Origin of the sequence: Alienimonas chondri, assembly GCF_013036045.1 — a bacterium.
Taxonomy (GTDB): Bacteria; Planctomycetota; Planctomycetia; order Planctomycetales; family Planctomycetaceae; genus Alienimonas; species Alienimonas chondri.
Window position 1 is genome coordinate 1 of the sequence record NZ_WTPX01000017.1, and the last position, 53895, is coordinate 53895.

The following is a 53895-nucleotide window of genomic DNA, read 5'->3' on the forward strand; positions in this document are numbered from 1 at the left end:
GGCTGACGGGCGGCCGAGACCCACTCCGCAGCGGTCGCCAACAGCGGGGTCACGGCGAGCGCCGCGGCGAACAGCGGACCCGCGACGGCGATCGGCGCCGTCGTCCGGCGGCCGAGCGCCCAGGCGCCGACAAGCCCGCACAACACGGCGGCGCGTCCGCCGAACGTCACCGCGGGATCGCCGCCGAATCGCAACGTCCACTGCATCCATACGCAGGCGAGCGCCCCGCCGGCCAGCGCCCCGGCCGCCGCGGGGCCGGTCGCGGCGTGTTCCGTGGCAGCCTGCCAGGCACGATTCGCCGCGGTCTGCGTAACCGTAGCGAGGCGGGTGAGGGCGGGTGGGATCCGCGTGGCGTCCGTGCGCACGGGGTCGACTCGAAAGATGGGGCGTTCGGGGAGAACCGGTCGTTGTAGAACTCCCTTCGGGCGCGAGGGAAGCCCGCTTCCATCCTGCCTTCGACAGTTCCCTCAACCGTGTGTGTGCTCCGCGGTCGGATAACGGCCGTCACGGACTTCGTCGCAGTATGCGGAGGCAGCCTCCGTCATCACGCCGGCGAGATCGGCGTACCGCTTGAGAAACTTCGGTGCGAACCCGGGATTCATCCCGAGCATGTCCGCTCCCACCAGGACCTGGCCGTCGCAGTGCGGGCCGGCTCCGATGCCGATCGTGGGAATGCCGACGGCCTCGGTCACAGCCTTTGCCGCGTCGCCGTGCATCAGTTCGAGCACGATCGCGAACGCCCCGGCCGCTTCGGCTCCGACGGCGTCGGCCACCAACGCCTCCGTGTCCCGCTGCACCCGATGACCGCCGACGACATGCACGCTTTGCGGCTTCAACCCGATGTGGGCCATCACCGGTACGCCCGCGGTGACGATCGCGGCGATCGTCTCCGCGTGGTCGGAACCGCCCCCCTCCAGCTTGACCGCCCCGCAACCGGTCTCCTTCAGCATCCGCCCCGCATTGCGAACGGCATCCGCGATTCCTGTCTGATAGGAGAGAAACGGCAAGTCTGCGATCACCAGCGCCCGCCCGCCGCCGGCATCGCGACCGCGAACGACGGCCGCGGTGTGATAGACCATCTGATCGACGGTCACCGGCAGCGTCGTGTCGTGTCCCTGCACGATTACCCCGACGGTATCTCCGACCAGCAAGGCGTCGACGCCGGCGGACTCGAACAGCTGAGCGGTCAGGGCGTCGTAGGCGGTCAGCACCGCGAGCTTCCGCCCTTCCGCTTTCGCGGAGAAGAACCGCGGAACCGTCACGGGCTTCCGAGGAAGGGCGTTCGCTATGGTCGGAACCGAGTCATTCATGGTCCCAGTGTACGAGAAGTCGGCAGCCCGACGATCACCTAGCTCGCCTGCTTCGGAAACGCCCAGTCCCGACAAGCCGAAAACAATCACTATATCCAGATACACGCCAACAACTTACGGCCTGGCGCCGGTATTCCGACCCGTGACCGGCCCCGCGATTGCGTGATTGTTCCAGCCGTCCCTCGCCCGTGAGCCGGCCCGCAATCGGGCGAGGTCGACGCGGCCCCCGGCGACGTCATGTCGTCGGGGGCTTGTTTTGTGCGCAGGCCGATCTGCCGTCAGCGTTGCGCGACGGCCGTTGTCGGGGTTCGACGGGCGAACTATCGTGCCCCGCCCCACCGCGTCCGCCCCCGCCGCGCCCGATTTGGACGCGTCCGACATCGGCCGCCCGACCCGGGTTCACCGGGCGGTTGGATTGACCCGCATTTGAGACAGGACGGTTCCCTGATGTCAGCCCCCACCCCGGACGAAGGCCCGGTCGAATTCGGCTCCGAAGTCGAAAAGCTGGTGATCGTCGGCAGCGGCCCGGCCGGTTGGGCGGCGGGGATCTACGCCAGTCGGGCGGAGCTGCATCCGCTCTGCTTCGAGGGGGCGAACTCCGCGGAGAACTACGCCAACGGCACCCTGCCGCTCGGTCAGTTGGCGCTGACGACCGAGGTCGAAAACTTTCCCTCCTGGCCGGCCGGCGATCTCTCGCAGTATCTCGAGACCGCCTTGACGGACAAAGAGCGGGCGATGCTGCCCGACGGCGGCCCCGATCAGGAGGCGATCACCGGTCCGCAGTTGATGACGCTGATGCGGCGTCAGGCCAAGAACTTCGGCACCCGCGTCGTCACCGACGACGTCGCTAGCGTCGACTTCAGCCAGCGGCCCTTCACCCTCACCACGGCCTCCGGCAAAACGGTGCAGGCCCATTCGGTCATCATCGCCACCGGCGCCCGGGCGAATTACTTGGGCCTCGACAGCGAGCACGCTTACAAGAACAAGGGCGTCAGCGCTTGCGCCGTTTGCGACGGAGCGTTGCCCCGGTTCCGCGGCAAGGGCGTGGTGGTCGTCGGCGGCGGCGACAGCGCGATGGAGGAAGCGACCTACCTCACCAAGTTCTGCGATCCGGTCTATATCGTGCATCGCCGGGACGAGTTCCGCGCCAGCAAGATCATGGCGGAGCGCGTGCTGGCCAACGAGAAGATCACGGTGAAGTGGAACTCCGTCGTCGACGAGGTGCTCGGCAGCGACGACGAAGGCGTCAACGGCGTCGTCATCCGCAGCACCAAGGACAGCGACCGCACCGAAACGCTGGACGTCAGCGGCTACTTCGCCGCGATCGGCCACACGCCCAACACGGCGTTCCTCGACGGGCAACTCGAGACGACGGACAAGAAATACCTCGTCTGGACGGTCCCCTTCCGCACGAACACCAGCGTGGAAGGCGTGTTCGCCGCCGGCGACGTGGCGGACGACTACTACCGCCAAGCCTGCACCGCCGCCGGCACCGGCTGCATGGCCGCCCTCGACGCGGAACGCTGGCTCGGGGCGCAGGGGATCGAGTGAGCGACGCGACGCCGGTCACATTGCGACGCGACCTCCGGTACGCCTGCCCCGATGGTGCAGTCGAGGTGATGGCCCGCCTCGGCGTCGATGCGAATTCCGACTATTTCACGGATCAGAGTTGGGAGCACACTCACCCTTACACGGAAGATCGCCACGCTCACCTGCCGGCCTACCTCGTACTTCTCGCCGATGGCGAATTGTCGGACGAGGGAAAGCGAGCCCTTGGTAGCTTCGTGTTCCATTCGTTGGAAGATGCCTATCGCTTCATCGCGCCAACCGACGAGACATGGCAATTCGCTCAGGGAACGATCCGACTTACTCTTCTCACATTGTGGAGAGATCGAAGCATCCACGGGTGGGAATTCCTTTACTGGGCCTGTTGGGATAGGCAAATCGAAGAGTTGCACGAGGATCCTGATGAGTGGTTCATGCTCACGCGAGTTCTTCGTCTCGAGCAGCAGTTCGATCTCTCGACGCTCATCACCGAGCCGTAACGCAGAGGCCCCGCGGGGCCTCTGCGTTACTCTGTACTGATGAAGACAGAGCAGTCCCCTCCCCTCGTCGGCGTCGTCATGGGGTCGCGCAGCGATCTGCCCACGATGCGGGCCGCCGCGGAGATCCTGAAGCAGTTCGACGTGCCGTTCGAGGCGGAGGTCGTCTCCGCTCATCGCACGCCGGATCGGCTGGTCGAATACGCCAAGCAGGCGGCCGATCGAGGACTGAAGGTCATCATCGCCGGGGCCGGCGGGGCGGCGCATCTTCCGGGGATGCTGGCGGCGAGCACGACGCTGCCGGTGCTCGGCGTGCCGGTGCAGTCGCGGGCGCTGAGCGGACTCGATTCGCTGCTTTCCATCGTGCAGATGCCGGGCGGGGTGCCGGTCGGAACCCTCGCCATCGGCACGAGCGGGGCGAAGAACGCGGCGTTGCTCGCGGTGCGGGTGCTGGCGTTGTCGGACGAATCCCTCGCCGCGAAACTGGCCGACTATCACGCCGACCAGACCGCCTCCGTCGCCGCGACCCGCGAGCTGACGGATGAGGATCTGTTCCCCCCGGAGCAGGCCGGTTGACGGCGTGAGACCGGAGCGCAAGCTCCGGCCGCGTGTTCCCGCCTCACTTCCGGAGCTTGCGCTCCGGTCTCACGCCCGGTTGCGATGTCCGACGCCCTGCCCCCCGGTTCGACCCTCGGCGTCCTCGGCGGCGGACAGTTGGGGCGGATGTTCGCCCACTCCGCCCAGCGACACGGGTATCGGGTGCATTGCTGGGCGCAGGACGTCGACGAACCGGCGGTGCGGGCGTCGGACGTCCGCTCGATCGCGCCTTTCGGCGACGAGGCGGCCCGAGAACGCTTCGCGGCGTCGGCCGACGCGGTCACGGTCGAGTTCGAAAACGTCCCCGCCGCGACGCTGCGGAAGCTCGCCGGGTTTTCGCCGCCGCGGCCAGTCCGACCCGGCGCCGACGTTCTCGCCGTCGCTCAGGACCGCCGCAGGGAGAAAACAGCCGCAGCGAACGCTGGCTTCGCCACGGCCCCCTGGCGGGAGGTCAGCACGAAAGAACAGGCGACCGCGGCCCCCACTATCGCCCGGCCGGCGATTCTGAAGACGGCCCGCGACGGCTACGACGGCAAGGGACAGGTGCGGCTGGGCGACGGCGACGATCTGCTGGCCGCGTGGGAGTCGCTCGGCGGCGTCCCCTGCGTATTGGAGGGGCGGGTGGAGTTTGCCCTCGAACTGTCTGCGATCGCCGCCCGTTGGCCGGACGGAACGGTGCGGGTGCACGGCCCGTTCGAGAACGACCACGTGAACGGGGTGCTGGACCTCACCCTTTTCCCGGCCCGGGTCGACCCGGTCGTCACCGCGGAGGCGATACGCATCGCCGCGGGGATGGCAGAGGCATTGAACGCGGTCGGGCTGCTGACGGTTGAGTTGTTCCTCACCCCCGCCGGCGATCTGGTCGTCAACGAACTCGCCCCCCGCCCGCACAACAGCGGACACGTCACGATCGAAGCCTGCGGCGTGAGCCAGTTCGACCAACAGGTCCGCGTGACCGCCGGCCTCCCGCCGGGGGACCCCAGCCCACGCAGCGCCGGCGCGATGGCGAACCTGCTGGGCGATCTGTGGCCCGCTTCGCGAGGAGAAACTGGCGAACCCGATTGGGCGGGGATGCTGCACGACTTCCCCGACGTCGCCCTACATCTCTACGGCAAGGACGACGCGAAGCCGGGACGCAAGATGGGGCACCTCACCGCGACCGCGGGCGATCCGGAGGCTGCTGCGAGGCGTGTGCTCGCCGCCCGGGAGCGACTGACGGCATCGGCCTGAATGAGCCCCGACCGTCAGGGAGGCGGCCGCTCTGCCGCGTTCAATAACGACCGAGCTGCCCCGCGGGAGGGAGCTGAAAATCGAACTCGTGTGAGCGGCCCACTCCCTGACGGTCGGGGCTCGACGCCGACCATCGGTTCACTCGACGGTCACGCTCTTCGCCAGATTCCGCGGCTTGTCCACGTCGAGCCCCCGCAGCACCGCGCAGTGGTAGGCGAGCAGTTGCAGCGGCACGCTGGTCACCAGCGGGGAGAGCAGCGGCTCGGTCTTGGGGACGTATAGGCACTCGTCCGCAATGCGGCAGACCTCGGTGTCGCCTTCGCTGACGACGGCGATCACGCGGCCCTTGCGGGACTTCACCTCCTCGATGTTGCTCAGCACCTTCTCGTAGGTGTGGTCCTGCGGGGCGATGACGACCACCGGCATGCCGTCGTCGATCAGGGCGATCGGGCCATGTTTCATCTCCGCGGCGGGCAGTCCCTCGGCGTGGATGTAGCTGATTTCCTTCAGCTTCAACGCCCCCTCCAACGCCGCGGGAAAGTTCACGCCGCGGCCGAGGTAGAGCCAGTTGTCTCGCTCGACGAGCTTCTCCGCGAGCGCCTTCACTTCGTCGTCGAGGTCGAGGGCGGTGCGGATCTTGTCCGGGATCGTCATCAGTTCCTCAGCCAGCGCGACGGTACGCTCCGGCGAAAGGTGCCGACGTCGGCCGAGGTCCAGGGCCATCATCGCCAGCACGGCGACCTGCGCGGTGAACGCTTTGGTGCTGGCCACGCCGATCTCCGGCCCGACGTGCAGGTAGACGCCGGCGTCCGTCTCCCGGGCAATCGTGCTGCCCACGGTGTTCACCACGCCCAGCACGCGGGCGCCGCGGGTCTGCACTTCGCGGAGGGCCGCGAGGGTGTCCGCCGTCTCGCCCGACTGGCTGACGGCCACCGCGAGCGTGTTCTTCAACACGATCGGATTGCGATACCGCAGCTCGCTGGCGTACTCGACTTCGCAGGGGATGCCGGCGAGTTCTTCAAACAGATACTCCCCGATCAGCCCGGCATGCCATGCCGTGCCGCACCCCATCAGCAGCATGCGTTCGGTCCGCGGCAGCTCGCGGGCGATCAGCGACAGTCCGCCCAGCGTGACCTTGTCCGAGCCCTCCCGCAGGCGGCCGCGGAGGGTGTTGGTGAGGGCGTCCGGCTGCTCGTAGATCTCTTTGAGCATGTGATGCTCGAACCCCGTGTGGTCCAGCTCCACATCCTCGATCGCCATCTCCAGTTCTTCGAATCGCTTCTCGACCGGCACGTCGTCGATGGTCCCGGCGGTCATGCCGTCCGGGCCGAGGCGGACGATCTCGTCGTCGTCCAGATAGCTCACTCGGACCGCCTGCCCGGCGATCGCGGCGGCGTCGGACGCGATGAAATAGGCGCCGTCGGCCTGCCCCACCAGCAGCGGCGAACCGCGGCGGGCGGCGATCAGCGTGTGCGGGGCGTCCGGGGAGACGACCGCGATCCCGAAGGTGCCCCGCACCTCCAACAGTCCCCGGCGGACGCTTTCCAGCAGGTCGCCGGTCTGGCTGTAGAAGAAGCCGACGAGTTGGGCGAGGACTTCAGTATCCGTCTCGCTGCGGAAGGTGACGTCCTGCTTCTTGAGGAAGTCCCGGATCGCGGCATGGTTCTCGATCACCCCGTTGTGAACCAGCACCACCTTGCCGGCCGCATCGACGTGGGGGTGCGCGTTCTCCTGTGTCGGGCGACCGTGCGTCGCCCAGCGGGTGTGGGCGATGCCGAGCGAGCCGCGAACCGGCTGTTCGTCACAGAGATTCTTCAGGCGTTCCACCCGCCCGACGGAGCGCCGCAGGTCGAAGCCGTCCTCGTGCACGGTGACGAGGCCGGCGCTGTCGTAGCCGCGATATTCGAGCCGCCGCAGACCGGCGAGCAGCACGTCTTCGGCTTCCTGATCGCCGAGGTATCCCACAATCCCGCACATCGGTGGCGTCCCTGATCGTTGCTATTGAAGGCGGCGTTCGGCCCCGGATCAACCCCGGGTTCGTCGCAACCTAGCACCGGAACGCAACCCCGACCACATCCAGTTTCTCATCGGACCGCGCAGACGAACGCCCCGCCGCGAAGGGGATCGCGACGGGGCGGGCGATCGACGGCGAGGCGAGCCCCGCCCAGCCGGTCGGCGTCAGGCGTTGACCGTCTCGCGGACCTTGTTCTTGGCGGCGTCGGCGACGTTTTGAGCCTTCGATTCCGCTTTGCCCTTGAGGTGATCGGCTTCGCTCTCGGCTTGTCCTTCGACGTTCTGGGCCTCGGACGCGGCTTTGTCGGCGACCTCGGCGGCGGCCATTTTGGCGCCAGACGTGGCGGCGTCCGCCACCGCGGACGCCCGGCCCTTCAGCCCGGCCGGATCCAGTCCTTCGGCCTTTGCGGCGTGGCTCAGGTCCGAACCCATCTGACGACCGGCGTTCTGCGCGAGGTGCGCCGCCTTGTCGACGAGATCCTTCGGGGTGAGACCCTGGCGTTCCATCTCGTCCAGCGTCATGCCCATCGCCTGGGCGGCGGACTGCTTCGCCTGGTGAAGAACCGCTTCGGCGGAGTGCCCCGCCTGATCGACCAAGCGATCGCGGGACGGCCCCATCAGACGGTTCTCCGCCCGGGTGCGAGGCACGACGAACCCGGCCAACAGGCCGGCGGCGAGGAATCCGAGGCCCACGGCCAGCGGGTTCTCCTGCACGCCGCGGTCGAATCGATCTTTGGTGGCTTCGTAACCGTCCACGGTTTTCTCCAGGGCTTGATGGCCGAGCGCGCCGGCCGAGTGATAGGCGTCCTCCGCGAAGTGCGAAACGGACGAGGAAGCCGAACGTGCCGCGTCGGCGATCGCGGAACCGGAATACAACAACGCCCCGGTCGTGGCGTGGTAGCAGTTGCCCGTGCAGTCGGCGACGTAGTCGGCAGCGTGATAGGCGCCGTCCTTCACCTCGGACCCGGCGTGCAACAGGGCACCGGTGGCCGCGTCGTACACGTTGCCGGCCGTCACCTTCACGCTGCGGCCGGCCTCGCGGGCGGCATGAGCCGCGGCGCTGCCGGCATAGAGGAACGCGCCGGTGGTCGCGTGATACACGTTCCCGGCCGCGTCGGCGAAGGTTTCGCCGGCCTTCACGACGCCGTCCTTCGCTTCCGCCCCCGCGTGGAGCAGGGTGTCGCTGGTCGCGTCGTAAACGTTTCCGGCCGTCACCTTGACGTTCTTCCCCGCGGAGCGAGCCGCCTCCGCGGCGCTGCTCCCCGCATATAGCAGGGCGCCGGTCGCCTTGTCGTACACGTTGCCGGCGGCGTCGGCCGAGGTTTGCGCGGCGGAGAACGTCCCGTCCTTGGCCTTGCTGCCGGCATGCAACAGGGCGCCGGTGGCCGTGTCCGTCACGCGACCGGCTTGCACCGTCACGTCGCGGGAGGTGTTCGCCGCGTACCGCTGGACCGTAGCGCCGGCGGAGGCGGCGGTGTCCGCGGTCGCCTCGGCTCCGGAGGAGAACGCCCCCGAGACGGAACTCACCGCGGCGGAGAGCGAGTTCGCCACGCTGGTGCCCGCGGCGGCGATCTGGTTGCCGGCCTCGTCGTACCAGTGCCCGGCCGCATCGCTCCATGAACCGCCGGAGGAAGAGGAATCGGAGCTCGTGGCCCGCGGGTTCCGATAGCCGGCGCCGTAATTCTCGCTGTACGGGAGACCGGTGCGGGCGTCGACGTAGGAACCGCTGTACTGGCGAGGCTCCGGGTTCCCCTCGTAGGTCCAGCGGCGGTACTGCCGGCGGGCGGTTTTCTTGAGCGGATCTTCGAAGAACGCATAGGCGAGGCCGGCCGCGCAAATCGCCGTGGCGGTCGGATTCTCGCGAATCGCATCGCCGACCGTACTGATCAGCTTCGATCCCGACTTGTAGACGTCTCCGAACCCGAGCAGGTCCGCGGGGCCGCTGGCGACCGTCCCTTCCTGCCGGACCTGGACGCGGGTGCCGTCTTCAAGCACGCGCTCCTCATAGACCGGCTGTGCGGTCGTGCGAGCGGCCGCGGAGGTCGTGCCGAGACCGAACCAGCTTTTCGCGAAATCGGCGGCGTCGTCGATGAGGGCCGCGGGACGCAGCCGTTCGCCGAGTTGGTCGAGCGTGCCGTCCATCTCGGACCGCGTCCGGGCGATATCCGCGCGGATTTCTCCGCTGGAGGTTTCCTCCGGGTAGGCCGGCGGGGTGGCCGGGTTGGCCGGCGAATCCGGCCGCTGAGCCGCTCGCTCGGGCGGAACGCCGTCGGTGTACGGCTTGGCGTTGGGTTGAGGGGCAGTATTCATCGGGGGGTGACTTTCTGTTTAAGCTCTTGGATATCGTGGCCGACGTGCCGGGCATCCGCCTTCACGCTGGCGATCGTCTGGTTCGGCACCGGGCTGGTGGACGAGATCTTGTCGACGGCCGACCTGATCAAGAACGCACCGATCGCCAGAGCGAGGGCCGGGACGCCGACGAAGCCCACGGCCCCGGCGACCCAATGGACCCATTCGTCCGCGTCCTCGCCGCCGCCGATCGCGATGACTACGAAGTACGCCGCGGTCGCCAGAGCGAGCAGCAGAGCCACCGCGGACGCGAACGCCAACGCGGCTCCGGCGGCGATCTTTCCGGCGTTTCGACCGTAGATCGCAGCCTTTTCGGACAGTTCCGTTTTGGCGAGGGCGACTTCCTGCCGGACCAGCGTGGTGCTCTCGTCCCGCAGGTCTTTCAGCAAGTCAGCGAGTGAACGGCCGTCGTCACGGGTGGGCGGCGGCGGTGCGGTGGGGGCGTCGATGGACATGTGGGGAGAGGGACTGAGAACGGCGGAGAGAGGCTGGATCGATAGGCCGAAGCCGGACTATTTGGGATTCGCAGGCACGACGGTGGAGGTCTCTTCCAGCACCGTCACCGCGCCGCGGTTCGGAGCGGGATTCGAAAGCCGCGCGGGGGCGCCGCCGTAACCGCCGGAGGTGCTGCCGCTGTATCCGCCGCCGTACTGCGGGGGGGCGTAGCCGGAGCCCGTCGAGGAGTTCGAGGCGTAGCTGTGGGACGAGGATTCGGAACCGCGGGTGCTCTTGAAGAACCGAGCCAAGCCCAGTCCGAGCACGAACATGCCGCCGAGCACGACCTCGGGATGGCGACGGGCGAAGTTCTCCGCCTGATCAATCAGATCGCCGGTGTTGCGACTGTCCAGGTAGCTCCCGAAGGACTGCACCTTGTCCGCGGCGGCCCGCACGACGGGGGCGGCGGGGTCGTCGTTCTTCTCCAACTCTTCGGCGGCCTTGGAGATCGCGCTGCCGTAGGTGTTCACCTCGCCGGCCGCTTTCTTCTTGCCGGTCTCGGTGGCCTCGGCCACCCTCTGCCGCATGAAAGACTGAGCTTCGGCGGCCTTGGCGTAGGCTTCCTGTTTCGCAGAACCGACCAGGTCGCCGGCGCGGTCTTTCGCCTGCTTAGCGGCGTCGGACAAGGCGGCGCCGGCCTGATCCACCGCGGCGGACGCTTCAGAGCCGGCCTGCTGGGCGGCGTCGGTCGCGGCGGACTTGGCTTGGGCAGTCTTCTGCGAAAGCTCGTCGCGGCCGGCGGCCAACTGGTCCTTAGCCTTGTCGGTCGGGGGGGGCTGGGTAGCGGGCATTGTTCGTCGGATGTGGTTCGGAATTCTGTTGAGCGGTAGGCCGGCGGGTCGGCCTCTGCGAAAGGCGAGTCGGCCTCCGTGGCATGCAGAGAGTCAAATTCCGTGCCAAACTCCAAAATCCGTATCAGAAGCGGTTCTGATCCCCGCCGATGGTCGCCCCCCGGCCAGGACGGCCGGGCGTCGCACAGCCACCGCTGTTGCCCGAGCCGGCGATCGCCGACAGGATGCCCCGGACCCGCAAACTCTTCTCAATCCGCATCGCGATCGATATGTCCTCGTCTGATCCCGGCTCCACCGGCTTTTCCGCGTTCGATCCTGCCACCGGGGAAGCGCTCGACGCCGACTTTCCGATCGCGACGTGGGCCGTGTTGGACGAACTCGCCGGGAACGCCGCCGCGGCGTTTGAAGTCGGGGCCGAAGCGGACACGGTCGCTGCCTTCTTGGAGGCGTACGCGGACCGGATCGACGCGAACGCCGCCAGCCTCGCGGCCGTCGCGGCCCGGGAGACCGGGTTGCCGGAAGAAGGTCGTTTGAAGAACGGCGAGATCCCCCGCACCAGCGGGCAGCTTCGGCAGGCCGCCGCCGCGGTCCGCGACGGAGCCTGGGCGCGACCGACGATCTCCGACGGCAATATTCGGTCGATCCTCGAACCGCTCGGCCCGACGGTGGTGATCGGTCCGAACAACTTCCCCTTCGCCTTCAACGGCGTATGTGGCGGAGACTTCGCCGCCGCGATCGGCGCCGGCTGCCCGGTGATCGCCAAGGGGCACCCCCATCACCCCGCCACCTGCCGCGATCTGGCGGCGTTGATGAAGGAAGCCGCAAAGGCCGTCGGCCTGCTGGACGGGTGGGTGAGCTTCTTTTACGACTGCACACCGGAGGACGGCTTGAAGCTGGTCCGTGATCCTCGGATCGCGGCGGTCGCCTTCACCGGATCGCAACGGGCCGGGCTGTCGATCAAGGCCGCGTGCGATGAGACCGGCACGGTCGGTCACTTCGAACTCGGCAGCGTGAACCCGCTGTTCATCCTGCCGGGGGCGTTGGAGGAGCGAGCCGAGGAAATCGTCGACGAACTTACCACCAGCGCCCTGCTGGGCGGCGGACAGTTCTGCACCCAACCGGGGATCGTCGTGCTGCCGGCGGGCGAGGCGACCACCAAGTTCGCCTCGCAGCTTCAAGAGAAGTTCGATGCCGCCCCGACCCCGCCGCTGCTCTCGGAAGCGGTGGTGACGGGACTCGAAGAGGGAACCAAGACGCTGCGGAAGGCCGGGGCGAACGTGCTGCCCTCGGCGCCGTCCCCCGACGAACCCGGTTATCGCTACCCGAACACCGTGCTGGCCGTCCCCGGCGAGCGGTTCCTCGAAGACCCGAACGCCTTCCAGACGGAGTGTTTCGGCCCGGCCTCCCTGCTGGTCACCCGCACGGATGCGGAGCAGCGCCTCGCCATCGCCCGCACCCTGCATGGGCAACTGACCGCGACGATCTACAGCGACACCCACGGCGCCGACGACGCGGAGTACGGCCCGCTCGCCGCGATCCTGCGTCGCAGGTGCGGCCGGTTGTTGAACGACAAGATGCCCACCGGCGTGGCGGTCGTCCCGGCGATGAACCACGGCGGCCCCTATCCAGCCAGCGGACATCCCCACTTCACCGCGGTCGGCATTCCGGCATCGATGACGCGTTTCACCCGCCTCGCCTGCTACGACAACGTCCGCAACGATCGCCTCCCGGCGGCATTGCGGGACTGAGCCGATGACCGGAAGCCCGCTGCTCGACGCCGTCCTCGGTCACTTCGCGGGCGGCGGGGCGTTCTTCACCGCTTGCGGTCTGCTGCTCGTCGCCGTCGGCCTGCGATTGCGGGCGGGGTTCGCCCGCGATGCCCCGGCCGGGCGACGGGCGGAACGATGGAGCCGCGGCGGCGTGTTCGCGGCCGTGCTGGGCACGCTGCTGCTGATCTTCAGCGCCGCCCCGCTGCCGCGGTGGTGGTACGGGTTCGCGTTCTGCATCACGGCGTGGTGGACCTTCGCCGCCCGCCCGACATGGCAGGCGGGCTGGCGATACGGCTCCGCGGCGACGCTGTCGGCGTGCGTGCTGTGGGGAGCGGGCTGGGAACTGTCGTGGCGACTCCCGCCCACCGTCCCGCAGGCGGCGGAGCGGGAACTCGTGGTCATCGGCGACTCCCTCACCGCCGGGGTCGGACGGGAATCGGCGCTTTGGCCGGAGCTGCTGGGCGAAACGCACGACGTCCCCGTCATCGTGCGAGCCGTCCCCGGCGCCCGCGTCTCGAATGCACTGAACGATCCCGGTTGGGACGTCCCCGAGAGCGGCGGCGTGCTGCTGCTGGAACTGGGCGGGAACGACGTTTTGGGCGACACGAACACGGGAGCGTTCCGTTCCGATCTGCGCACGCTGTTGGAGCGACTGAAACGCCGGGCCGCGGAGCGCGGCGGGACGGTCGTCGCCGTCGGGCTGCCGCTCCCGCCGATGCATGGCGCCTACGGGCGTGCCCAGCGGGAGGCCTGTACCGCGGCGGGCGTCCCCCTGATCCCCCGGCACGTGCTCGCCGACGTGCTGTTCGCCCCGCACGCGACGAGCGACGGCCTGCACCTCACCCCCGCCGGCCACGCGGCGATGGCGGAGGCGATCTGGGCGGCGGTCGGTGCGGCCTTGCCTCCTCCCGCAAGCACTCCCCCTTCGATGGAAGTCGCACCTTGAGATACGGAACGATGTCGCACGCCGGACATCCCCATGCCCAAACGTCGGTCGCCTCTCCGGGCGCCCCTCCACTCGCCAGAGGTTCCACATGCTCCTCAATCTTGCAGCGCATCTGAGTCTGTGGACGTCGATTTCGATGCTCGTGCTGGGCGGAGAGCCGCCGGCGGCTTCGCCGGCCGATGACGCGCTCCCAAGCGGATCGCAGGTCGAGAATGGCGGCTCGATGTTCGCCCCGCCCCCGCGATTCGTCGGCGACGATGGCGACTATCGGTCTCCACTCCTCTTCAATGACGGCCGGCCGGTGAAGACGCCCGCCGAGTGGACGAAGCGTCGACAGGAGATCCTGCAGGACTGGCGACGCCTCCTGGGGCCCTGGCCTCCCGTCATCGAGCGCCCGCGGGTCGAAACGCTGCGCACGACGCAGCAGGACGGCTATGTGCAGCACACGATCCGCTTCGATCTGGCGCCGGGACATACGACGGAAGGCTACCTGCTGATTCCGCCCGGGGAGGGCCGACGCCCCGCGGCGCTCGTCGTGTTCTACGAGCCGGAAACGGCCATCGGCGAGGGCACGCCGCACCGCGATTTTGCCCGTCAACTGGCTCGTCGGGGGTTCGTCACGCTTTCGGTGGGAAAGCAGCCGTCTCTCTACTACCCCTCCCGAGACGACGCCCAGCTACAGCCGCTCTCCGCGTTGGCCTACGGCGCGGCCAACGCGTACCACGTTCTCGCGTCGCGACTGGAAGTGGACGCGGATCGCGTCGCCGTCGTCGGACACTCCTACGGCGGCAAATGGGCGATGTTCGCGGCCTGCCTGTACGAGAAGTTCGCCTGCGGCGTCTGGTCCGATCCCGGTATCGTCTTCGATGAGAGCTTTTCGGACGTCAACTACTGGGAGCCCTGGTACCTGGGCTATGAACCGACCCCGCCGTCTGCAGAGTCGTCGGACGAGTCCGCGGACGATCTGGACGATGATGTCCCGCCGTCGCATCGACGCTGGGGCGCCGGCCGTGCGCGGGCCGCTTCCGGCGTCCCCACGCCGGAGAACCCGGCGTTTGGACTCTATCCAAAGCTCATGAGGCAAGGGCGGAACCTGCACGAGCTGCACGCCCTGATGGCGCCGCGGCCGTTCCTCGTGTCCGGCGGCGCGGTGGATCCCCCCCGACGATGGCAAGCGCTCAACCGCAGCGTCGCGGTGAATCGCCTGCTCGGACATGAGAACCGCGTCGCGATGACGAATCGCGAATCCCATGCGCCGGACGACACGTCAAACGCTCAGATCGCGGCGTTCCTCGAACGATTCCTTCGCCCCGAAGCCGAGCCGCAGACCGGCCGGTAATGCCGTTCGCCGCGGCGGTCATCGAAGAATTGATCAACGGAAGCGGCCTCCTCAAAACAAACTCGGCCGTCGATCGCGGGCTGCGAGCAACGGGTCGCCTCCCGAGGTCGATGAAATCGAACGGGACGTTCCCCCATAGGGTCCGTCACCCTGCCGGTGGGGGCGATGCTCGGGTACTCTCCGCCGCCGCTCCCACCGCCACGCCTCTCAAGTCTCTCCCATGGAAGCCGGCATCGTCGGTCTGCCGAACGTCGGCAAGTCCACCCTGTTCAACGCCCTCACCCAGGCCGGGGCGCTCGCCGCGAACTACCCGTTCGCCACGATCGAACCGAACGTCGGCGTGGTGCCGGTGCCGGACCCGCGATTGGACGTCATCCAGTCCTTCATCACCTCGCAGAAGGTAATCCCCGCCAGCGTGCGACTGGTGGACATCGCCGGCCTCGTGAAGGGCGCCAGCACCGGCGAGGGACTGGGCAACAAGTTCCTCTCCCACATCCGAAACGTGGACGCCGTCTGCCATGTCGTGCGGTGCTTCCAAGGGGAGGTCACCCACGTCGACGGCGACGTGAACCCAGTCCGCGACATCGAGACGATTCAAACCGAGCTGCTGCTCTCCGACCTGCAAATGGTCGAATCGGCGAGCCTGAAGTCCGCCAAGCTGGCCCGCGGGGGCGACAAGGAAGCCAAGGCGAAGCTCGCCCTGCTGGAGCAGGTTGGGGCCGTGTTGAACGAGGAGCAGCCGGTGCGGAGCCTTCAGTTGGAAGACAAGGAACAGCGCAAGCTGCTGCGGGGCTTCGCGTTCCTGACGGCGAAGCCGGTGCTGTACATCGCGAACGTGGACGACACCGACCCCGCCGGCGAGGGTCCGCTGGTGCAGGCGGTTCGGGAGTTCGCCGCGAAGGACGGGGCGGACGTCGTGCCGGTGTGCGCCCAACTCGAAAGCGAACTGGCGGAGCTGGACGAGGAAGACCGGGCGGAGATGTTGGAGGACGTCGGTTTGGACGAGCCGGCGCTCGCGGCCCTCAGTCGGGCCGCGTATCGCACGCTGGGGCTGCAAAGCTTCTACACGGCCGGTCCGAAGGAAGTGCGGGCCTGGACGGTGCCGGTCGGCGCCACCGCCCCGGAGGCCGCCGGTCAGATTCACACCGACATCCAACGCGGCTTCATCCGCTGCGAGACCTACAGCGTCGCGGACCTGGAAGAGTTCAAAAGCGAAAAGGCGATCCGCGAAGCCGGCCGCCTGCGGGTCGAAGGGAAGGAATACGTGATGCAGGACGGCGACGTCTGCCACTTCCTGCACAACGGCTGAGCGGTCGTTGATCAGCCAGCATCTCCCTCCGCCGCCGCGGCCTGTTCGATGGCCTCGGCGTCTCGCAGATCCTGTTCACGCCCGGCGGCCCTCTTCACCGTGATGAGATCCTCGCGCGAAATAAAGTGGACGTGTTGATCGCCGACCTGCACTGTGTTCCTGCGCGACCAAGCGGATTCAAAGTCGCCGCCGGGGATTTCCATCATGAGATCCACGCGCAGCGGCGGGCGCCCCATCTGGTAGAAATACCCCGGGGTCGAAAAATCCGACGCAGAGAGGCCGGAGAGCGGAGCGCCGAACTCTTTAAGTGCAGAAAAGACTGCGTGTGCGTTCGTCTCGTCCAACGCGATCCATAGGTCGAGATCCTTCGTCCACCGCGGCTCCGCATAGAGCATCACCGCATACCCGCCAATCACCAGATACCGGACCTCATGCCGGTCCATAATACTCAATAGTTCGCTGAATTCGGGGCTGCGGAGCATTGGGCCGGGTCAGTAGTGCGTGGTCCACAATCATGCCCCAAGCTGCGTCGAAGATCGCCGTCGGCCCCTGCGATTGCCAGTAGGCCACGTCCCAGGAGCGATCATCCTCCGTGAACGATGCAAATCGTTCAGCGGTGTGGGCGGCGGGCGACATTGCGATCTCCAGAGAATTTTAACTGCACAGCCACACCATACCCGCCTCACGCAGCCCGTTGCTTCGCCCGCGGCTCCACCTCGGCCGCCCCGCCGTCGGCGATGCGGCCGGCGTAGACGGCTTCGAGGAACTCCGGGAACGCCTCCGCCGACCGGGGTGATCGATTCCAGGCGGCGGCGACGCGGCGGAAGAAGTCCATCTCCCAGCGGGCCGCGGCCAACTCGCCGGGGGCGGTCAGCGGATCGACGTCCTCCGCGGTCCACGGCCTGGGGCAGAGGTCGTACGCCGGGTGCGTCCCCGACCGACCGCGGGCCGGCACGTCGTGCACCTTCACCAGATGTCCGTCCGAGGCGAATCGCATCGGAAACGATCGGCAGGAGGCCGGCCGCTGCTCGTAGACCCCGCACTGGCCGGTCCCCCGGGGACGGTCTGCGGTCGGGGCGGTCTCATCCAGAAAACGACACCGCGTGCTGCCCGGGAGGGATTCGCTGGCTTCATGGGTGAGGCACAGCACCGTCGACGCCGAAGGGTCGTCGGCGAAGTGCAACGCCGGGGCGTAGCGGCGTGAGATCTTTCCCTCCGGGTCCGGCCAGCGGCAGGCGACCTCCCAGAAGGAACGGCCCGTCTCCCGCGTCAGACGGAATACGTCCGCCCCGGTGACTGGCACCGCGAAGCTCCGGCAGCAGCCGCCGTGGCAGTCGTCGCAGGGCGTGCCGCCGCCTTCCCCGGATTCGCCGCCGCAGCCCCCGCCCGCGCCGTTCAACACCGTGAGCGTCGGCAGCGGCAGCAGGGTGGGGCCGTCGTCCCCGGCGGCGCGATCGCCGTGGTCATCCGCGGCGGATTGCGCGGGGAACACGCTCATCGGGGAGGCAGGTCGGCTCTGAGTCATTCGCCGTCGTTCCGTGCCGGATCGGTAAGGGTCCGACGTTCTCATCGGTTCCCGACGGCCGCTCGGACCGTCCCGCGCGGGTCGATCTGCGGAAAATCGGCTCGTCTCCCAGCGATTCGCGTACGAAATCGCGCGGCGATTCCCACATCTTTCTTCAGAACCTCGTTTCTCGAACCCGCCCCGCCGCCGTGCGCCTCACGCTGCGAACCCTGCTGGCCTATCTGGACGATCAACTGACCCCGGCGGAGGCCCGGGAGATCGGTACGAAGCTCCAAGAGACGCCCGCCGCCCGCGAGTTGGCGGAGCGGGCGAAGGAAACGATCCGTCGGCGCCGTCTGGGCGTGCCGGGCGATCCGACCGCCGGCGGCGACGCCGGCGCCCCGAAGCCGGCGGGACCGGCGCTCGATCCGAACGAGGTCGGCGCCTACCTCGACAACGCCCTGCCGCCGGAACGAGTCGCCGCGGTGGAGCAGGTCTGCCTCAGCGACGACGCCCACCTCGCGGAGGTCGCCGCGGGCCACCAGATTCTCACCCAGGTGCTGTCGGAACCGGTCGCCGTGCCGCCGACGCTGGCGGCTCGACTGGTGAGCCTCGCCCCGACCGCCGTCGACCCGGACGACCCCGCCCGCTATGCGCGTCCGGCGCACAAATCGGTCCCGGAGATGGCCGCGGTTCCCGCCGGCCTCGCCCCGGCCGGAGCGGGATTCGAGGCGGGTCTGCCGGAGCATCTTCGTCAGAACACCCGCAGCAGTTGGACCTGGCTGCCCTACGCCGTGGTCGCGCTGCTGGCCGCGCTCTGGTTGGGAACCTTGTTCGTCGATGCGGATCTGTTCAATTGGGGCGAGAACGCGGACGCCACGGACCCGAACGCGAGCGGATTGACTCCCGCCGCCGTCGCCGCGGCGGAGGCGGAGGCCGGGAGGGCGACCCAAGGGGACGACGTTGAGGCGGAGGGCGCCGCGACGGAATCGCCCGCCCAAGAAGCCGCGCGACTCGCCGTGGAGGCGGAGGCCGCCGCGGACGCAGCCGAAGCCGCCCGCTTGGCGACGACGATGCCGGTCGACCCCCCGCCGCCGGAAACCGGCGCCGCCCCGGACTCCGCCGATCCGGATGCCGACGCTCAACCGACGGCGATCGCCTCCGGCGAATCGGTGATGGCCGACCCGACCGCGCCCGATGCGACCGCCGACGGCGCGACGACGCCCGACGCGACGGCGGTTCCCGTCGTTCCGGCTCCGCAGCCGGCGGCGCGGCTGACGGTCGCCGAGGGCGGCGGGTTGTTCGCCCTCGATCCGGAGCGTCGCGGCTTCTACGCGGTGCCCGTGGGAGAGACCGTTCCGACTGGCGTCCCGCTGGTGGTTCCCGAGCCGCTGCGGGCGCTGCTGAGCCTGGAGGGAGAGACGCTGTCGATCGAACTGCTGGGCGGCACGCGGGCGCTGTTCGCCGCCGCCAAGCCGGAGGGCGCTGAGTCGGCCCTCAACCTCTCGAACGGCCGAATCCGCATCCAGAGCGATGCGGGCGCCAGCGAGGACACGGAGAACGCAACGATCGTCCTCACCGCCGGGGGAGCGCAATGGCGACTGACGCCGCAGCCGGGAGCGACCGCGGCGGTGATCGTGGAGCCGCGTCGGCCGCGCGGCGCCGGGGCGGACCTCGCCGGTTCCCCGGGGCGAGCGGCGATGGCGGTTCTCGGGGGAGCAGTCAAAGTCGTCGACCTGTCGCCTGGCTCCTCGGGGCAGCCCGTTCCGCTGCCCGCCGACAGCACGGCGGCGCTGGTGACGTCCGAAGGACTCTTGGCGGCCCCCGGGGCGGCTCCGGCCGCCGCCGCCGGGATGTTCACCGAAGGCGTGCCGGGCTGGGCCGCGGGCAATCCGCCGACGGAAGCCGAGACGCTCCTCGCCGATCAGTTCGCTGAGGCGCTGCTGCCCGGGCAGCCGTTGGAAGTGTCGCTGCCGCCGCTGGTCGAGGCGGAGCGTGAGATCCCCGCCCGTCAGGCCGTCGCGACGCTGGCGCTCGCCGGGCGGGCCGAGGACCTCGCCCGCGCCCTGAAACGCACGCCGCACCCCTCCGTCGTGCTGGTCGCCGCGGACGGGCTCCGCACGTTGCTCGGCCGCGACCCCGAACAGGACGCGGCCGTGAACGACGCTCTCGACCGCGAGTTCCCCCCGGAAGCCCGCCTGTCCCTCGGTCGGCTGCTCGATCGACTGACCGCAGCCGAAGCCCGCGACCCGCGGATCAGCGCCGAGATGATCGCCGCATTGGAGAGTCCCGAATTGGCGGTCCGCACCCTCGCGATCGCGGAATTGGAACGACTGACCGGCGTGACGAAGTCCTACCGGCCGCTGGATTCGCCCTCGCAGCGCGAGAGCGCGATCAAGCGATGGGTGCGGGAACTCGAACGCAACGGCGCCCTGCTTCCCCCCGAACCGGAATCCGAGCCGGGCGCCGAACCGGTCGACCCCGCTGCCGGGAACGCAGTCCCGCCGGTCGACCCGATCGGGATCGATCTGGACAACATCGTCCCCGGCGATCTTTGAGGCCCGTAGCCCGCGAACTCCGACGATCAGTGAGGCGAGCGCCCCGATTCTTTGGCCGGGTTCGCTCGCCCCCCCGAATCGCTCATTCCCCGGGTTCGTAGACCACCGCCATCAGGACATCGCTTGGCGCGAATGCGCTCTTGGTCAGGCCGTGCGAACTCTCGTCCGGCACGACCGTCTGGGGAGCGATGTTGCCGAGGATCTGCACCACCTTGGCCCCGCTGTCGCGCAGCCAGGCGTTCATCTCCGACTCCAGCGCTTCGAGGTCGGCTTCGGTCGCTTTGAAGAACTTGATCTGTTGCACGGCGAGGTCCGGGAGGGGGTGACGAAAGCGAGCGATTCGACGTTTTGAAGTAGAAGTAACGGGGCGCTACTCGGCGGCCGCGGCGGTGGGCAACTCTTCGCCCTTCAGAATCACGTCGAACATCGCGGTCATCGCCGCCCAACTGCGGGCGTCGGCCTTCGGATCGTACTTCAAGCCGTCCATGCCGCGGTCGTCGGCGCCGGGGTTCGTGAAGCCGTGCTTGGCGCCGGCGTACGCGGTGAAAACGTAGTCGGCCCCGGCCTTCTCCAAGGGTTCCAGGCAGCCCTTCACCTGCTCCGGCGGAACGAACCCGTCCGCGGCGCCGTGGCAGATCATGATGCCGGCTTTCACCTGCTCCGCCTCCTCCGCCGAGGCCGCGGGAAGCGCTCCGTGGAAGCTGACCACCCCCTTCACCGGAGCGCCGGCGTAGGCCATCTGGAGGACGGTCGCGCCGCCGAAGCAGTACCCAATCGCGGCGACGTTCTCTGGGTCGGTCTCCGGCCGCTTCTTCAACTGATCCAGGCCAGCGAGCGCCCGGGCCCGCCAGTCGTCGACGTTGTCCCGCACCATCCCGGCGAACTTCGCCGCCTCCTCCGGATGTCCGGCGGTCTTGCCTTCGCCGTACATATCCAAAGCGAAGCCGACGTAGCCCATCTCCGCGAGCATCTCCGCCCGCTGCTTGGCGTAGTCGTTCAAGCCCCACCATTCATGCACCACCAGCACGCCGGGTCGGCGCCCCTCGATCGCATCGTCATAGGCGACGTAGCCGCGATAGGTCACGCCGTCGTGCTGATACTCGACTGACTCCGTCTGCACCTCGGCGTTTGCGGCGGAGGGGGCGACGATCGCCAGCCCGACGGCGAGGGCGAACGAGGCGAACTGCAGGGAGGAGATTCTCATCCGAACGAGCCTGACGGGAGAGGGGAAAGCGGCAACGCGGATCGCACGATCCGGCTCCGCGGACCGTACCACTCGAATGCTGCGGGGCGGTATGGTTCGGCGTGGGGCGGACCCTTTCGTCCCTCTCCGGGATCGCCCCGTTTTGAGTGCTCTTCGTTCAACTTCCCCGTCGCCCCGTCGGAGACCGTCCACCATGTCCGCCGCGATCGTCACCCGCTGTCCCGACTGCGCCAAAGCGATCAAGCTGAAACCTTCGTTCGCGGGACGAAAGGTGAAGTGCCCCGGCTGCGGCGGCCCCGTGCAGGTGCCCGCCGAGGCGGACGCGGCCGACCCTCGCCCCGCCAAAGCAAGCCCGGCGAAGACCAAGGCGAAACGGAAGCGGCCTACTTCGCCCGCCGACGAACCGGGCGGCAGCGGGAACAGCGGCGAGCTGTTCGCCGGCCTGGACCTCGGCAAGTACGGCCATGAGAGCGGCTCTCAGAAGGCGTTGCCCGCTCGGGTGAATAAGGGGCCGCTGACGGACGAACACCCGATTCCCGCGGAACGCGGCCCCAAAAAGGAGGAGAAGCCGCCGACCCCGATGCCCGTCGTGCTGGGGATCATCGGCGGGTCGCTGCTGGTACTGATGTTGGCCGCCGGGGGAGCCTTGTGGGCGTTGGCCGGCGCCCAACCGGCGGAGCCGCCCGGCCCGCTGGTTCGGTTCGAGCACCCCGAACCGCGACAGTTCTCGATCGACGTACCGGACAACTGGGAGACGACGAAGGTGGGCGGGGGCGTCGGCGGACGACCGTCGTTCGCCACCTTTGAAGGTCCGGGCGGCGAGGTTCAGGTCCGTCGCAGCCCCAGCGGGTCGCTGTTCGGCGACATCGCCGGCGCCGGCGACACCCAACTCGCCCCCGGAGAGGAAATGCCGGAGGAGCTGACCCCGATCTTCACGCAGCACGATGCTACGAAGTCGCAGGTGGAATCGAACTTTTCGAATTACTCCGAGACCGGCGGCGAGAACTTCGACCCCCGCGCCGGGAAAGACAACGGGCGACGCAGCGTCTTCACCGCCTCCGGCACGCTGGGCGGGCAGATCACCGGTCTCCGCGGGACGGTGCGGGTCGGGAACGAGACCTTCACGGTCGTGATGCAGTGTTCGCCCCGCGACTTCCCGACCCTGCGACCGGTCTACGAAAAGATGCTCGACAGCATGGGCAACTAAGCCCGCTCGGCTGCTCCCTCAAACGGGATTAGAAGACCCAGATCGCCGTGCCGACCGCGGCGGCGAGGGCGGTGGCGCCGGCGACGATCCACGGGCCGATCGGCTTGCGGACGGCGCCGATTCGCATCGTATAGGTGCGAGAGCCAAAGGTGATGTCGTCTCCGTGGCCCAGTTCGCCGCGGGCGCCGCCGTGGATCGGAGCCTCGTTGATCGCGGTGCCGCCGCCGAGGTCCGCGACGCTCCAGCCGCGGCCGTCCCACCGGAACTCGCAGTGTTCCTCCGCGACGCCGGCATCGCTCAACTGCACCGCGCAGTCCTTCGAGTGGCCGATCGTCAGCCGCCCGCCCCGCACGGGGATCTGCGGCAGGAACCAGCCGGCCAGTCCGGTCGGCACCAACCGCGTCGGCGGGGAGATCGACGGGAGTTCCTTACTGCTCGGCGCAGGCTCCGCAGCCGGGGGTTTCTCCGCATCGGACCAGTCGTCGATGACGCTCGAATCCGAGTCGGCGGTCGCGTCCGATCCCAATCGCCGACCGACGTGCGAGAGCCGAGTCAGCGAATCACGCACCTGGGAGCCGGCGATGTCGGAACCCAAGATCTCCGACGCAAGATCCGCGGCGCTCCGGCCGCGGCCCACGGACGAGGCGGTCAGGATCGAAGACCGATCGTCGTAGCGGTTCGAATCCGGGCGGGCCGTGTCCAGATCGGCGGTCGTCTTCGTTTCCCGATCGGACTCGAGCGGCGGAGTCGAAGGGGCGTCGTCCGTGGCTTTCCGCTTGGCTTTGAGAGCCGCTTCCTTCCGGCGCCGGTCCGATTTCGCGGCCGCGGCGCGGGCCCGCGAGTTCAGAATTTTGTCGAAGTTAAACGCGATCGGCTTCCGCCGGGCGTGCGGTTCGAGCAACGCGGCGACTTCCGTCGCGTCGGCGGGCCGATCCGCGGGATCTTTGGACATCAATCGGGTGACCAATTCGGCCACCGTCGCGGGCGTGTCCGGGGCTTTCAATCGCACGTCCGGCACCGGAGCGTGACGGTGCGATTTCAACACCTCGCGCCGGCTTTTCGCCGGATAGGGCACGCGGGCCGTCAGCAGCGAATACAGCGTGCAGCCCAGCGAGTAGAGGTCCGCTCGGACGTCGATCTCCGTGCTGTTGCGGCTCTGCTCCGGGGCCATGTAGTCGGCCGACCCCAGACAGTCGTGGCCGAAGATCATCTGCAGGCTGAACTCCGCGGCGGCCTGATCCGTCAGCAGGGCGAGGCCGAAGTCCGCCACCTTCACGGCGCCGTCGGCGGCGACCAGCAGGTTGGCCGGCTTCACGTCGCGGTGGATGAGGTGCGCCTCGTGGCAGGCCGCCAGTCCCAGCGCCGCCTGACGGGCGATGTCGCACGCCACGGCGCTTTTGACCGCTCCGCCGCGGATGAGCAACTCCTCGGCGCTGACCGCCTCGACGAATTCCATCACCAGCAGGTGATCGCCGGGGCCGTTGTCCGCTTTGCAGAACCGCAGCGCGTGCACAACGTTCGGGTGATCGACCCGCCCCGCCGCGACGCCCTCGTACTTCAACCGGGCGATCATGCCGGCGTCGTCGCGCATCCCCTCCGCGAGCACCTTCAACGCGACTTTCTGCCCGTGATGCGGGCCGTCCCCCTCGTCCCGGGCGACGTACACCGTACCCATCCCGCCGGCGCCGAGGACCGCCAGCAGCCGGTATCGATCGAGGAAGAACCCCCGGTACCGCCCCATTCGCACGCGGTCGGCCTGATACCGGCTCAGCAGACCGGCCCGAATCAACTCGTCCGCAGCGGCCTGCGGACTCCACCGGCCGTACTTCTTCTCCAGCTCGGCGACGCGATCCGCGGCCAGCAGATCGCTCTTGCCGAGGGTCTCGAAGAACCCACGGGCGTCGCCGGCGCGATCGACTTCCGCCGGACGGTCATCCGCTGCGGCACGGCCGGCGGTCGGACGGGATCTGGGCACGGAGTGCGGTTCGGCCGGGGCAGGCCGTCTGGAGTTGGTCAAAGACTCGGCGAGCGCCGGACATCAAAGTATCACCCCGCCCCCCGGCGGGGAAAGCACGGCCGTTCGCCGCGTCCGTTTTTCACCGAACTCCCACGGAACCGTTCCACCCGCCCGGTGTTACCGCTCGTCTCGGCCCGACGTCCACATCCGACCTAATTCCGCGGAACGCGCCCGCATCGTCGCCAAATCCTCCGCGAACGCCGGATCGGTCGCGAGGTTCTTCAACTGCAGCGGGTCGGCCTCGAGGTCGTAGAGGCACTCCACCGGAGGGGTCTGCTCGTAGTAGTTCGCATACACCCACCGCTCGCCCCGCACGCCCTGCCATTTGGGAATGCGGGCGTTGTTCATGCGGTGCTCCGCGAGGAAGTCCGTTCGCCAGTCCGCCGCGGTCTCCCCTTTTAACAGCGGGACCAGGGAGCGGCCCTGATAATCTGCCGGCACGCTCTGACCGCAGGCGTCCAACATCGTCGCGGGCAGATCGACGTTGAGGGCCACCGCGGATTCGACCCGCCCCATAGAAGCCTGACCGGCGCGGACGTCGATCGAGGTGGAGACGCCCGGCCCGGCGATCACCAGCGGCACCCGCAGGCTCTCCTCGAAGTGCGACCACTTCCCGGCCAACCCGCGGGAGCCCATGTAGTAGCCGTTGTCGCCGGTGACGATCACCAGCGTGTTCTCCAGTCGCCCGGCCTGCTCCAACGCCGCGACGGCCCGGCCGACGTTGCGATCCGCGGCGCTCAGCAGGCGGTAATAGTCCCGCGTGTTCCGTTCCCGCTGGGAGCGGGAGTGCCAGCGCCACTGCCAGCGGTCGCGGTTCATGCTCTCCTGAAGGACCTTCGGCAACGCATTGAACGCCCCCGCCGGCGCGGGACCGATCGGCGGCAGCTTCTCGTCCCGGTACAACTCGGCTTCGGTCTCCGGGTACGGGTAGTGGTCGCGCAGGTCGCCGTCTTCCGCGTGGCCGGCGTTGAAGGAGAGCGACAGGCAGAACGGCTGGTCCGCCGGCGTCGAGGCGATGAATTGCTCCGCGGCGTCGCCGATCAGGTCGGTCGTGTGCCGCAGCGAGCCGTCCGGTTGTTTGTGGAAGTAGGGCGAGCGATTGATCGGCTTGTAGACGTCGAACATCTCCGCCGGGGCCTGCTTGTCGGCCGTGTTCACCCCGAACTTCCCGGCGAATCCGGTGCGATAGCCGGCCCGCTTCAGCACGGCCGGGTAGCTGTCCCGGATCAGTTCCTTGCTCAGCGGCGGCTTGCCGAAGGTGAAGCCGTGGGAGATCTCGTAGTGCCCGGTCAGGATCGTCGCCCGGCTGGCGGCGCAGATGCTGGTGGTCACGAAGGCGTTCTCGAACCGCACGCCGCGGGCGGCGAGGGCGTCGATGTGCGGCGTCTTCAACACCGGATGACCGGCGCAGCCGAGATGGTCGTTGCGATGATCGTCCGTCAGCACGAACAGCACGTTCACCGGCGGAGAACCGGCGTCGGCCCCCGCCGCATCGGCGGGCGCGGCGGCGAGGAAAGCAGTCAGCAGCAGGGCCGTCACGGGGCGTCGTCCGAGTTGGGGAGAACGTTTGATTCTGAGTCGCCGGTCGGGGCGGCGGGGGTATCGTCGAGGTCGATCCGCAAACCGGTCGCGGCGCGTTCGTCAGGATTCACTGCCAGCGTAATCGAACGACCGTTCGCCGGATCGAGGGTGATCGCGGCCCCCTCCGTGTCCCCCTCGGCGAGCCGATCCAGGTCGTAGCGGGTCGCGGCGCCGGCGCCGTCGTCGGACATCTGCCACAGCGTCACGCCGGAGGCGTTCCCTTCGCCCTTCTCGTCACGGATGCGCAACGTGACCGGGGCCGTGGCGTCTTCGGGAAGCGGGAACCGCAACAGGGCGTACTTACGGCCGCCGAAGAAGCTCGCCAGCGGCAGATCCGCGGTCGGCAGCACGCCGGAGACCTCGGAATAACGAGGCTCCCACGGGTACTCCGCGGGGCGTTCAGCGACGTCGCCCATTCCATTCGCTCGCACCCGGCGGCTGACGGCGCCCCACATCTCGGGACCGTAGACCACCTGCCACGTCCGCACACGACGATCGGGGGCGACGCGGTACTCGCCGCTCTTGCCCAGCGCCGCGAGGAACGCGACCAGGTCCGCCAGTTCGTCGGGGCGCAACGTCTCCACCAGTTCCGAAGGCATCAGCGAGACCGGCGAGACCTCGGCTTGCAACACCGACGCGGCCGGCACAGCGATCTCTTGGCCGTCGGCGTCCCTCAGCTTGTATTCCTCGTCCGTCTGCGAGACGAGCACGCCGTTCAGCACCACGCCGTCGTCCTTCAACACGGTCAGGGTGGCGTAGCCCTCTTTGATCTTGGCGGAGGGTTTGAGCAGCGATTCGAGGAGGTAGTCCGGCTGGGCGCTGCCGCCGATGCTGGTGAGGTCCGGCCCGACGAGGCCCCCGGCGCCGCCGATCGCGTGGCAGTCCATGCACTTCAGCTTCGCCCGGCGATAGATGGCTTGGCCGCGGGCCGGATCACCCTCGGTCGCGGCTCGATCGACAAGAACGAGAAACTCCGCCGGGTTCAGTTCTTTCATCGGCTCGATCCCGCCGGCAGTTTGGAGGGCGGCTTCCAGCGCTGCGACGCGTTTGCCCTTCCCGGCCAGACCGCGGAGCGCGGCCGCAGCGACCGGTTCCTTCAGCGACACGTCAGCCAACGCGGCCGTCAACGCCTTCACGCCTGCATCGGTCGCGGCGAACGCGGTGACGAGTTCCGAAGCCGCCGCGGGATCGGTCGCGGTGCCGACGAGACGTTCGACGGCGGAGGACGCAGCGACGTTCGGCGCCGCCCGCGAGAGGATGACGATCGCGTCCGCCGCAGCGGGGCCGGTCCCCGCGGCGAGAGCTGTCAGTCGCTCTCGCCCCTTTGTCCCCAGCCGGGTGAGCGCTTCCGCCGCCGCCCGCCGCACGGACTGCGGCTGAGCGTTATCGCCGGCGACTCGGACCAATTCGTCCGCCGCGTCCGTCGACCGCCATAGTCCCAGCAGTTCCGCCGCGGCGGCCCGCTCCGCCGGGGAGCCGACCATCAACAAGGCCCGCACCGCGGTCCCCTCGTCCGCGGGAACGATCTTCCGCCGGGCGGCCGCAACCAATGCGGATAGAGTCGCCGTCCTCGGCGCCTCCGGGGCGTCCAGCATCTTCGCCGCCCGTTCGACCGCGGCGGCGTCGCCGAACCGACCGATCAGGCTCAATACCTCGACCCGCTGTTCATTGTTCAGTTCGCCCGCATCCAGCAGCGCCAGCGCCGGCGGGAGCGCCGCGGATTTCTTGGCGGCGGCGAGAGCGAACAGCAGCCGATCCGGCGAACCGAAGAAGTCCGGGTTCTCCGCGACCGCCGGCAGCCACTCGTCCGCCAGTTCGCGGGCCGTCAGCCGGAGCGCGTAGGAAAGGTTCTCGTCGAGCGGATGATCGACCGCGACGAAGGCGTCACGGGCGGCCTCCGCCGTGCCCAGTCTGCGAAGCATGTTCACCGCTTCGAGCCGGACGCGGGGGTGCGGGTCGGCGGCGAGGGCGGCGAGGCGGGTTCGTTGGTCGTCTCCCCGCTCGACCGCGAAGCCCAGCACGCGGGTCGCCGCGGCCCGGACGCGGAAGTCGTCGTCGGCGAGCGCCGCTTCCCGCAGCCCCGGCATGTCGAGCCGCAATCCCTGTGCGAGCCACAACGCCTCCAACCGAGCCCGGCCGTCGTCCGCCGGCCGAGCCCCCACCCAATCGAGCAGTTCGGGCCAAACGGCGTCCGCCCCGCGGGCGATCAGCAGGCGGCGGGCCATGTCCCGCACCCAACGGCGGGGGGAGACGAGTTCATCGAGCAGTTTCGGGGTCGACAGGTCGACTAGCCGCGGCCCCGCGGGGCCGGCGGCGTTACTCATCTTTTTGGGAGCCAGTCGCCAGATGCGGCCGTGGATCTTGTCGCGGCGGGGGTCGCGGAAATCGACCTCGCCGTGCTGGATGATCGGGTTGTACCAGTCTGCGATGTACACGGCGCCGTCCGGGCCGACGTGGGCGTCGATGGGGCGGAAGGCGACGTGGTCGCTGCCGAGCAGATCGTCCTTCTGCCGGGCGACGTAGCCGGAGCCGTTCGGATCGTCCGAGATATCGAACGTGTTGACGCGGTGGCCGCGGAAATCGCAGGTGACGAACCGGCCGCGCCACGCTTCGGGGATCGCGGGGTCGTCGAGGATCGCCAGCCCGCAGTGCTTCGGCTGACCCGGGGAGAGGCCGTGCAGGATGTCGTCCGTGCCGACCGCGGTGGGGAACGCGGCGCCGGGGAAGACGTAGGTGACGCCCTCGCCGTTCGCCCCGTCAGTGGCGAATTCCTGTCCCCACTCGTCAAAGCGATGGCCCCACGGGTTGATGAAGCCCCGCGCCCAGACTTCGAGCTTCCCCACGTCCGGCTCGTACCGCCAGATGCCGCCGCCGTCGAGCCGTTCCAGGCCCAGCGGCGTTTCGATCTGGGAGTGAATGTAGATCGACTGGTTGAAGTAGATCTCCCCCGCCGGCCCGGCCCGCAGGGTGTGCAGGATGTGGTGCGTATCCTCCGTCCCGAAGCCGTCCAGCACGACGGTCCACTCGCCGGGGGCGTCTCGGTCGGCCCGACCGTCGCCGTTCAGGTCTTTCAGATAGAGCAATTCGGTGCTGTTGGCGACGTACGCCCCCTGCCCGTCGGCGTCCGGCAGCACGCCGGTGGGGATCAACAAGCCGTCGGCGAAGACGATCGTTTTGTCGCTGGCGCCGTCGCCGTCGGTGTCTTCGAGGATGACGATCTGATCGTCCGCGACCTCGCCCGGCTCCAACTGCGGATAGACCCGGCTGGTCGCGACCCACAATCGGCCGCGGGCGTCCCAGTTCGTTTGGATCGGCTTGGCGATGTCCGGATCGGCGGCGAACAGCGTCGCCTCCCAGCCGTCGGGGACGGCGAAGGCCGCCTGTTCCGCAACCGGGTCCGGTTCGGGGATGTCCGTCAGATCCCGCTGGGCGAACGCCGGGGCGGAGAGCGCCAACGGCAGCCCGAGGCGCAAGCCGAGGGAGAGCACGCGGGCGACGAACGGGCCTCGGCTTGCGCCTCGGGCTGCGAGACGAAACGTCATTCGGTGTCTTTCACGATCTTGGAACGCAAGGCCTGAATCTGCTCATCCTTCGCAGCGACCAGCGGCTCGAATTTTTGAATCTCCACTGCGTTATTCCCCTGCTCATGGGCGCGAAAACCGCGGAGATAGGTTTCGTTCTGCGGCCGGTGGCGTTGGAGGAAGAGGTCGTTCTTCTCCCGGATCAGATCCCGTAACGCCGAGGCCCCGCGGGGCCTCGGCGTTACGGGGGCGATCTTTTCCGACGGGATCGCGACGAGTCCACGCGCCTCAGCGACGGCGTTCACTCGCGACGCGTAATCCTCCGTCCCGTCGCTGGTCGGCGCGACCAGCGTGATGCGCTTCGTCCGCTTCTCCAACTCATCGAGCAGCGAATTCAGGTTCGTCTCGAAGTCCTCGACGCTCATCCCCCCCGGCAGCGATTCGGCCTGCCCGTAGGCGACGAAGATCACGGTCGGGTCGACCAGATCGACATGCTCCAGCAGGTGTTCACGGCCCTCTTTCGCCGACTTGAAGAAGCGCCGCGCCGACTGATCCGCCATATCGCCGGCCCAACCCAGATGGCGGAACGTCACGTCCGGCACGGCGAGCGTGAGGACGGTTTCGAGCTCTCCGACTCGGCGTTCCTCCTCCCAGAAGCTCCCGCCGACCAACGCGACCCGATCGCTGGGTCGAAGCAGCGGGTCGGGCGTTGGTTCGTCTCCCGCGAAACCGCACGCGATCGCCGTGCAGGCTAGAGCAAGCGTGGTGGACACGGGGGTTCCCTCTCGGGTGGCGGGCGGGACGGCGGGCCGGCATCCTACGGATGAACCGCCCCCGATGGGAACTTGCCGTGCCGCTCCGACTCCTTGCCTGCGTCCTCTTGGCCTCCACGGCCCTCCTCACCGGCGGGGAGGCCTGCGACGCGGCGGAACAGCCGAACGTGCTGTTCCTGCTGACGGACGATCAGCGGGCGGACACGATTCACGCCCTCGGCAATCCGCACATCGTCACGCCGACGCTCGATGCGATCGCGAATCGCGGGTTCAATTTCTCGCGGTGCTACTGCCTCGGGGCGAACAGCGGAGCGGTCTGCTTTCCCAGCCGGAATATGATTCTCTCCGGGCGCCCCTACTTCCGCCATGAGGTGCAGAAGGGCAAACGCACCTACGCCGACCCGCAGAAGCCCAACTTCGCCGCGGCCCTGGGCGCCGCCGGTTACGAGACCTACCACCACGGCAAGAAGGGCAACACCGCGGAGCTGCTGCATACACGCTTCGAACACAACAAATACCTCTCGAACGATCACGCCGTCCGCATGAGCGGCCAGCCCGGCAAGGAGATCGTCGACGAGGCGTTGGAGTTCCTGGAGGAGCGGGACGAAGCGCGACCGTGGGCGATGTATCTCGCGTTTGCCACGCCGCACGATCCGCGGGTCGCGGCGGAAGAGTTCCGCTCTCAATACGACCCGGCGGACCTGCCGATCCGGCCGAACTACCTGCCGTTGCACCCGTATCAGATCGGCTCGGACCTCGGTCGCGACGAACTGCTCGCCCCCTTCCCCCGCACGCTGCCGGACACCCGGGCGCAAATCCACGATTACTACGCCGCGATCACCGGTCTCGACCATCACATCGGCCGGCTGATCGCAGACTTGGAATCTCGGGGCCAATTGGAGAACACGCTGATCGTGTTCAGCTCCGACCACGGCCTGTCGATGGGCAGCCACGGGCGGTTCGGGAAGCAGTCGCTGTACAGCGACGACATGCGGGCGCCGCTGATCGTCGCGGGGCCGGGCGTGCCGCACGGGGAGAGCGACACGCTCGTCTATCTGCACGACATCTACCCCACGATCTGCGACATGCTGAAGATCCACCCCGCCGGCGGTACGACCGTGCCCGCGAAGCTGCACGGCCAGAGCTTTCAGTGGGCGCTGGCCGGCGGCCAAGGCGGTCGGACCGAGTTGTTCGGCTCCTATCTGGAGGACCAGCGAAGCGTGATGGACGATCGTTGGAAGCTGCTGCGGTTCCCGAAGATCGGCGTCACTCGTCTCTACGACCTGCAGGCCGATCCGGGCGAGATCCTCGATCTCGCTTCCGATCCGGCCCAGAGCGATCGGATCGAACGGATGAACGCCCGCCTCAAAGCCCTGCAGCAAGAGGTCGGCGACACGCTGGACCTCGACGCGCCGCCGTCGAGCGACGACCCGACGTTCACCCCGCCGGACGCGGCAAGGCTGGACGAGCTGCGACGCCCGTGGAAGGGACGCAGTTGAGGCTGGCCTGGCCAATGCCCCACGGCATGGCAGCCCGAGGCGCAAGCCGAGGGGAACCAACGTCTGCAATTCTCACTGGCCTCGGCTTGCGTCTCGGGCTGCCGGCGCCGCTCACCGCCCGCCGCTGCGTCGCACCGTGACGTGTTCGCCGGCGCCGGGGTTCGTGTCCGGGTAGTCGCTGCGGAAGTGGGTGCCGCGGCTCTCCTCGCGGGCGGCGGCGGCGGCGGCCATCAGACGGGCGGTCAGCAGCATGTTCTGCAACTCCCACCCAGCCGGTTCGGAGAACTCCTGCGTGCCGGCGAACCGCGCCCAGAAGTCCACCTGCCGGTCCGCCTCCCGCAGTCCCGAGGCGTCGCGGGTGATGCCGACGCGGCGGGTCATCAGGCTCGCCAGGGAGCGCCGCAGGTCGTCGACGTCCAGCGGTTCCTTCTGCGGATCGGACCGATCGGCATCGACGGTGCGGGCGCAGAACTCGTCGCCGCGTCCGCTGGCCGATTGGCCCGCGGCTTCGCCGGCCCGTTTGCCGAACACCAGACCCTCCAGCAGCGAGTTGCTCGCCAAGCGGTTCGCCCCGTGTAGGCCGCTGCTGGTCGATTCGCCGGCGCTCCACAGGCCCGGCAGCGTCGTGGCGCCGTGCTCGTCGGTGGTGACCCCGCCGATCATGTAGTGGGCGCCGGGCCGCACCGGGATGCGGTCCTTGGAGATATCGATCCCGAACCGCTCGCAGGTCTGGCCGATGTTCGGGAACCGCTCCGCGACCATGGCCGGGTCGAGGTGCGCCAGCGACAGGTACACGCAGGGATGGCCGGACTTCTCCATCACGTCGGTGATCGCCCGGCTGACTTCGTCCCGCGGGGCCAGTTCCATCGCATCGCTGTAGTCGCCCATGAACCGGCGACCGTCGGCGTCGAGCAGGTGAGCGCCCTCCCCGCGGACCGCTTCAGAGATGAGGTGACGGGCGCCGCCGGCGATGTAGAGGACCGTCGGGTGGAATTGCATGAACTCCATATCCCGCAGCTCGGCGCCGGCTCGGAAGGCCGCCGCGTGCCCGTCCCCGGTGGCGAGGTCCGGGTTGGTCGTTTCGCGGAACAGGCGCCCGCACCCGCCGGTGCACAGCACGGTGCTCTTCGCCCAGACGAACGTCTTGCCGTGCGTGGGACTCCAGACCAACGCCCCCGCACAGCGGGCGTCCTTCCCCTCCCCCACCGTGAGGAGGTCGAGCAGGAAGGTTTGCTCCCACAACTGCACGTTCTCGACGGACCGCACCCGCTGCCGCATCGCCCGCATTACCTCCCACCCGGTCGCATCGCCGAGGGCGTGCACGATCCGGCGATGACTGTGCCCGCCCTCGCGGGTCAGGGCGAGTTTCGAGACGCCCGCGGCGTCCGCCACGCGGTCGAAGTCCGCGCCGTACTCGACCAGTTCTTCGATCCGCTCCGGCGCCTCCCGGACCACCAGTTCGACCACATCCGGGTGACACAATCCCTTGCCGGCCGCGATCGTATCGGCGGCGTGATGAGCGAAGTTGTCCTCCGGATCGAGCACGCCCGCGATCCCGCCCTGGGCATAGGCACTGTTCGATTCCCGCAGGGCGTTCTTGGAGATCACGACCGTCTCCAGCGACGGATCCACCGCCCGGGCGGCGAGCGCCGCCCGAATGCCGGCGATGCCCGCGCCGAGGATCAGCACGTCCGTGAACATGTGCGGCACCCGCTTGGGGTGAAACCGCACCAGATGCCGCGGACTGGCGAGCGAAAGTTCAGCGAGCGGCATCGGAACAGGGCGAGAGGCAGGGGGCGAAGGGCAGAAGACGACGCCCCGCGTGTCGCCATTCTAGCGGCCGGCGTCTGGATTCCCGCTGCCGCGCGTGAGCAGGCCAGAGACTGATGAGACCGCAACGTCCAGCGCGCGTTTGCCTCGTTCGGCGAGAACCGACGGTTCGTCTCCCAATCTCGTCGGCGGGCCGGCATCCCGGACTCGGTTCATCGCGTCGACGAATCGCGGCGAGACGTGCTGGAGCCGCACGCCGGCCCGATTCGCCGCGGAGGCATCGATGCAGGACGCTCCGGTCGCCAAACCCGCCAGCGCCGCCAGCGAGCCGGCGCCGAACGACGTTCCGAGGATCGCCCACACGACGGCCGCCCCCTCGGCTCCAAACCACCCCGCCCCCAGCCAGCCGAGGCCGGCGCCTGCCAGCCCGCAGAGCAGCGACCACAGCAACGCGCGGTGATACGGTCGTGCCCAATGGTTCGCGTGGCGCTCGCAGAACGGGCAACTGATTCTCGTCTCGCGCCGGAACAGGCCGACCGCCGCCCCGCCGACGATCAGCCCCGGCAGCAGACCGATGAACAGTTCCGCGAGCGCCGAAAACGGCTCCAGCCAGAACGGCGTGACGCCGAACGTCCGGTTGACCCGGACGGGAGCGTCCTCGCCGCACTCCATGCAGACCGGGGGGAGAGCGTCGGCCTCGATCTCGGTGCGAGTGAGCGTAATCCAGTCCATTGAGCGGCGGCGGAGTGAGCGGGGACTCCGAGGCAACGATTCGCCGCCGGGAGCGGATCAGCAGGTATCGACGAAGGTCGGCAAGAATATGCTACTCCCGTCCTCCGTTCGCATCGCCCTTTCGCCGGCCACCGTGTCTTGGCTGCTCTGTCCGCACTGCTTCACCTGGGTGCGGCTCGGCGGTGGGTACTGTCCACGGTGCGCGGGGCGGGTCGATCCGTCGGCGGAGGATCCGACGCTTGAGGAACTGGCCGTCCGTCTCGGTCGCGCGACCGGCTGCCTCGGCGAAGTGCGAGTCGCGCGGTCTGGGTTCTCGCAGAAGGGATTGCCGGACCGCGGGCTGTGGGTCACCACGGATCGCGGGCTGTTCTTCCTGCCGCATCGCCCGGAGGTGGCGATCGAACCGAGCGAACCGCCGTCGCTAAGCGTCGCCGCGGCCTGGTGGGCGGCGGGGCTGACGGTCGGCCCGCTGGCGCTGGTCGTGCCGACGGCCCGCTTCCTGGGGTTCGGCGCCGGGTGGGGCGGCGGAGATCGACGGATCGTGTTTGAACCCCGCCCCGTCGACGCGGGCGAATCAGCGGCGCTGGCCGAGCATCTGATGGCCGATCCGGGCGCCTTCTTCCTCGCTCGGGAGGCGGTCCGCGTGATTCGTCGCAGCGGACCCTGGCCCGTGAAAGGCTGGACGATCGAGTGCGACGGCCGCCCGCCGGTGCGGTTCGCGGCGCTCTCCGACCCGGCCGGCGTGCAGTCGGCGTTGCGGGGCTTAGGCCGCACCGACCTGTGGCACGGGGCAATCGTGTGTTAGCCGCTCACAAGCGTGTCGTCTGAGAATGCTCAGTCGTCGCTGCCGATGACCTGCTCGATGGTGATGCCGAGACCGCGGATCTTGTTCCGCAGACTGCCTCGCGTAATCCCGAGCATCTTGGCGGCCCGGCTCTGATTGCCGCCGGTGCGGTCGAGGATGCGGGTGACGACGTACCGCTCCATCAGTTCCAGGCTGTCGGCGTAGATGTCATCCGAATTCTCCGCAAACGCCCCTTCCAGCAGCGGACGGAGATCGCTGGGCGGGCCGGTCTCCTTGGGCGGCTCAGCGGTCCCGCCGCGGACCTCCGCCGGCAGGTCCTTCGGGACGATCACCGGCCCGGAGCTGTGCAGAATCGCCTTCCGCAAGACGCTTTGCAGCTCCCGGACGTTGCCCGGCCACGCATAGTGGCGCAGGTACGTGACGGCCTCCGGGGCGATCCCTTCCAGTTCGGTCTGACCCAATTCCCGTTTGAACCGGCTCAGAAAGAACTCGACCAGCAGCAGCACGTCGTCCCCGCGTTCGCGAAGCGGGGGGATGTCGATGCTGAACTCGTTGAGGCGGAAGAACAGATCCCCGCGGAACTCGCCGGAATCGACCATCGCCTCCAGCGGGCGGTTGGTGGCGGCGATCACCCGCACGTCCGTCTTGATGGTCACGTTGCCGCCGACGCGCTCGAAGCGCTGCTCTTGGAGCAAGCGGAGCATCTTCGCCTGCATCGGCAGCGTGGTGTCGCCGATCTCGTCGAGGAAGATCGTGCCGCCGCTGCACTGTTCGAACTTCCCGATCCGCTGCCGATCGGCGCCGGTGAAGGCGCCCTTCTCGTGGCCGAACAGCTCGCTTTCGAGCAGCGCGTCCGGGATCGCGGCGCAGTTGATCGCCATGAACGGCTTATCCTGCCGCTTCCCGTGATGATAAATCGCGCGGGCGACGAGTTCTTTACCGGTGCCGCTCTCGCCGCGAACCAGCACGGTGACGTCCTGTGCGGCCACCAGGCCGATGCTTTTGTAAACCTGCACCGCGCTCTCGGTCCGGCCGATGAACAGGTCCGTCGGCATCGAGTCGCCCGCTTGCGCGCTCAGCCCGACCTTGGTGCTCATCAACCGCCGGCTTTCCAGGGCGGTCGTCAACAATTCCCGCAGCTTGGGCAGATCGAGCGGCTTGAGGAGGTAATCGAACGCCCCCTGTTTCATGGCCTCGATGGCGGTGTCGCTGGTGCCGCCCGCGGTCACGAACAGAACCGGCCGCTTGGGATCCTCCTTGTGCAGACTGTCGAACAGGTCCCTCCCCTTCGCCCCCGGCAGCACGAGGTCCAGTAGCACGACGTCCGGGCGTTCCGTGGAGGCAAGCCGCAGGCCGTCGCTCGCGGTGAGTGCCGCCGAGACTTCCACCGGCTCCCCGCCGATCTGCAATCCGTCGACTGCGCGGCGGACCATGAGGGGAACGCTGCGGTCGTCGTCGATGACGAGGAGACGGGGCACGGGCGGACGCTTAACGATCGAAGGGGACGGCCAGAACCCGACCATACCCGCAACAGCGGTCGCCCGACTGCCTGATTGGTCGCCGTGCGGCCAGTAAAATCCGATTCCCGGTTTCCCCCGACCTGGCCGGCGGGCGATTCACCGCCGGAGCGCCGGTTTGCCTCACCCAGACGGCCCCCAAGAGACATTCATGGCCGCCATAAAGCGGCGTTCGGTGCAGAACTGTGGCCTACGCAGCGGTTTCCCCTATGATGCAAAACGGGCCGGCCCCGCCGGGAGCCGCAATCGTTCCACAGATCTTCAACACCTCACGCGCGTGGGCGTCTCCAGCATTTCATCCGAGGGGCCGGCAAACGGTCTGTCACGCCTTTATATCGCCGACGATCATCCCGTCGTTCGAGACGGCTATGCGATGCTGATCCGGCGCGAGCCGGACATGGAGGTCGTGGGCGAGTCCGGCGAGGGGGCGGAGATTCTCCGCCAAATCGATTCGTTGCGGCCGGACCTGTGCCTGCTCGATCTGTCGCTGAAGAGCGGGAACGGGCTGGAACTTTGCAAGCAGATCCGCAGTCGCTTCCCGCACGTCAAGGTGCTGGTCGTCTCGATGCACGACGAGACGCTCTATGCGGAGCGGGTGCTGCGGAGCGGCGCCGGCGGGTACATCTCCAAGGCGGAGGCGACGCACAAGCTGATCTCCGCGGTCCGTCAGGTGCTCTCCGGGGAAGTTTATCTCTCTCAGCGGATGCGGGAACGCACCGTGGCCCGCTCCGCCGGCGATCTCGCCGCGGAGGGATCGCTGCTCGACAAGCTCTCCGATCGCGAATTGGAAGTGTTCGAGCAGATCGGCCAAGGCCGCACCACGCGCGAGATCGCGGAGAAGCTCAACCTCTCGCCCAAGACGATCGAAAGCTACCGGGAGAACCTGAAGGCGAAGCTGAACCTCGCCAACAGTACCGAGCTCACCCGTCACGCCGTGCACTGGGTACTCGAACGGACCAAGGGCGGCGGGACGACCGACTGACCGGCGGCCGGGGGAATGCTTCGTCGTTCGTACCAACCCGACGCGTCAGCGAGGGAAACCGGATCGGCATGCGTCCCTCGCTGACGCGTCGGGTTGGTGGTCGTGATTGGTCGATTGGTCGAATCGTGTTTCGGCCTGACCGACGTCTCACAGGGTAAAATAGAACGTGGCGAGCATCAGCAGCCACGACACGTCCAGGAACGTCCAGTAGCGGGACGTGAGCAGCAGCCCGGCGTGGTACTCGTGGTCATAGCGCCCGGCGAACGTCCGGGCCGCGGCGAGAAACAGCACGAGCAGTCCGCCGAGGAAGTGGAACCCGTGCAGCGCGACGAGAATCGCGACCAGTCCCGCCATCGACAGGGCCACTTTCGCGTCGGGATCGAGATACGTGCCCCCGCCGGGCGCCTCGACGCGCGGGCGTTCGGCCGGATGCCAGTCCTCCAGTAGCTGGCTGACTCCGATCGCCTGCCCCGCTCCGAAAGCGAGGCCGCACACGACCGCCGCCGCCGTGAGTCGCCGCGCCGTGCGCTGTCGTTCCCGTCGAATCGCCCGGACAGCCCACCGCAGGCAGCCCCCGCCGACCAGAACGGCGACCGTGCTGAACCAGAAGGCCGGAGGAACCGCCTCCGCGGGCGGTTGCGACGCGCGGCCCAGCGCCGCGAACAGATAGAGAATCAGCACCGAGAGGAACGTGAACCCCAGGTAGCCGAACAGCAGGACGTTCAGCCCCATCCGCGTCCGCCGTTGGGCGGGACCGGACGTGGGCACGAAGCTCCAGTCCTTCCACCGCAGGCCGGCGAAGCGATCGGTCACGGGAGGGAACCGAGGGGGATGGGGACGGAATAGAAACCGCCGACCGGCTGAGCGTTTCACCCGTCCGCGACGCCTCTCAAGCGCGGGCGTCGAACTCGACGCCGATCAGTCGCCCGCCGCTTCCGAAGCCTGATTCGCCCGCCACTCATCCACGTCGCCGCGATAGCTCTGCGTATCGAGGATCGACAGGCCGATGAACAGCCCCACGAAGATCAGGCTGAACAACAGAATCGCGGCGTTCAGCGGGTTGTCGTACTTCAAGTGCATGAAGAACGTCGCCACCAGCACCGCCTTCACCGTGGCGATCGACATCGCCACCAGGACTTCGTAGTTGCCCAGTTCGAATGACGCGAAATAGACCGTCGCCGCGGTCAGCGCCAACAAGGCGCTGAAGACCGCGATCAACATCCACTTCGGCATCACGTGGGCGATCGGGTTGTGATCGTGCCCGTGGCCGGTCACCAGGTGCGGGTCCAGCGGTGAGGGTTCGGCGTGGGAGGCCATCAGAGGGCGGAGAGACGCGGAGTACGGGCGGGCGAAACGAACGCGGGCGGAAAAAAGGGGCCGCCGATCAGCCGATCAGGTACAGGAGCGGGAACAGGTAGATCCACACCAGGTCGACGAGGTGCCAATACAGGCCGACGAAGTCGACCGGGCCGAAATAGTCCGGGGTGAAGTCGCCGCGATACGCGCGAATCATCAGCCACGTCAGCACGACCATCCCGGCGAGGATGTGCACCGCGTGCAGGCCGGTCATCACGTAATAGATGCTGAAGAACTGCCCGATGCCGTCCGGCGGGATCTCCACGTCGGACTCCGCCTCGAGCATTTCATGGGCGGTCTCCACGTGGCCGTCGTGGGCCTCGCCATCGTGATGTTCCCCCCCGGCGTGGTCGCCGTGCATCTCGTGGGCAAGGAGCATTGAACCCTCCGCCCCGACCAGCATGCCGATCGCACACAACACCCCCGCGGCCAGACCCACCATCCAGCCGTTCGCCTTCAGCTTCCAACACAGTCCCGCCCCGACCATCAGCACGAGGGCGACGATCGCACAGCCGACGCTGATCTTGCCCAAGGTGACGTCCGTCGCCTCGAGCGCGGCGGACTCCCGTTCGGCAAAGGTGAGGGACGACGCTTCCGCTTCCGCGACCTGATCGGTCACGTCCACCAGCGGCGTGTCGTAGCGGGTGCCGCCCATGACCGGCTCCTCCGTGGCCCCAGCCCACAGGATGTGCAGGTGAGCCTTCTCCGTGTACTCAAAGCTCTTCACGCCGAGGAACAACGCCGCGCAGAACAGCGTCGCGGCGATGCAACCCGTCAGGCCGATCCGCTGGCCCAACATCGCGCAACGCACGCCCCAGGCCATCGTCAGGCTGCTGAACAGCAGGACGGCGGTGTTGAAGGCGCCGTGCGGCACGCTCAGGAAGCGGTCCGCGTACTCCCAAACCTCCGGGTGCAGCGACCGATAAACGGCGTACAGGCAGAACAGGCCGCTGAAGAACAGCACTTCCTGCGCGAGAAACAGCCACATGCCGAGCTTGCCGGCGTCGAACTGCTGCCGCCAGCTCTCGAAATGGTGCGCGTGCCCGTGGGGCGAATGCGGATCATGAACGTGCGCATGTTCTCCGTGCCCGTCGGCATCCCCGTGCTCGGAGTGGTGCGAACGATCGGGGTCCAAACCGGACTCGCCGGTCGGCGGGGCGGGGGCGGCGGCGCTCATGGGTCGGATCATAGAGAACCGGCCCGGTCGCGGAAGCCGCGACCGGGCCGGAAAGGGCGTCACCCCGCCGCACCTGCGGCGAGGGCTTTAAGAATCGTCACAGACTCACACCTTCGCGGTCTGCTGCGGCGTACCGCCGTTGGAAAACTCGTCGATCTGCCGATAGCTGCGGGTGTCCGGATCGTACACCACGCGGTTGAGTGCGTACGGGTCGCCCACGGTCGGCGGATGGTCGAAGTTGTTATGCGGCGGGGGCGAGGAACATTGCCATTCCAGCGTCGCGGCCCCCCAGGGATTCGCCGGCGCCTTCTTGCCCCGCAGGAGGCTGTGAACGAGCACCACCGCGGCGACCAGCAATCCCCCGCCCAGCATAAAGGCGCCCACGGTGCTGACCTGATGCCAGAACTGGAACTCCGGCACGTAGTTGTAATAGCGCCGGGGCATGCCCTTCGTCCCGAGAATGAACTGCGGGAAGAAGGTCAGGTTGAAGGCCAGGAACACGATCAAGGCGCTGATCTTGCCCCAGAAATCGTTGTACATCTTCCCGGTCATCTTCGGCCACCAGTAGAACAGCCCGCCGAGGAACGCCACCAGCGACCCGCCCACCATGACGTAGTGGAAGTGCGAGACGACGAAGTAGCTGTCGTGCAGGTGAATGTCCGTCGCCAGCGCCCCGAGGTGCAGGCCCGTCAGCCCGCCGATCGTGAACAGGAAGATGAAGCTCAGGGCGTAGCACATCGGCGTGGCCAGCCAGATATTTCCCTTGTACATCGTGGCCAGCCAGTTGAAGACCTTGATCGCCGAGGGGATCGACACGCTGAAGGTCAGCAGACTGAACACGAACGCGGCCACCGTACTCATCCCGGAGGTGAACATGTGATGGCCCCACACGAGGAACCCGAACAGCGCGATCGCGATCGAGCTATAGGCGATGAACCGATAGCCGAAGATGTGCTTGCGGCTGAACGTCGAGATCAACTCGCTGATAATGCCGAAGCCCGGCAAAATCATGATGTAGACGGCGGGGTGGCTGTAGAACCAGAAGAAGTGCTGGAACAACACCGGGTCGCCGCCGTACGCCGGATCGAACACGCCGATGCCCGTCGTCCGCTCCACCGCCAGCAGCAACAGCGTGACCGCCAACACCGGCGTCGCCAGCACCTGGATGATGCTGGTCGCGTAGATCGCCCACAGGAACAGCGGCATCTTGAACCATTCCATGCCCGGCGGCCGCATCGTGTGCACCGTCACGATGAAGTTCAGCCCGGTGAAGATCGAGCTGAACCCGAGGATGAACACCCCCGTCAACGCCGTGACGACGGCCGTCTCCGTCGACGTCGAATAGGGAACGTAGAACGTCCAGCCCGTATCCAGCGATCCGCGGAAGAGGGTGATCAGAAAGAAGATCGCCCCGCCGCACCACAGATAAAAACTCGCCAGGTTCATCCGGGGGAAGGCGACGTCCTTCGCCCCCAGCATCACCGGCAGAACGAAGTTCCCCAACGCCGCCGGGACCGACGGGATGATAAACAGAAACACCATAATCGCCCCGTGCAGGGTGAAGAAGCGATTATAAGTCTCCGCGGTGACGATCGTTTCGCCCGGCGTCCACAACTCCGCCCGCACCAGCAGGGCGAAGATGCCGCCCAGCAGGAAGGCGCTCATCACGCCCACCAGGTACATCATCCCGATCCGCTTGTGATCGAGCGTAACCAACCAACTCATCAACCCCTTGGTGTGGTTGAGGTAGTTGTCTTCCGCGTACCCCGGCGGGCCGGCGGGCACGGCGGCCCGCTCCGGCGAGGGAGCCGCCTCGCCGGCGGCGTAATCGGTGGGGGTTTCAACGGCCATGACGGGGGGCGGTTAAGAGCGTGGGTGTGCGGTGCGAAGGTGAGTGCAGCGGGTTAACCATCAGCGCCGGAATCGTCTTCGGCCTCCGGCTCGCCGCCGACAGGCGGGACGTCGCGTTCGACATTCTCCGCCCGGCCCTCTTCGGACAGCGAACGAATGTAGGTCGTCAGAGCCATGATCTGCAGTTCTTCCAACTGCCCCTTATACGAGGGCATGTTGTTGCGGAATCCCTCCGCGATCTTCGCGTCCGGCTGCAGGATCGACTCCCGGATGTACGCATCGTCCGCGATGGCGGAGGTGCCGTCCGTGAACTTCTTGGTCGTCCCCCACAGTCCCTCCCACGTCGGGCAGGCGTTCTTCGCGCCGTCGACGCTGTGACAGGCCGCACAACCGGCGTCCTTGAAGAGCGCCTCGCCGCCCCCCAGCGGGTCGTCTTCCAGTTCCTGGATCTTGACCGTCTTAATCTCCCGCAGTTTGTCTTCGAATTCGTCCAGCGGGACAGCGACCACGCCGCCCTCTTTGATCATATTGCTGTGATCTTTGCCGCAGTATTCCGTGCATTGGTAGAGGTACTCGCCCGGCTCGGTGCATTCGAACCAGATGATGCTGTCGCGGCCGGGGACGATATCCCACTTCGAGCGAAAGGCCGGCACCCAGAAGCTGTGCAGCACGTCGCTGGAGACCATCCGCAAACGGACCGGGCGCCCGACGGGGATATACAACTTGGAGTCCGTGAAGCCGGCGTCGGGATACACGAAGGTGAAGTTCCACTTCTTCGCGATCACCCGGACTTCGTAAGCGTCCGCCGGCGGCGTCCGCTGATCGAGGTAGCCGGTAAAACCGAAGCCGAAGATCACGATCACCAGCAGCGTCGGGATGACTGTCCAGGTCAGCTCCAGCGGCAGGTTATGGCTCGGCGTCTTCGGGGCGAACGTCTCCACCGGGCGGTGCCGGTACTTCCACATGAACCAGCCCATCGCCCCCACGACGATGATGAAGAACACGACGCTGATCCAAGTGATCATCCAGAACAGCGAATCGCTGTTCTCCGCGAATGTGGACGCCTGCGTACGGAACAGCAGCCCGTCGCCGTAGTCGGCGAGCGGCGGGATAAACGGCATCAGAGGCGTCCGGGACGAAGTCGACGATGGAGAGCGACGAGGAGGAGCGACGGGGCGGTCGCTGAACAATTATACGGTGGCCGGAGCGCCCGCGGCGCCCTTGTTCCGCGCGTCCTCTCGACGCACGGCGGCGCCGGAACGACCCGCAGAAAGTCCGGCGGACGACGGATCAGACGAGCGACGGCTCCGCTGCCACTGGCGGGACAACCACGATCCGAACCCGACCACGAACAGGAACCCGGCGCCGGCCATCAGCATTTCCGCTTTGCGCGTCACGTAGGTGCCGTGCTCCGGATCGTAGCGGTAACAGATCAGCGGGAAGTAATCCGAAGTCGTCCCGAGCGTCCCCTCGCCCGTTTCGACCAACCCCAGCTTCAGGGTGTCCGGTTCGAAATCGAGCCGATGGTGGTAACGTCCCACCCGGCCCGTGGGCGTCAGCAGAATCGTGACGGGGGAATGGTGATATTCCTGCTTGGAGGGTTCGTAGACGTACTTGAAGCCCACGGCCCGAGCCAGCCGTTTGATCGAGCCGGGATTACCGGTGAGAAACGACCAGTTCCCCTTCCCCATCAGCCGGACGTAGCCCCGCCGGCGTTCTTCCGCGACCTCCGGGCCTTCCGTCGGATCGATGCTGACGGTGACGACGCGAAAGTCCTCGCCGGCGGTCACGTCCAACCCGCCCAGCGTGGTCGCGAGGTTCCGCAACTGGATGTCGCAGACCTTCGGGCACCGCGAGTAGTTCAGCGTGAGGATGACCGGCCGGGTGCCGTCGTAGTAATCGCCCAGCCGGACCATGTTGCCGACGTGATCCCGGAACGCGATGTCCGCGGGCACCTGATCGCCCAACTTCTCGTCGACGCCGACGTCCCGCACCTCAAACGGCACGACGTTCGGGTCCGGCCGTTCCGGCCGCAAGGCCTGCGCGGGAGCGACCGCGGTCGCGATCAGCCCGCACAGCGCAACGGCGAGAGTCGAGGCGAACCGGTTCACGCTTCGCTCCCGGCTTCGTCGGTCGAATCCGCGTCTGTCGATTCCGAATCTGCGGCGTCCGACTCCGACTGCTCGGCACGCTCCGCGGCGAGTTCCTCGACCGTCTCGGCCATCGCCTTATCGACCGGAATGGCGGCGGAGTCCGTGGTGGCGTTCCAGCTGTAGCGTTCGATCGCGGCCCGCTGCTCCTGCAACTCCGCATCGACGCTGGCGAGCGGGACGTTGATGACCTTCTCCTGATACTCCGCCGCCTGCCACTTGTAGAACAGGGTGCGGGCGCCGGTGATGATCACGAACAGTCCCACCGCCGAGAGCAGGCCGATCAAAAAGATCGTCCGCATGCTCAGGTCGTTGTAGGCCTGCTTCTCGCCGGTCGTGTCGGACATGATCGATGAACCGCCGGTCGGCGGACTGTTTCACCCCGAAGTCGGGGTTTGCAAGGAACGGGGGAGTGTTCGGCCCTGCGCCGATCCGGGCGACAGACGCGGATGACGCAGGGGACGATTCGGACGCGGGATCAGGTGTTGTGGAACGCGAGGGCTTCCTTGAGCCGCGGATCGCGGTGCGGCACGAGGGCCACCCCGGCGGCGGTCGTCAGCAGCGTGGCACAGGCGAAACCGCCGATCCCCACGAAGCAGGCCAGGTCCACCAGGCTCAGCGGCAAGCCGACGTCCTCGATCCCCGCGTGCACGGCGTCGTGCGTCAGCCGCGGCATGATGAACAGATAGAGGTCCACAGCGTGCATGAACAGCACCCACACGCACCAGAACATCAACGTGCTGTCCCGCCGTTTGACGTGCCGGCTCAGCAGGCCGAGGAACGGGATGATGAAGTGCCCGGTCAGCAGCATCGCCATGACGAACGTCCAGCCGTGACTGAACCGCACGAGGTAGTACTCGGTTTCTTCGGGGATGTCCGCGTACCAGATCAGCAGGAACTGACTGAAGCTCACGTAGGCCCAGAACACGATGAACCCGAACAGCAGCTTGCCGAGATCCTGCTGGTGTTCGACCGTGACGGCCTCCGTCAACGTGCCCCGCTTGCGGAGCAGCAGCACGATCACCGCCAGCGTGGCATGCACGCTGACCGCACAGCCGGCGATGATGACCACCCCGTAGATGGTGCTGTACCAGGTGGGCGTGAGGCTCATCAGGAAGTCGATCGCCGCGAACGTCACCGTCAGGAACGTCAGCGGGAGGCCGGCGACGCTCCAGTTGTGCATCGTCTGCGTCAGACCCGGATCCCCCGTCTCGTCCTGCTTGCGGCTCAGGGCGTACAGCTTCCAGCCCCAGAAGCTCCACACCGCGAAGTAGATCGCGCAGCGAATCAGGAAGAACGGCTTATTGAGGTACGGCTCCTTGTGCTGGAGCAGATCCGCGGTGGGGCCGCTCTCGACCAGCACAGGATCAGCCCATTCCCACACGCCGGCGCCGTCGAACAGCACCCCGGCGAGCAACGGCAGCGACAGCGGGGCAAAGACCCACAGGTTCGCCCCCAGCATCTCCGCCAAACGGCGAACCGTGACGCTCCACCCGGCCCGGGTGACGTGCTGGATCATCGTGAAGAACAGCCCGCCGAGGCTGATCGTCAGGAAGAACCAGTAGGCCCAGAGGTAGCCGAACAGGAACCGCTTCGCCCAGCCGTCGTCGCTCAGCGACGCGAGTAGCCCCGCCGCCACCAAGCCGACCACGCCGACCAACAGCAACGGAATACGGAACTTCCCGGCGAGATCGCCGATGTCTTCCCGCAGCGCGGCGGGATCGACGACGGGGGCGTGGTGGGCCATGCGGGACGCGGGAGCGAGCAGGAAATGCGGGGGTGTCGGGGCGCCGCGAACTCGCGGCGAGGGTCGGGACTCAAGCAGTCTCAGCGTCGGCGTCAGCCGGATCGTCCGTTTCCGGCTCGCCTGCTTCCGGGTCGTTCGATTCCGGACTTTCCATTTCCGGCTCGTCGGCGGGGGCCGGATCGGCGACCGGGTCGGGATCTTCGTTGCGACCTTCGACGTCCGGCTTGGCGCCGCTCGGCGTATCCGAGGGGGCGGCCGTGCTGCTGGTCGTCGGGGCGTCGCCGGTCTCGCCGCGGGGCACGATCGCATCGTCGGCTTCGACGGTCCCGCTCTCACCAGCGGCCGCGGCGGCGCGGGCGGCCTCATCGGCGGCGGCCTGCTCAGCGGCTTCCTTCGCCGCACGGGCCTCTTCGCGAACCCGGTCGCGCTCGGCTTCGGGAACGTCCCCGATCTTGGCGTGCTGGCTCTTCTGCAACGCCCGCAGGTAGAGGACGACGTTCCAGCGATCCTTCAGTTCGATCTGCGACCCGTACGCCGGCATCTTGCGGACGCCGTTGGTGATCGCGTCATACAGATAACCGTTCGGCCGATTCCGGGTGACGTCGGTGTGCAGGTTCGAGGGGGGCACCCAGGCCTGAGCCTTGATCTGCGTCGCCCGTTTGTGAACGAGGCCGTCGCCGAACCCGCCGACGCCGTGGCAGGCCGCACAGTAGATGTTGAACACCAACTGGCCCCGCTGGACGTTCTCCAGCGTCGGCTCGATCGGCAGATCGCGGGTGAACAGGGACATGTCCTCTTCGTCGTCGCCCGCCGGCGGGGCTTCGCCGCCGGTCTGCTCCTGCGGTGCGTCCGTGGTGTTCGCTCCGCTCTCGGACTGATCCTGGTTCAGCGAGGCGAAGGCGAACAGCGCCGCGCTGGCGAGGCGCTGGCCGTCGCCGTCCGGCAGCGCCGCGGCGGGGCCGGAGGCCGCGGCGGGGTTATCCGTGGGCTCCAGGCCGCGATAGAGGGCGTCGTCCAGATCGAGCTCGCCGCGGGCGATCGTGCCTTCGACCTGCGGACGCATCGCCCGTTGATCGGCGAAGAACGGGTTCCGCTGCTGCGGTTTGAAGCTCGCCTGCCAGTCCATATCCCCGACGGGATGGATGCGCGGCGTGGACCACGGCGTGTTGCGGTGCTCGGCGATCAACGCCGGCGGGATCAGCAGCAGGGCGAACAGGATCAGGGCCGCCGTGGGGATCCACGCCGGCGCCCGGCGGCTCTCCACGTCCCAGACCTCGCGAACGGCCGTCGGCCGCGTCGGCGAAAGCAGTTCGGCGGCGCCTTCGAGATCGAACTTCGGATCCTTCGAGTCCAGGCCGATCAGGTAACCGTCGTCGGTGCCCCGACGGAAGTTCGAGAGCCGCAGACGCGGGTTCGACAACTTCGGCAGCCGGTTCAGGACCAGCATGCCGAAGAACGCCCCGAACGCGCTGAATAGAATCGTCAGTTCGAACGCCACCGGGATGTTTGCCGGCAGGCTCCAGATCGGCTTGCCGCTGATGAGGAAGTTGTAGCCCTGCAGGAAGGTCGGAATGCCGGCCTCGTTGGCCACTTCCTCGCTGCCGTTGAGATACCACTGCATCAGCAGGCCGGTCATGCAGCCGGTGAGGCCGCCGCACAGCACGATCCAGGGCAGAATCGTCGCCTTGATGCCCATCGCCCGCTCGATGCCGTGCACCGGGTACGGGGTGTAGCTGTCCCATTTGGTGATGCCGGCGTCGCGAACCCGCTCGCAGGCCGCGAGCAGTTCGCCGACGTCCTCGTACTCCGCCACCACGCCCGTCAGCTTCGGGGCGCGAGAGCGATCCGGCGGGGCGACCAGCCGATTGTTGACGTCCGACAGGACTTTATACGCCGGCCCCTTCGCCTGACCCGTGAACGGATCGGAGAGCGTATTGGGCCGCGTATCGATGGGGGTGTTTCCGCGAGAGACCATGACGGGTTCCTAGTACGCCCCTTCAGTGCGGAAGTCGCCGGTCTGCGGCGGATTGATCGAGTCCTGGCCCGTATGGGCGCCGGGCGCGTTCAGGTTCTCGTGTTCCGGCATCGGCATCACGCTCTTCACCTCCGCGATCGCCACCATGGGCAGGTAGCGGCAGAACAGCAGGAACAGGGTGAAGAACAGCCCGAAGCTGCCGATCAGCATCATGAAGTCGACCGGCGTCGGGCTGAAGTAACGCCAGGAACTCGGCACGTTGCTGCGATGCAGCGACGTGATCGTGATCACGAACCGCTCGAACCACATCCCGATGTTCACGAAGATCGAGATCACGAAAATGATCCAGGGCGTCGTGCGGAACTTCTTGCTGTAGAAGAGGAACGGCGTGATCACGTTGCAGGAGACCATGATCCAGTAGCTCCACCAGTACGGCCCCAGCGCCCGGTTGACGAAGGCGTAGGCCTCGTAGGCGTTGCCGCTGTACCAGGCGACGAAGAACTCCATCGCATAGGCGTAGCCGACCATGTTGCCGGTCACGATGATGACCTTGCACATGTTCTCCAGGTGGCGGAGCGTCACGATCTCCTTCAGCCCGAACCACTCTCGGGCGGGGATGATGAGGGTCAGCACCATCCCGAAGCCGCTGAACACGGCGCCCGCGACGAAGTACGGCGGGAAGATCGTCGTGTGCCAACCGGCCAGCTGACTGACCGCGAAGTCGAACGACACGATCGTGTGCACCGACAACACCAGCGGCGCCGCGAGGGCCGCGAGCAGCATGTAGGCCTTCTCATACCGCCACCAAGCCCGGCTGCTGCCGGTCCAACCCACGGCGCCGATGCCGTAGGCGAACTGGGCGACTTTGTTCTTCGCCCGATCTCGCAGCGTGGCGAGGTCGGGGATCATCCCCATGTACCAGAACAGCAGCGACACCGTGAAATAGGTGTTCACCGCGAACACGTCCCACAGCAGCGGGCTGCGGAACTGCGGCCACATGGCCATCTGGTTGGGATACGGGGCGAGCCAGTAGACGACCCAGATCCGCCCGACGTGGATCGCCGGGAAAAGGCCGGCGCAGACGACCGCGAAGATCGTCATCGCCTCGGCGAAGCGGTTGATGCCGGTTCGCCAGTTCTGCCGGAACAGGAACAGGATCGCGGAGATCAGCGTGCCCGCGTGCCCGATGCCGACCCAGAACACGAAGTTCACGATCGGCCAACCCCACGCGACGGGGACGTTGTTCCCCCACACGCCGGTGCCGCGGAAGATCAGGTAGGCGACGTTCCCCAGCAGCATCACGGTCAGCGCCAAGCTGACGGCGAACGCCGCGGTCCATTGCCACGGCGTATCGCGCAGCGCCAGACCGGTCACGCGGTCGGTGATCCACCGCACGGACTTCCCGCCCGTCACCAGCGGCGCGCGGGCCGGCCCGATGAAGGGGGTGTCGTCGCGGAAGGCGGTCGGGTCGGCCGCGGCCATGCTGCGAAGGGAGGGGAGAAGTTGAGAGTGCGGGGAAAACGTGTGACTAGACCGAGACGATCTTCAGCAGCGAGGACTTCAAGGACGGAGCGACCGAGGCGTGATCGTCGCCGTGCGTCTCGTCGCCCTCATGATCGTGATCGCCGGCGCCGTGATCGTCAGTGCCGTGAGCTCCGTGCCCGTCGCCGCCATGCTCGTCGCCGTGGTGCCCGTGAAGGTGCAACTCGCGGTAGTAAGCTTCGGCCTTCTCCAGGGTCGGATGCGGGTTGCGAATCCGGGCGAGATACGCCGTGCGAGGCTTGGTGTTGTACTCGGAGAGCAGCTTGTACGCCCGGCCGTTCTCGTGACCTTCGCGGACACGGCTATTCGCGTCGTTCAGGTCGCCGAACACGATGGCGTTCGTCGGGCAAACCTGCTCGCAGGCGGTCTGGATCGCCCCGTCCTGCAGCTGCTCGCCCTTGTTGTCCACGGGGATCGTGGCGTGCTGAATCCGCTGCACGCAGTAGGTGCACTTCTCCATCACGCCGCGGACGCGAACGGACACTTCCGGGTTCAACACCATCCCGGTCAGCTCCTTATTCGCCCCCTCGTACCGCTTGTTGTAGTTGAGGAAGTTGAACCGCCGCACCTTGTACGGGCAGTTGTTGGAGCAATACCGCGTGCCGATGCAGCGGTTGTAGACCATGCTGTTCAGCCCCTCGGCGGTGTGCACCGTCGCGGCGACGGGGCAGACCTGCTCGCAGGGGGCGTTCTCGCAATGCACGCACATCAGCGGCTGACTGGCGACCGCGGGGTTCGCCCAGGCGGCGACGTCGGTGACCTCGTAGCCGACTTCGTCGTCGGAGTCTTCGTCCGGACCGGGCTTGGTGTTCGGCGTGAAGTACCGATCCATCCGCAGCCAGTGCATCTCGCGGCCGCGCTTGACCTGATCCTTGCCGACGACGGGAACGTTGTTCTCCGCCTGACAGGCCACCGTGCAGGCGTTGCAGCCGGTGCACTGCGACAGGTCGATCGCCATGCCCCAGCTGCGGCCCTCGTACTTCCGGCTCTCCCACAAGCTTTCCAGCGGCGGGTGATGCACCATCTCGTCGGCGAAGGTCGGATGCTCGCCGAACTGACGCTCGGTCGCCTCGCGGACCAGCATCGGCACGGCCTTCACCATGTGCTCCATGCCGTTTTCGTCGATGGCGTGATGGTTCTGGGTCGTGACCAACTCGTGGTCGACCGAACCCTTCGACACCTTCACGCCGGCGATGACCTGCGAGGTGGCGCCCGATTCCGCGGTCCGCCAGAGCGGGTAGGCGTCAAACCCGACGCCGTCGGAGAGCGTGTCCTCCTCGTCGAAGTCCATGAACGCCCCGCCCTTGATCCCGACGTTGCCGCCGACGACCCCCGCAGCGGTCCGGCCGTAGCCGAGCGCCAACCCGATCGACCCATCCGCCTGCCCGGCGAGAATGTAGGCCGGCACATCGATCGCCCCGTCCGGGGTCGTGATCGTCACGCCGTCGCCCTGATCGACGCCCAGCGTGGCCGCATCCCTCGGAGAGATCAGTGCCGCGTTATCCCAGACCAGCTTGGTGAGGAAGTCCGGCGCCTCCTGCAACCAGCCGTTGTTGGCGAATCGCCCGTCATGCACGCTGCTGGAGGAGGTGAGCACCAGCTCGAAGCCCTCCGGCGCCGAGTCGGGCAAACCCGGAACGTCGCCGCTAAGCGACGCCTCGACCGGCTCCGCGGCGGTGTCTTCGACGAAGCCGCGATGCACCGCGGTCTTCCAGCCCTTCGTGCCGGAACCGACGAGCGAATCGAAGGTGGCGCGGGTCAATTCGTAGCCGGTCGCGGCGGACTCGCCCAGCAGACGAGCGAGGAACTCCGCGCTCGTCACGCCGTCGAACAGCGGCTGAATGAGCGGCTGCTGAATGGCGTACGTCCCGCCCAGCAGACGAACGTCGCCCCACTGCTCCAACGGATGAGCCATCGGGATGTGCCAGCCGCACAACAGACTCGTCTCGTCGCGATACAGTCCCAGGCGAGCCGACCGCTTCACTTTCGCGACGGCCTCCGCGAACTGACAGTCGGCGGGAGCGTCGTAGGCGGGGTTGCCGCCGAGCACGAGCAGCGTTTCGAACTCGCCGCTCCGCAGCCGTTCGCAGAGCACCTGAATGCCGACGACCGAATCGGGATTCGCCGGGGCGTCCGCCTCCGCGAAGTAGCTCACGCCATGATTGCCGAGTTCTTCGTTCAGCCTGTGCACCGCCGCCTGCACCGCCGCCGGCTGGCGAGCGCCGCAAAGCACGACGCATTTTTTATCGGAGTTGAGATCGTCCGCGAGCGCCGCAATGAACTCGTCGGCCGCCTTGGCGCCGCCACGCGCCTTCTCCAAGTCGGACAGGAACTTGGGGATCGCCGTGCTCTTGAGCGGGAACCGGTGGTCGGCCGCGGCGCCGGTCACAGAGAACTGGCTCTCGATCGCGTAGAGCCGGTTCATCGGGCCGTCTTCCGGCCGACGACGCGCCGCCCAGGCCCGGTTGTTGACGGCGGAGGCGGGATGGTCGCCGAGCGGGTCGGCGTCGAGACAGACGATCACGTCCGCGGCGGCGAGATCGACGCTGGGCCGCAATGCTTCGCCGAACGCCTGCTGCGTGCCTTCGAGCAAACTGTCGCCGGAGAGCGGCGAGTATTCGCACCAGGTCGCCCCGGCGCCGGTGACCTGATCGCGGAGCCGCTTGAGCGTCGGCGAGCCGGTCGCCTCGCACAGAACAGCCGTCGCCCCGGCCCCGTCGCCCAGCACGCCGGCCAGCGACTCCAGCGCGGCATCGAGCGTGGAGGGCGCCGCCTTCGCGCCGACCCCCTTCATCACGCTGCCCCGGCGATCCGGGTCGTACATACTGAGGATCAACGCCTGATCGAAGGCGCTGCTCGAACCGCGACCGACGGCGTCGTCCGGGTTCCCCTCGACCTTGACCGGACGCCCGTCCACACAGCTGACCAGCAAGCTGCGGCCGACGCCGTCCAGCTCCCACGCGGTCGCAAACTGCTGCGGCACGCCCGGCAAACGCCCGGCGCTGCGGCCGGTCGCCATCGGCATGAACTGCTCCGCCTCCCACCGACAACCCGTCACGCCGGCCAACGCCAGCGAGGCGCCCATCACCTGCAACCAGCGACGGCGATCGAACCCGACCGGCTCGTCGGCCTGCTCCGGGAACTCGCGATGCAGGAACGACTCGAACTCCGGCGTGCCCTGCACCTCATCCAAGCTGCGCCAATAGCGGCGACCGGCGTTACCCGCAGCGGGTGCGGAACCCGCGGCGAGCGTCGAGTCGGCGGCGGGACGGGGGCGGGACATACTGTCGGGAGCAGGCGGTGAGCGGAGATCGGAGAGTCGCAGCATCGGCCCGCAACGAGGGGCCGGATCGACGAATCAGCGGTGACAGGTGGCGCAGTCGGTATTCGGATGCACGTCGCGGTCTTCCTGCCAGTTCTTGACCCACTTCGTGCGGAACGCTTCGACCGCCTCGGGGGATGCGACGTCCGCATCGGTCACGGGCATGTCGTACAGACCGGCGAACAGCGTGCGATAGCTGCCCAACCCTTCCTCGTCCCATTCCCAGGCGAGGTTCGTCACCAATTCCGGCGGACGCAGCGCGTCCTGCGGATTGCGGTGGCACTCGACGCACCAGGCCATGTTCAGCGGCTGCACCTGCTCGACGACCTCCATCCGATCGATCCGGCCGTGACAGCTCACGCAGCTCACGCCGCGATTCACATGGGCGCTGTGATTGAAATAGGCGTAGTCCGGCAGATCGTGAATCCGCTCCCACGGCACCGCGGAGTCGGCAGCGATGCTCTCGCGAACCGGCTGCAACCGCGGGCTGTTCGTATGCACGGCAACCTTGAGCGTGACGCCGTTCTCCTTCGTGGCGTTGTGGCAGTTCGCACAGACGCTCGTACTCGGCACGTTACTGTGAGCGCCCTTGAAGACGCCGGTGTGGCAGTACCGACAGTCCAACTTCAGCTGACCGGCGTGCAGAGCGTGCGAGAACGGCACCGGCTGCGTCGGCTTGTAGCCGGTCAGCAGCGTCTCCGGCGACGCCCCGTAGAAGATCACCCCGGCGACGTAGGCGCCCAGCAGTCCGGCCACGGCCAGGCCGGGCAGGATGATGACGTTGGTCCACGCCGGGAAGTAGAACCGTCCGTCGTCGCTCTCGGGGGTGCCGTCCGTGATGGTCACCGGCTCGACCGGGGAACCGTCAGGGACGCCGGCGGCGTCCCTGACGGTTCCCCGGTCGAGCCGGTGACC

General features: G+C 67.8%; 42 protein-coding genes. 13 read left to right on the forward strand and 29 right to left on the reverse strand.

Annotated features, from left to right (window positions below; translation table 11 throughout):
* On the reverse strand, positions 1-365 hold a 365-nt coding region (locus tag LzC2_RS04240), incomplete at its 3' end, for a hypothetical protein (RefSeq protein WP_171184108.1).
* Between the two features lie 102 nt (positions 366-467).
* The gene (panB, locus tag LzC2_RS04245) at positions 468-1310 is read right to left on the reverse strand and encodes a 3-methyl-2-oxobutanoate hydroxymethyltransferase (protein WP_171184110.1); all 843 of its coding nucleotides are present in this window, start codon (positions 1308-1310) and stop codon (positions 468-470) included.
* Positions 1311-1757: 447 nt separating this feature from the next.
* On the opposite strand from panB, the gene LzC2_RS04250 reads away from it, so the two are divergent.
* From LzC2_RS04250 to LzC2_RS04265, 4 genes are all read left to right on the forward strand, one after another.
* Complete coding sequence (locus LzC2_RS04250; protein WP_171184113.1) at positions 1758-2861, forward strand: FAD-dependent oxidoreductase; 1104 nt, start codon at positions 1758-1760, stop codon at positions 2859-2861.
* Complete coding sequence (locus tag LzC2_RS04255; RefSeq protein ID WP_171184116.1) at positions 2858-3355, forward strand: hypothetical protein; 498 nt, start codon at positions 2858-2860, stop codon at positions 3353-3355. The genes LzC2_RS04250 and LzC2_RS04255 overlap by 4 nt, the downstream gene beginning before the upstream one ends.
* 78 nt (positions 3356-3433) lie before the next feature.
* Positions 3434-3928 carry a 5-(carboxyamino)imidazole ribonucleotide mutase gene (gene purE / locus LzC2_RS04260; RefSeq protein WP_315854527.1) on the forward strand — a complete coding sequence of 165 codons (495 nt, stop codon included), beginning with the start codon at positions 3434-3436 and terminating at the stop codon, positions 3926-3928.
* Positions 3929-4012: 84 nt separating this feature from the next.
* Positions 4013-5179, forward strand: coding sequence for a 5-(carboxyamino)imidazole ribonucleotide synthase (locus tag LzC2_RS04265; RefSeq protein WP_171184120.1), 1167 nt, complete (start codon positions 4013-4015; stop codon positions 5177-5179).
* 138 nt (positions 5180-5317) lie between these two features.
* Here the strand turns inward: LzC2_RS04265 and glmS are convergent, their stop codons facing one another.
* From glmS to LzC2_RS04285, 4 genes are all read right to left on the reverse strand, one after another.
* A complete protein-coding gene (gene glmS / locus LzC2_RS04270; RefSeq protein ID WP_171184122.1) occupies positions 5318-7156 on the reverse strand; it encodes a glutamine--fructose-6-phosphate transaminase (isomerizing) in 1839 nt (612 codons plus the stop codon).
* A gap of 201 nt (positions 7157-7357) precedes the next feature.
* The gene (locus tag LzC2_RS04275) at positions 7358-9502 is read right to left on the reverse strand and encodes a DUF3618 domain-containing protein (protein ID WP_171184124.1); all 2145 of its coding nucleotides are present in this window, start codon (positions 9500-9502) and stop codon (positions 7358-7360) included.
* A complete protein-coding gene (locus LzC2_RS04280) occupies positions 9499-9996 on the reverse strand; it encodes a phage holin family protein (protein ID WP_171184125.1) in 498 nt (165 codons plus the stop codon). Before LzC2_RS04280 ends, LzC2_RS04275 begins: the two co-directional genes overlap by 4 nt.
* Positions 9997-10053: 57 nt before the next feature.
* On the reverse strand, positions 10054-10827 hold the full coding sequence (locus LzC2_RS04285; protein WP_171184127.1) for a flagellar assembly protein FliH: 774 nt from the start codon (positions 10825-10827) through the stop codon (positions 10054-10056).
* A gap of 269 nt (positions 10828-11096) precedes the next feature.
* On the opposite strand from LzC2_RS04285, the gene LzC2_RS04290 reads away from it, so the two are divergent.
* The 4 genes from LzC2_RS04290 (at position 11097) to ychF (ending at position 16190) form a co-directional block, all read left to right on the forward strand.
* The gene (locus LzC2_RS04290; RefSeq protein WP_171184129.1) at positions 11097-12575 is read left to right on the forward strand and encodes an aldehyde dehydrogenase family protein; all 1479 of its coding nucleotides are present in this window, start codon (positions 11097-11099) and stop codon (positions 12573-12575) included.
* Between the two features lie 4 nt (positions 12576-12579).
* Complete coding sequence (locus LzC2_RS04295) at positions 12580-13542, forward strand: SGNH/GDSL hydrolase family protein (protein WP_171184132.1); 963 nt, start codon at positions 12580-12582, stop codon at positions 13540-13542.
* A 223-nt stretch (positions 13543-13765) separates the two neighbouring features.
* Positions 13766-14881, forward strand: a complete 1116-nt coding sequence (locus LzC2_RS04300) for a dienelactone hydrolase family protein (protein WP_246254743.1) — start codon at positions 13766-13768, stop codon at positions 14879-14881.
* A gap of 220 nt (positions 14882-15101) precedes the next feature.
* Positions 15102-16190, forward strand: a complete 1089-nt coding sequence (gene ychF, locus LzC2_RS04305; protein ID WP_171184136.1) for a redox-regulated ATPase YchF — start codon at positions 15102-15104, stop codon at positions 16188-16190.
* Positions 16191-16201: 11 nt separating this feature from the next.
* Here ychF and LzC2_RS04310 read toward each other — a convergent pair whose 3' ends face one another.
* Both LzC2_RS04310 and LzC2_RS04315 read right to left on the reverse strand, forming a co-directional pair.
* The gene (locus LzC2_RS04310) at positions 16202-16672 is read right to left on the reverse strand and encodes a nucleotidyltransferase (RefSeq protein ID WP_171184138.1); all 471 of its coding nucleotides are present in this window, start codon (positions 16670-16672) and stop codon (positions 16202-16204) included.
* 200 nt (positions 16673-16872) lie between these two features.
* The gene (locus LzC2_RS04315) at positions 16873-17688 is read right to left on the reverse strand and encodes a YkgJ family cysteine cluster protein (protein WP_171184141.1); all 816 of its coding nucleotides are present in this window, start codon (positions 17686-17688) and stop codon (positions 16873-16875) included.
* A gap of 215 nt (positions 17689-17903) precedes the next feature.
* Here LzC2_RS04315 and LzC2_RS04320 point away from each other — a divergent pair, with 215 nt between their 5' ends.
* Entirely contained in the window at positions 17904-20252 is a 2349-nt protein-coding gene (locus tag LzC2_RS04320) for a hypothetical protein (RefSeq protein ID WP_171184143.1), read from the forward strand.
* An 82-nt stretch (positions 20253-20334) separates the two neighbouring features.
* On the opposite strand, the gene LzC2_RS04325 is transcribed toward LzC2_RS04320, so the two are convergent.
* Both LzC2_RS04325 and LzC2_RS04330 read right to left on the reverse strand, forming a co-directional pair.
* The gene (locus LzC2_RS04325; RefSeq protein ID WP_171184145.1) at positions 20335-20556 is read right to left on the reverse strand and encodes a hypothetical protein; all 222 of its coding nucleotides are present in this window, start codon (positions 20554-20556) and stop codon (positions 20335-20337) included.
* A gap of 66 nt (positions 20557-20622) precedes the next feature.
* On the reverse strand, positions 20623-21456 hold the full coding sequence (locus tag LzC2_RS04330; protein WP_171184147.1) for a dienelactone hydrolase family protein: 834 nt from the start codon (positions 21454-21456) through the stop codon (positions 20623-20625).
* Positions 21457-21649: 193 nt separating this feature from the next.
* Between LzC2_RS04330 and LzC2_RS04335 the strand changes: the two genes are divergently transcribed.
* Complete coding sequence (locus tag LzC2_RS04335; RefSeq protein ID WP_171184149.1) at positions 21650-22663, forward strand: hypothetical protein; 1014 nt, start codon at positions 21650-21652, stop codon at positions 22661-22663.
* A gap of 28 nt (positions 22664-22691) precedes the next feature.
* Here LzC2_RS04335 and LzC2_RS04340 read toward each other — a convergent pair whose 3' ends face one another.
* The 4 genes from LzC2_RS04340 to LzC2_RS04355 form a co-directional block, all read right to left on the reverse strand.
* Positions 22692-24638, reverse strand: coding sequence for an FHA domain-containing serine/threonine-protein kinase (locus LzC2_RS04340; protein ID WP_171184151.1), 1947 nt, complete (start codon positions 24636-24638; stop codon positions 22692-22694).
* A gap of 159 nt (positions 24639-24797) precedes the next feature.
* A complete protein-coding gene (locus tag LzC2_RS04345; protein WP_171184153.1) occupies positions 24798-26219 on the reverse strand; it encodes a sulfatase family protein in 1422 nt (473 codons plus the stop codon).
* Positions 26216-29749 carry a PVC-type heme-binding CxxCH protein gene (locus tag LzC2_RS04350; protein WP_171184155.1) on the reverse strand — a complete coding sequence of 1178 codons (3534 nt, stop codon included), beginning with the start codon at positions 29747-29749 and terminating at the stop codon, positions 26216-26218. The genes LzC2_RS04345 and LzC2_RS04350 overlap by 4 nt, the downstream gene beginning before the upstream one ends.
* A 50-nt stretch (positions 29750-29799) precedes the next feature.
* Complete coding sequence (locus LzC2_RS04355) at positions 29800-30555, reverse strand: SGNH/GDSL hydrolase family protein (protein WP_171184157.1); 756 nt, start codon at positions 30553-30555, stop codon at positions 29800-29802.
* A 77-nt stretch (positions 30556-30632) separates the two neighbouring features.
* Between LzC2_RS04355 and LzC2_RS04360 the strand changes: the two genes are divergently transcribed.
* The gene (locus LzC2_RS04360; RefSeq protein WP_171184159.1) at positions 30633-32054 is read left to right on the forward strand and encodes a sulfatase-like hydrolase/transferase; all 1422 of its coding nucleotides are present in this window, start codon (positions 30633-30635) and stop codon (positions 32052-32054) included.
* Between the two features lie 111 nt (positions 32055-32165).
* Here LzC2_RS04360 and nadB read toward each other — a convergent pair whose 3' ends face one another.
* The gene (gene nadB, locus LzC2_RS04365) at positions 32166-33827 is read right to left on the reverse strand and encodes an L-aspartate oxidase (protein WP_171184160.1); all 1662 of its coding nucleotides are present in this window, start codon (positions 33825-33827) and stop codon (positions 32166-32168) included.
* A gap of 60 nt (positions 33828-33887) precedes the next feature.
* Positions 33888-34556: a hypothetical protein gene (locus LzC2_RS04370; RefSeq protein ID WP_171184162.1), complete on the reverse strand. Its 669-nt coding sequence runs from the start codon at positions 34554-34556 to the stop codon at positions 33888-33890.
* Between the two features lie 88 nt (positions 34557-34644).
* Here LzC2_RS04370 and LzC2_RS04375 point away from each other — a divergent pair, with 88 nt between their 5' ends.
* On the forward strand, positions 34645-35361 hold the full coding sequence (locus LzC2_RS04375; protein ID WP_171184164.1) for a hypothetical protein: 717 nt from the start codon (positions 34645-34647) through the stop codon (positions 35359-35361).
* 29 nt (positions 35362-35390) lie between these two features.
* Here the strand turns inward: LzC2_RS04375 and LzC2_RS04380 are convergent, their stop codons facing one another.
* Positions 35391-36839, reverse strand: coding sequence for a sigma-54-dependent transcriptional regulator (locus LzC2_RS04380; RefSeq protein ID WP_171184166.1), 1449 nt, complete (start codon positions 36837-36839; stop codon positions 35391-35393).
* A 190-nt stretch (positions 36840-37029) separates the two neighbouring features.
* Here LzC2_RS04380 and LzC2_RS04385 point away from each other — a divergent pair, with 190 nt between their 5' ends.
* Positions 37030-37860 carry a response regulator transcription factor gene (locus LzC2_RS04385; protein WP_171184168.1) on the forward strand — a complete coding sequence of 277 codons (831 nt, stop codon included), beginning with the start codon at positions 37030-37032 and terminating at the stop codon, positions 37858-37860.
* A 147-nt stretch (positions 37861-38007) separates the two neighbouring features.
* Here LzC2_RS04385 and LzC2_RS04390 read toward each other — a convergent pair whose 3' ends face one another.
* The 12 genes from LzC2_RS04390 to LzC2_RS04450 form a co-directional block, all read right to left on the reverse strand.
* Entirely contained in the window at positions 38008-38673 is a 666-nt protein-coding gene (locus LzC2_RS04390; RefSeq protein ID WP_171184170.1) for a cytochrome c oxidase subunit 3 family protein, read from the reverse strand.
* A gap of 105 nt (positions 38674-38778) precedes the next feature.
* Positions 38779-39177 carry a cytochrome C oxidase subunit IV family protein gene (locus tag LzC2_RS04395; RefSeq protein WP_171184172.1) on the reverse strand — a complete coding sequence of 133 codons (399 nt, stop codon included), beginning with the start codon at positions 39175-39177 and terminating at the stop codon, positions 38779-38781.
* Between the two features lie 67 nt (positions 39178-39244).
* Positions 39245-40393, reverse strand: coding sequence for a cytochrome c oxidase subunit 3 (locus tag LzC2_RS22085; RefSeq protein ID WP_246254746.1), 1149 nt, complete (start codon positions 40391-40393; stop codon positions 39245-39247).
* Positions 40394-40498: 105 nt separating this feature from the next.
* Complete coding sequence (gene ctaD / locus LzC2_RS04410; RefSeq protein WP_171184174.1) at positions 40499-42244, reverse strand: cytochrome c oxidase subunit I; 1746 nt, start codon at positions 42242-42244, stop codon at positions 40499-40501.
* Between the two features lie 53 nt (positions 42245-42297).
* The gene (gene coxB / locus LzC2_RS22090; protein ID WP_171184176.1) at positions 42298-43365 is read right to left on the reverse strand and encodes a cytochrome c oxidase subunit II; all 1068 of its coding nucleotides are present in this window, start codon (positions 43363-43365) and stop codon (positions 42298-42300) included.
* 69 nt (positions 43366-43434) lie between these two features.
* Positions 43435-44355 carry an SCO family protein gene (locus tag LzC2_RS04420; protein WP_171184178.1) on the reverse strand — a complete coding sequence of 307 codons (921 nt, stop codon included), beginning with the start codon at positions 44353-44355 and terminating at the stop codon, positions 43435-43437.
* Positions 44352-44741: a hypothetical protein gene (locus tag LzC2_RS04425; protein ID WP_171184180.1), complete on the reverse strand. Its 390-nt coding sequence runs from the start codon at positions 44739-44741 to the stop codon at positions 44352-44354. The genes LzC2_RS04420 and LzC2_RS04425 overlap by 4 nt, the downstream gene beginning before the upstream one ends.
* Before the next feature lie 131 nt (positions 44742-44872).
* Positions 44873-46141, reverse strand: a complete 1269-nt coding sequence (locus LzC2_RS04430) for a quinol:cytochrome C oxidoreductase (protein WP_171184182.1) — start codon at positions 46139-46141, stop codon at positions 44873-44875.
* Between the two features lie 70 nt (positions 46142-46211).
* The gene (locus tag LzC2_RS04435) at positions 46212-48116 is read right to left on the reverse strand and encodes a quinol:electron acceptor oxidoreductase subunit ActD (RefSeq protein WP_171184184.1); all 1905 of its coding nucleotides are present in this window, start codon (positions 48114-48116) and stop codon (positions 46212-46214) included.
* Between the two features lie 9 nt (positions 48117-48125).
* The gene (nrfD, locus tag LzC2_RS04440; protein ID WP_171184186.1) at positions 48126-49598 is read right to left on the reverse strand and encodes an NrfD/PsrC family molybdoenzyme membrane anchor subunit; all 1473 of its coding nucleotides are present in this window, start codon (positions 49596-49598) and stop codon (positions 48126-48128) included.
* A gap of 46 nt (positions 49599-49644) precedes the next feature.
* Entirely contained in the window at positions 49645-52941 is a 3297-nt protein-coding gene (locus tag LzC2_RS04445; protein WP_171184188.1) for a TAT-variant-translocated molybdopterin oxidoreductase, read from the reverse strand.
* Positions 52942-53016: 75 nt separating this feature from the next.
* On the reverse strand, positions 53017-53826 hold the full coding sequence (locus tag LzC2_RS04450) for a cytochrome c3 family protein (RefSeq protein WP_414636409.1): 810 nt from the start codon (positions 53824-53826) through the stop codon (positions 53017-53019).
* Positions 53827-53895: the final 69 nt, after the last annotated feature.

Bases quoted from the DNA above. Each gene is read 5' to 3' on its own strand.
- LzC2_RS04290 (WP_171184129.1), top strand. From the start codon at position 11,097: ATGTCCTCGTCTGATCCCGGCTCCACCGGCTTTTCCGCGTTCGATCCT.
- LzC2_RS04385 (WP_171184168.1), top strand. From the start codon at position 37,030: ATGGCCGCCATAAAGCGGCGTTCGGTGCAGAACTGTGGCCTACGCAGC.
- LzC2_RS04430 (WP_171184182.1), bottom strand. From the start codon at position 46,141: ATGGCCCACCACGCCCCCGTCGTCGATCCCGCCGCGCTGCGGGAAGAC.
- LzC2_RS04280 (WP_171184125.1), bottom strand. From the start codon at position 9,996: ATGTCCATCGACGCCCCCACCGCACCGCCGCCGCCCACCCGTGACGAC.
- LzC2_RS04250 (WP_171184113.1), top strand. From the start codon at position 1,758: ATGTCAGCCCCCACCCCGGACGAAGGCCCGGTCGAATTCGGCTCCGAA.
- purE (WP_315854527.1), top strand. From the start codon at position 3,434: ATGGGGTCGCGCAGCGATCTGCCCACGATGCGGGCCGCCGCGGAGATC.
- LzC2_RS04265 (WP_171184120.1), top strand. From the start codon at position 4,013: ATGTCCGACGCCCTGCCCCCCGGTTCGACCCTCGGCGTCCTCGGCGGC.
- glmS (WP_171184122.1), bottom strand. From the start codon at position 7,156: ATGTGCGGGATTGTGGGATACCTCGGCGATCAGGAAGCCGAAGACGTG.
- LzC2_RS04370 (WP_171184162.1), bottom strand. From the start codon at position 34,556: ATGGACTGGATTACGCTCACTCGCACCGAGATCGAGGCCGACGCTCTC.
- LzC2_RS04395 (WP_171184172.1), bottom strand. From the start codon at position 39,177: ATGGCCTCCCACGCCGAACCCTCACCGCTGGACCCGCACCTGGTGACC.
- LzC2_RS04285 (WP_171184127.1), bottom strand. From the start codon at position 10,827: ATGCCCGCTACCCAGCCCCCCCCGACCGACAAGGCTAAGGACCAGTTG.
- LzC2_RS04425 (WP_171184180.1), bottom strand. From the start codon at position 44,741: ATGTCCGACACGACCGGCGAGAAGCAGGCCTACAACGACCTGAGCATG.
- ctaD (WP_171184174.1), bottom strand. From the start codon at position 42,244: ATGGCCGTTGAAACCCCCACCGATTACGCCGCCGGCGAGGCGGCTCCC.
- LzC2_RS04435 (WP_171184184.1), bottom strand. From the start codon at position 48,116: ATGGTCTCTCGCGGAAACACCCCCATCGATACGCGGCCCAATACGCTC.
- ychF (WP_171184136.1), top strand. From the start codon at position 15,102: ATGGAAGCCGGCATCGTCGGTCTGCCGAACGTCGGCAAGTCCACCCTG.
- LzC2_RS04315 (WP_171184141.1), bottom strand. From the start codon at position 17,688: ATGAGCGTGTTCCCCGCGCAATCCGCCGCGGATGACCACGGCGATCGC.
- LzC2_RS04310 (WP_171184138.1), bottom strand. From the start codon at position 16,672: ATGCTCCGCAGCCCCGAATTCAGCGAACTATTGAGTATTATGGACCGG.
- LzC2_RS04275 (WP_171184124.1), bottom strand. From the start codon at position 9,502: ATGAATACTGCCCCTCAACCCAACGCCAAGCCGTACACCGACGGCGTT.
- LzC2_RS22085 (WP_246254746.1), bottom strand. From the start codon at position 40,393: ATGAGCGCCGCCGCCCCCGCCCCGCCGACCGGCGAGTCCGGTTTGGAC.
- panB (WP_171184110.1), bottom strand. From the start codon at position 1,310: ATGAATGACTCGGTTCCGACCATAGCGAACGCCCTTCCTCGGAAGCCC.
- nadB (WP_171184160.1), bottom strand. From the start codon at position 33,827: ATGCCGCTCGCTGAACTTTCGCTCGCCAGTCCGCGGCATCTGGTGCGG.
- LzC2_RS04300 (WP_246254743.1), top strand. From the start codon at position 13,766: ATGTTCGCCCCGCCCCCGCGATTCGTCGGCGACGATGGCGACTATCGG.
- LzC2_RS04335 (WP_171184149.1), top strand. From the start codon at position 21,650: ATGTCCGCCGCGATCGTCACCCGCTGTCCCGACTGCGCCAAAGCGATC.
- LzC2_RS04375 (WP_171184164.1), top strand. From the start codon at position 34,645: ATGCTACTCCCGTCCTCCGTTCGCATCGCCCTTTCGCCGGCCACCGTG.
- coxB (WP_171184176.1), bottom strand. From the start codon at position 43,365: ATGCCGTTTATCCCGCCGCTCGCCGACTACGGCGACGGGCTGCTGTTC.
- nrfD (WP_171184186.1), bottom strand. From the start codon at position 49,598: ATGGCCGCGGCCGACCCGACCGCCTTCCGCGACGACACCCCCTTCATC.
- LzC2_RS04330 (WP_171184147.1), bottom strand. From the start codon at position 21,456: ATGAGAATCTCCTCCCTGCAGTTCGCCTCGTTCGCCCTCGCCGTCGGG.
- LzC2_RS04445 (WP_171184188.1), bottom strand. From the start codon at position 52,941: ATGTCCCGCCCCCGTCCCGCCGCCGACTCGACGCTCGCCGCGGGTTCC.
- LzC2_RS04295 (WP_171184132.1), top strand. From the start codon at position 12,580: ATGACCGGAAGCCCGCTGCTCGACGCCGTCCTCGGTCACTTCGCGGGC.